Annotated in this window: 35 protein-coding genes and 2 pseudogenes; 18 read left to right on the forward strand and 19 right to left on the reverse strand. The window is 63.1% G+C overall.

The features are described 5' to 3' along the window. The 5 genes and pseudogenes from BLT68_RS00005 to BLT68_RS00020 form a co-directional block, all read left to right on the forward strand. Positions 1-792, forward strand: a pseudogene (locus BLT68_RS00005) (complement resistance protein TraT); the annotation flags it as partial. Positions 793-943: 151 nt separating this feature from the next. After that, positions 944-1,636 carry a hypothetical protein gene (locus tag BLT68_RS00010; protein WP_131800050.1) on the forward strand — a complete coding sequence of 231 codons (693 nt, stop codon included), beginning with the start codon at positions 944-946 and terminating at the stop codon, positions 1,634-1,636. A gap of 218 nt (positions 1,637-1,854) precedes the next feature. Then, positions 1,855-2,610 (forward strand): hypothetical protein, encoded by a 756-nt coding sequence (locus BLT68_RS00015; RefSeq protein WP_050695549.1) that lies wholly within the window; start codon positions 1,855-1,857, stop codon positions 2,608-2,610. 9 nt (positions 2,611-2,619) lie between these two features. Next, complete coding sequence (locus BLT68_RS09190) at positions 2,620-2,769, forward strand: hypothetical protein (protein ID WP_165603231.1); 150 nt, start codon at positions 2,620-2,622, stop codon at positions 2,767-2,769. A gap of 88 nt (positions 2,770-2,857) precedes the next feature. Beyond that, complete coding sequence (locus BLT68_RS00020) at positions 2,858-3,739, forward strand: SDR family oxidoreductase (protein WP_050695548.1); 882 nt, start codon at positions 2,858-2,860, stop codon at positions 3,737-3,739. Positions 3,740-3,805: 66 nt separating this feature from the next. Here BLT68_RS00020 and BLT68_RS00025 read toward each other — a convergent pair whose 3' ends face one another. Beyond that, the gene (locus BLT68_RS00025) at positions 3,806-5,128 is read right to left on the reverse strand and encodes an ROK family transcriptional regulator (protein WP_050695547.1); all 1,323 of its coding nucleotides are present in this window, start codon (positions 5,126-5,128) and stop codon (positions 3,806-3,808) included. Between the two features lie 331 nt (positions 5,129-5,459). On the opposite strand from BLT68_RS00025, the gene xylA reads away from it, so the two are divergent. Next, positions 5,460-6,641, forward strand: coding sequence for a xylose isomerase (xylA, locus tag BLT68_RS00030; RefSeq protein ID WP_050695546.1), 1,182 nt, complete (start codon positions 5,460-5,462; stop codon positions 6,639-6,641). Positions 6,642-6,668: 27 nt separating this feature from the next. Then, a complete protein-coding gene (locus BLT68_RS00035) occupies positions 6,669-8,030 on the forward strand; it encodes a xylulokinase (protein WP_082175943.1) in 1,362 nt (453 codons plus the stop codon). Between the two features lie 298 nt (positions 8,031-8,328). On the opposite strand, the gene mmsB is transcribed toward BLT68_RS00035, so the two are convergent. The 3 genes from mmsB to BLT68_RS00050 all read right to left on the reverse strand — a co-directional run bounded on the left by mmsB (position 8,329) and on the right by BLT68_RS00050 (position 12,277). Further along, on the reverse strand, positions 8,329-9,534 hold the full coding sequence (gene mmsB / locus BLT68_RS00040; RefSeq protein WP_050695545.1) for a multiple monosaccharide ABC transporter permease: 1,206 nt from the start codon (positions 9,532-9,534) through the stop codon (positions 8,329-8,331). A 13-nt stretch (positions 9,535-9,547) separates the two neighbouring features. Continuing rightward, positions 9,548-11,089, reverse strand: a complete 1,542-nt coding sequence (locus BLT68_RS00045; protein ID WP_074632331.1) for a sugar ABC transporter ATP-binding protein — start codon at positions 11,087-11,089, stop codon at positions 9,548-9,550. A 63-nt stretch (positions 11,090-11,152) separates the two neighbouring features. Further along, positions 11,153-12,277, reverse strand: coding sequence for a substrate-binding domain-containing protein (locus BLT68_RS00050; RefSeq protein ID WP_050695543.1), 1,125 nt, complete (start codon positions 12,275-12,277; stop codon positions 11,153-11,155). Between the two features lie 705 nt (positions 12,278-12,982). On the opposite strand from BLT68_RS00050, the gene BLT68_RS00060 reads away from it, so the two are divergent. The 4 genes from BLT68_RS00060 to nhaC all read left to right on the forward strand — a co-directional run bounded on the left by BLT68_RS00060 (position 12,983) and on the right by nhaC (position 17,923). Then, positions 12,983-14,263 carry an ROK family protein gene (locus BLT68_RS00060; protein WP_050695542.1) on the forward strand — a complete coding sequence of 427 codons (1,281 nt, stop codon included), beginning with the start codon at positions 12,983-12,985 and terminating at the stop codon, positions 14,261-14,263. A gap of 263 nt (positions 14,264-14,526) precedes the next feature. Next, positions 14,527-15,249: a helix-turn-helix transcriptional regulator gene (locus tag BLT68_RS00065; protein ID WP_050695541.1), complete on the forward strand. Its 723-nt coding sequence runs from the start codon at positions 14,527-14,529 to the stop codon at positions 15,247-15,249. Beyond that, positions 15,233-16,423 carry a MalY/PatB family protein gene (locus tag BLT68_RS00070; RefSeq protein ID WP_332838221.1) on the forward strand — a complete coding sequence of 397 codons (1,191 nt, stop codon included), beginning with the start codon at positions 15,233-15,235 and terminating at the stop codon, positions 16,421-16,423. Before BLT68_RS00065 ends, BLT68_RS00070 begins: the two co-directional genes overlap by 17 nt. Before the next feature lie 48 nt (positions 16,424-16,471). After that, on the forward strand, positions 16,472-17,923 hold the full coding sequence (gene nhaC, locus BLT68_RS00075; protein ID WP_050695539.1) for a Na+/H+ antiporter NhaC: 1,452 nt from the start codon (positions 16,472-16,474) through the stop codon (positions 17,921-17,923). 166 nt (positions 17,924-18,089) lie between these two features. Here the strand turns inward: nhaC and BLT68_RS00080 are convergent, their stop codons facing one another. From BLT68_RS00080 to BLT68_RS00095, 4 genes are read right to left on the reverse strand one after another with little or no spacing between them, the layout of a single operon-like run. Continuing rightward, the gene (locus tag BLT68_RS00080) at positions 18,090-19,124 is read right to left on the reverse strand and encodes an L-idonate 5-dehydrogenase (RefSeq protein ID WP_050695538.1); all 1,035 of its coding nucleotides are present in this window, start codon (positions 19,122-19,124) and stop codon (positions 18,090-18,092) included. Then, a complete protein-coding gene (locus BLT68_RS00085; RefSeq protein ID WP_050695537.1) occupies positions 19,124-20,587 on the reverse strand; it encodes an MFS transporter in 1,464 nt (487 codons plus the stop codon). The genes BLT68_RS00080 and BLT68_RS00085 overlap by 1 nt, the downstream gene beginning before the upstream one ends. Positions 20,588-20,646: 59 nt before the next feature. Next, the gene (locus BLT68_RS00090; RefSeq protein WP_074632333.1) at positions 20,647-21,720 is read right to left on the reverse strand and encodes a mannonate dehydratase; all 1,074 of its coding nucleotides are present in this window, start codon (positions 21,718-21,720) and stop codon (positions 20,647-20,649) included. Then, complete coding sequence (locus BLT68_RS00095) at positions 21,717-23,327, reverse strand: mannitol dehydrogenase family protein (protein ID WP_074632334.1); 1,611 nt, start codon at positions 23,325-23,327, stop codon at positions 21,717-21,719. Before BLT68_RS00095 ends, BLT68_RS00090 begins: the two co-directional genes overlap by 4 nt. Before the next feature lie 206 nt (positions 23,328-23,533). On the opposite strand from BLT68_RS00095, the gene BLT68_RS00100 reads away from it, so the two are divergent. Genes BLT68_RS00100 through BLT68_RS00110 form a run of 3 tightly spaced genes read left to right on the forward strand, consistent with a single transcriptional unit; the run spans position 23,534 to position 26,120 of the window. Beyond that, entirely contained in the window at positions 23,534-24,355 is an 822-nt protein-coding gene (locus BLT68_RS00100) for an IclR family transcriptional regulator (RefSeq protein WP_198482561.1), read from the forward strand. A gap of 35 nt (positions 24,356-24,390) precedes the next feature. Further along, on the forward strand, positions 24,391-25,023 hold the full coding sequence (gene eda / locus BLT68_RS00105) for a bifunctional 4-hydroxy-2-oxoglutarate aldolase/2-dehydro-3-deoxy-phosphogluconate aldolase (protein ID WP_074632337.1): 633 nt from the start codon (positions 24,391-24,393) through the stop codon (positions 25,021-25,023). Next, positions 25,020-26,120 (forward strand): sugar kinase, encoded by a 1,101-nt coding sequence (locus BLT68_RS00110; protein WP_074632339.1) that lies wholly within the window; start codon positions 25,020-25,022, stop codon positions 26,118-26,120. The genes eda and BLT68_RS00110 overlap by 4 nt, the downstream gene beginning before the upstream one ends. A 61-nt stretch (positions 26,121-26,181) precedes the next feature. Here BLT68_RS00110 and BLT68_RS00115 read toward each other — a convergent pair whose 3' ends face one another. The 11 genes from BLT68_RS00115 to BLT68_RS00165 all read right to left on the reverse strand — a co-directional run bounded on the left by BLT68_RS00115 (position 26,182) and on the right by BLT68_RS00165 (position 38,466). Beyond that, complete coding sequence (locus BLT68_RS00115) at positions 26,182-26,745, reverse strand: RpiB/LacA/LacB family sugar-phosphate isomerase (protein WP_074632343.1); 564 nt, start codon at positions 26,743-26,745, stop codon at positions 26,182-26,184. After that, positions 26,732-27,778, reverse strand: coding sequence for an ABC transporter permease (locus tag BLT68_RS00120; RefSeq protein WP_070778705.1), 1,047 nt, complete (start codon positions 27,776-27,778; stop codon positions 26,732-26,734). The genes BLT68_RS00115 and BLT68_RS00120 overlap by 14 nt, the downstream gene beginning before the upstream one ends. Positions 27,779-27,787: 9 nt before the next feature. Next, entirely contained in the window at positions 27,788-28,789 is a 1,002-nt protein-coding gene (locus BLT68_RS00125) for an ABC transporter permease (protein WP_050695530.1), read from the reverse strand. Then, positions 28,789-30,354, reverse strand: a complete 1,566-nt coding sequence (locus tag BLT68_RS00130) for a sugar ABC transporter ATP-binding protein (protein ID WP_074632345.1) — start codon at positions 30,352-30,354, stop codon at positions 28,789-28,791. The genes BLT68_RS00125 and BLT68_RS00130 overlap by 1 nt, the downstream gene beginning before the upstream one ends. Before the next feature lie 128 nt (positions 30,355-30,482). After that, the gene (locus BLT68_RS00135; RefSeq protein WP_074632346.1) at positions 30,483-31,526 is read right to left on the reverse strand and encodes an autoinducer 2 ABC transporter substrate-binding protein; all 1,044 of its coding nucleotides are present in this window, start codon (positions 31,524-31,526) and stop codon (positions 30,483-30,485) included. A 390-nt stretch (positions 31,527-31,916) separates the two neighbouring features. Then, positions 31,917-32,609: a DAK2 domain-containing protein gene (locus tag BLT68_RS00140; RefSeq protein WP_074632348.1), complete on the reverse strand. Its 693-nt coding sequence runs from the start codon at positions 32,607-32,609 to the stop codon at positions 31,917-31,919. A 2-nt stretch (positions 32,610-32,611) separates the two neighbouring features. Then, positions 32,612-33,613, reverse strand: a complete 1,002-nt coding sequence (locus BLT68_RS00145) for a dihydroxyacetone kinase subunit DhaK (protein WP_232618729.1) — start codon at positions 33,611-33,613, stop codon at positions 32,612-32,614. After that, positions 33,597-34,712 (reverse strand): ABC transporter permease, encoded by a 1,116-nt coding sequence (locus BLT68_RS00150; protein ID WP_232618730.1) that lies wholly within the window; start codon positions 34,710-34,712, stop codon positions 33,597-33,599. Before BLT68_RS00150 ends, BLT68_RS00145 begins: the two co-directional genes overlap by 17 nt. A gap of 5 nt (positions 34,713-34,717) precedes the next feature. After that, the gene (locus BLT68_RS00155) at positions 34,718-35,788 is read right to left on the reverse strand and encodes an ABC transporter permease (RefSeq protein ID WP_074632350.1); all 1,071 of its coding nucleotides are present in this window, start codon (positions 35,786-35,788) and stop codon (positions 34,718-34,720) included. Continuing rightward, entirely contained in the window at positions 35,785-37,329 is a 1,545-nt protein-coding gene (locus BLT68_RS00160; protein WP_074632352.1) for a sugar ABC transporter ATP-binding protein, read from the reverse strand. Before BLT68_RS00160 ends, BLT68_RS00155 begins: the two co-directional genes overlap by 4 nt. Before the next feature lie 90 nt (positions 37,330-37,419). Then, on the reverse strand, positions 37,420-38,466 hold the full coding sequence (locus BLT68_RS00165) for a substrate-binding domain-containing protein (RefSeq protein ID WP_009212863.1): 1,047 nt from the start codon (positions 38,464-38,466) through the stop codon (positions 37,420-37,422). 392 nt (positions 38,467-38,858) lie between these two features. Between BLT68_RS00165 and BLT68_RS00170 the strand changes: the two genes are divergently transcribed. The 4 genes and pseudogenes from BLT68_RS00170 to BLT68_RS09505 all read left to right on the forward strand — a co-directional run. Next, positions 38,859-39,608 carry a DeoR/GlpR family DNA-binding transcription regulator gene (locus tag BLT68_RS00170; protein WP_074632353.1) on the forward strand — a complete coding sequence of 250 codons (750 nt, stop codon included), beginning with the start codon at positions 38,859-38,861 and terminating at the stop codon, positions 39,606-39,608. 250 nt (positions 39,609-39,858) lie between these two features. Further along, a complete protein-coding gene (locus BLT68_RS00175; RefSeq protein ID WP_074632355.1) occupies positions 39,859-41,430 on the forward strand; it encodes a class I SAM-dependent DNA methyltransferase in 1,572 nt (523 codons plus the stop codon). Beyond that, positions 41,427-42,608, forward strand: a complete 1,182-nt coding sequence (locus BLT68_RS00180; RefSeq protein ID WP_074632356.1) for a restriction endonuclease subunit S — start codon at positions 41,427-41,429, stop codon at positions 42,606-42,608. The genes BLT68_RS00175 and BLT68_RS00180 overlap by 4 nt, the downstream gene beginning before the upstream one ends. Then, positions 42,601-44,447, forward strand: a pseudogene (locus tag BLT68_RS09505) (type I restriction endonuclease subunit R); the annotation flags it as partial. The gene BLT68_RS00180 and the pseudogene BLT68_RS09505, both read left to right, overlap by 8 nt.

The following is a 44,447-nucleotide window of genomic DNA, read 5'->3' on the forward strand; positions in this document are numbered from 1 at the left end:
ACACCTGCCGGGGCTCCGCCCACGATGCCCCCTGCGGATGCACCGATGCGTGACCAGGACATCTACCGCGCAGACCTCCAAGAGCACCGGGAACAGGTTCAGCGAGCCATCGACTTCGAGGAACTCCGCAAGCAAGCATTAGGAGTACGCGCAGATCTTGAGGACTGGGTGCGCAAACACCTGTTGTCGGTTCAGTCGAAACCACCGAAGTCGTTCCTGAAGTACTTTGACGAGGAACGCAACGAATATATGAGCAGACCCTGGCAGCTAGGGGTAATCGGAACTGATATTGGGTATGCCACTCGCGCCGCGTATCGGGAGGACGCCCTCGCCAGAAGCGCATCGGACGTCACCAAACTCATGAGACTCCCCGGATTAAGCCAAATACGCCCAGTTATGGACTTCAAGCTGAAGAAGGCTGTAGAAAACGGCCACCGCTATGACGCAGCTCGATCCACATCATCGAAGGTATCCACAGGAGCAACGGTCGTATCAGGCGCCGTTCTTGCGTACGACATTGCAACATCAGACGAGCCGGGGAAGACTGCTGTCGCAGGCGGCGCAGGAATGTTCTTGGGAGCAGCCACAGGATCGTTGGCTAGCAATTTCATTACACAACGCCTAGGGAGCGCAGCTTTGGGCGCTGTAATCGGTGGTCCTTTGGGCCTCGCTGCAGGCTTCGTGGCCACCGCAGCCACTTCAGCAGCTTACGACCAGATTCCTCTGGAGTATCGTGAGCGTGTCGACAACGCCCTGTGGCACTGGCCGTACTACATCGGGATGGGGTGGTGACGTGCGCTGGCACCCATATATTCACCTAACCCTGAAGAGCGCACCGCCAGATCCCCAGAGCCAAGATAAGCAGGCATATGGCTATTGGAAGAATGCGGTTCTTGTCCTGTTTTTTTCGGTTGCACTTACCCTCACTCTTTACGCATCCTCCATGAGGAAACCTATTGACCCCCGTGCGGTAATGTTCGTCTGCTTTCCGCTATTTATTTTTACGCAACTCCCTTTCTTGGCTGAAAGGAGCGTGCGCCCCTTCGCCCCGTCTCGCCCTCGATACGAGGGTGGTGCCATCGTCATACCAGGAAACCGAGAGTCCATCGCTCGCATCATCAGTGCGTATTTTCTGGGGATAGCAGCCGTAGCAGTACTGGTATACGGCTTCGTGACCCACTACCCCCTACAAGCTGCAACATACGCGGCGGTAGCGCTATTTGTGATCTACTGGGACGGGACTCGTCGTCCGATTTCGGATCTGTTGATCGCTTTGCGCGACAGGCAAACGACCACGCTCACGCCCGAAGGGATCTCCTTTCACTTCCCACAACCACCATCCATTGAGGAAAATGACCACGACACGGATGTGACGATCCTCTGGAAAGACAACGTACATGTCTTTTCAATTATCCACGACGACTTGAACCTCTTCGGCAACACAACACACCCCGGCCCCTGGAGCATCTGCTCCCACCACATCGGCATCACCTACACCGGGCTCGATACCCTCATGCGACACTTCAACGACCACCCACAGGACCGCCCACTCCTCGCCACACCCAACGGCCTCGACCTGGTCAACCAAATCCTCACCAAAGCACACAAAACCATCACCAACCCCACAAAACAATAGAAAATACATGGACGCCACGCCGCAAAAAACGCATCTCCAGGTGACCCCATCCGCCCGGCATATTCCAAACGACAAACGTGTCGACAAGGCCCTGTGGCACTGGCCGTACTACATTGGACTGGGGTGGTGACGTGCGCTGGCACCCATACATTCACCCACCCCATAAGGACATACCGCCAGATCCCCTGAGCCAGGACAGACACGCTCGACGGTACTGGATGGGCGTCGTCATCCTCGTCCTTGTCAGCTTGGCGCTGCCAACAGGTGCCTACGCCTTCGGGCTGGCAGACCCCACCTACCCACCGACCGTGATGCTCCTCCTGTCCTTCCCTGGCGCGGTAGCGGCATCACTCCCACAGCTCATCGAAAGGAGTGTCCGCCCCTTCGCTCCCTCCCGGCCTCGATACGTCGATAGCGCGATCGTCATACGAGGAAACCACGACTCGATCGCCCACATGATCAGCGTTTACTTGCTGGGAATAGCGGCCGCAGCACTACTGATATACGGCTTGATCACCCGATACCCCCTGCAGGCAGCAACCTACGCCGGATTGGTAGTCTTTGCGCTGTACTGGGATGGGATCCGACGCCCCTTCTCAGACCTGCCGATGGCCCTGCGCCACAAACAGACGACCACGCTCACACCCGAGGGAATCGTCTTCCACTTCCCTCCGCCCCTATCGTTTGAAAGCCACGAGCGCGACGCGGAAGTGACGATCCTGTGGAAGCAAGGCATCCACATTGAGTCAGTCGAGGAACACATCATCTATCTCAGCAACCTCTCGCACGAAGGCCCATGGGACCTCTGCGCCGACCACATCGGCATCACCTACACGGGCATTGACGCCATCATGCGCCACTTCAACGACCACCCACAGGACCGCCCACTCCTCGCCACACCCAACGGCCTCGACCTGGTCAACCAAATCCTCACCAAAGCACACAAAACCATCACCAACCCCACAAACAAATAGGAAATCCACATGAGCACCAAGAAACGCGTCCTCATTACGATCATCGTCGCCGTCCTCGTCGGAATCGTCATCTTCCCCATGCTCCCCCTCGAATATCGGGAACGCATTACCGCCATCCTCACCCACCCCCTGTACTACCTCGGCCTGGGACGCTGGTAACCCCTAGCCCCACGGTCAATCGCGAGCCGTTGGCACATACGGGGGATTCTCCGGCGAAAAGTTCCGATCGCGGTGGCACACTGAGACCATGACCGACACGAACACGCTCAAGACAGCCCCGGCCTCGTCCCTGCCAACCCTCGCCATCACCGGCGCCTCCGGGAACGTCGGTGGGACCGCCGCGCGCACCCTTGTCGCCCGGGGGAAATCCCTGCGCCTGCTGGCACACACGCCCTCGCGGGCCCCCAAGCTGCCCGGTTCCGTCGCCGTTCAGTGCTCGTACGAGGACACCCCGGCCTCGCGCGCAGCCCTCACCGGCGTCGATACCCTCTTCATGGTGTCGGCACCCGAGAGCGAGCACCGCCTGCTCAAACATCTCGCGTTCGTCGACGCAGCTGCCGCGTCAGGCGTGCGACACATCGTGTACCTGTCGTTCATGAATGCGGCCCCCAACTCGACGTTCACGCTGGCACGCACGCACTTTCACACGGAGGAACACATCAAGGCCTCCGGCATGACGTACACGTTCCTTCGGGACAACTTTTACGCGGACTTCTTTTCTGCCCTGCCTGACGAGGAAGGCCGTATTCTCGGGCCCGCCGGGGACGGGCGCGTTGGCGTGGTCTCGCGCGAGGACGCGGGTCGCGTGGCAGCCGGAGTCCTCGCAGAACCCGGCAAATACGAGAACCAGACGCTGGACGTGACCGGCCCGCAGGCCCTCACCCTCGACGAGATCGCGCAGGTCCTCACCCGCACGACGGGCCGTCCCGTCGTATACGTGCGCGAAACCGTTGACGAGGCGTATGAATCCCGCAAAAAGTGGCCCGCCGCCCAGTGGGAATACGACTCGTGGGTGTCCACATACACGTCGATCGCCGCAGGCGAGATGGACGTCGTCTCCACGACGGTCCGCGACGTGACGGGCCACGAACCCCTAAGCTTTGAAGATGTAGCGCTCGGCCAGGCCTGACGAGGGGGACACCCCCATTTTATCGCCCACCCCCTGTACTACCTCGGCCTGGGATGCTGGTAACCCCTAGCCCAGCCAGGAAGCCGGATCATCCACCAACGCATCCAGCACGCGATACGCAGCACCCCGCACCGTCAGGGAGGCCGAATCCGGCAGCACTTCCACCACGGGCAACGACCACGGTGCCTGCAGCGTGCGTGTCGCGATCTCCGCCCGCGCGGGCTCCAACAGGGCCACGCTCAGCTCAGCGACCGCTCCCCCCAACACCACGTGCGGGATGTCCATCGCGTTAATCACCCCGGACAGCACACGCCCCAACGCCGCACCAGCCTCCGCCAGCACGGAACGCGCGTACGCCGCGTCCGCTGCACGCTCCCCCGTTCCGGGCCGTTCAGCCACGGCCTCGTCGATCAGGCCAGCGCACCGCAGGATCCCGCGCGCCCCCGAACCCGGGGAAGCACCCACGCGTCCCGCCAGCGCGCGCACGCCCACGTACGCTTCCAAACACCCGCGCGCACCACACCGACACAGCGGCCCGTTCGGGTCCACGCACATATGTCCGATCTCGCCTGACCAGGAGCGCGCGCCGCTCATCGGGCGGTAATCCACGATCACTCCCGCGCCGACGCCCACTTCGCCCGACACGTACACGAACGACGGCGGGCCGCCCGCCACGCCCGGACGCGAATAGGCCACCGCGTATGCCGCCAAGTCCGCCTCGTTTGCGACCACCACGGGATGCAGATCGCCCAAGGGAGCCAGCAGCTCCTCGTGCGGCACGTCCCGCCACCCCAGGTTCGGGGCCAGCGCCAGCATCGTTCTAGAAACCAGGCCGGGCAGCCCGATGCCCGTCCCCAAGAACAGGGCCTCTTTGGGCAGGGACTCGTCCATCATGGTGCGCGCCTCGCGGGCCGCGAGCGCCATCGTGTCATCCGGTGAGCTGTCGGCAAAATCCTGGGTGACGCGGCGGTGGGCCAGCTCCTCCCCGGTCAGATCCACCAGCATCACGTCGAGGCTCGCGACGTCGATCTCCACGCCCAACGCGGCCGCCCTCCCCGCCGCTGGGGTCAGACGGTTCGCGGGTCGGCCACGGCTTCCATCCTCGCTCGGCTCCAGCTCACGGACGAGGCCCCCGCCCACCAGGTCATCAACGAGGCGTGAGATCGTCGCCCGCGTCATCCCGGTTCGCTGCGCCAGGCCCGCGCGCGTCACGTCGCCCGGGGAGGCTAAGATTTCGCGCAACACCGTCGACAGGTTCGATGCGCGCACGTTTTCCGACTTCACACCCTGGCCTCTCGTGGCCCCGCCGCGCTCTGCCGGACGCTGCGCCACGGCCGCGCTGCGGCCGCGACAGATTGGGTCGTCGATGGAATCGGAACGGGTCGGCATGCATTCAGGCTACCGTGTCGAGGGTTGGTACACGGATGGACGGCGCTGGTAGCATCGGGCAGCCCCGGGCCATATCGACGAGGTGGTCGCACGGGTCCTCGTCCCGTTTCTTCAGCGTTCAAGCCGGTCAGCACGGCCATCGCGCCGCGCGGTCCTTGCAGTGGTGACACGCTCTTGACGAACGCACCACCACGTATTATGTTTTACCCTACAACAAATATTCTGCGACGAAGCTAACACGTCTGTAGCGCGACGCTCATCCCCATTTCGCACCCCGGGCATCCCGGACCATCTCACCCACCTGGACACTGACGTTTGAAAGGACACCACCATGACACGCACACCCACCCGCGACGACAAGTTCTCCTTCGGCCTGTGGACCGTCGGCTGGAACGCGGTCGACCCCTTCGGGACGGGCACCCGCCCCGTCCTGGATCCCTGGGAGTACACGGCAAAGCTCGCGGAGATTGGCGCGTGGGGCATCACCTTCCACGACAACGACGTGTTTGACTTCGACGCGTCGGACCAAGAGCGCCACGATCGCGTCATGAAGGTCAAGGAAGCCGCGGACGCCGCCGGGCTGGTCATCGAGATGGTCACGACCAACACCTTCACCCACCCCGTATTCAAGGACGGGGGCCTGACCAACAATGATCGCTCGATCCGCCGTTTCGGCCTGCGCAAGATCCTGCGCAACATCGACCTGGCGGCCGAGATGGGCGCGTCGACCTTCGTCATGTGGGGTGGGCGCGAGGGCGCGGAGTACGACTCCTCAAAGGACCTGAACGCCGCATTTGCCCGCTACCGGGAGGGCCTGGACACGGTTGCCGCTTACATCAAGTCACGCGGTTACGACCTGCGGATCGGCCTGGAACCGAAGCCGAATGAGCCTCGCGGCGACATCTTCCTGCCCACGGTCGGCCACGCGCTGGCCCTGATCGCACAGCTGGATAACGGCGATATCGTGGGCCTGAATCCAGAGACGGGCCACGAGCAGATGGCCGGCCTGAACTACACGCACGCGCTGGCTCAGGCCCTGAACGCGGACAAACTCTTCCACATCGACCTGAACGGGCAGTCAGGCATCAAGTACGACCAAGACAAGGCCTTTGGTCACGGCGACCTGGCCAGCGCATTCTTTACGGTCGACCTGCTGGAGAACGGCTTCCCGGGCGGCGGCCCCCGCTACGAGGGACCTCGCCACTTCGACTACAAGCCGAGCCGCACGGAGGGCATGGTAGGCGTGTGGGAGTCCGCGCGCGCGAACATGGAAATGTACCTGACGCTGGCGCAGAAGGCCCGCGCGTTCCGCGAGGATCCGGCGACCCGAGAGCTGCTGGAGGCGGCATCGGTTCCCGAGCTGGCTCAGCCCACGCTCGCGGTGGGCGAATCCATCGAGGACTTCCTGGCCGACCGCAGCGCTTACGAGGACTTCGACGCTGACGCGGCGGGCGCGCGCGAGTACCACTTCGTGGAGCTGTACCAGCAGGCGATGCGTCACCTGATCGGCTGATCGACTGATCGGCGAGGGAGTTATGTGATGAGCGTGCGGCCCTACGTGGCGGGCGTCGATTCGTCGACGCAGTCGTGCAAGGTACTTGTGTGGGATCCGGCGAGCGGCCAGGTCGTGCGTGAGGGGCGCGCCCCTCACCCAGAGGGCACTGAGGTGGATCCCGAGGCGTGGTGGGACGCGTTCTTAAAGGCGGTGGACGCGGCGGGCGGCCTGGATGACGTGGGCGCGCTGAGCGTGGGCGGCCAGCAGCACGGCATGGTGGTGTTGGACGAGCACGGCCGGGTGATCCGGCCGGCGCTGCTGTGGAACGATACGCGCAGCGCGGGAGCGGCCCGGGACCTGATCGCCGAGCGCACGGGCGGGGGCGACGCAAACGACGCATCGGGCGCGGCCTGGTGGGCGGATGCGACGGGTTCCGTTCCCGTCGCGTCGTTGACGGTCACGAAGCTGCGGTGGCTGGCCGATCACGAGCCCGAGGCAGCGGCGCGCGTGGCGGCCGTGTGCCTCCCGCACGACTACCTGACGTGGCGGATCGCCGGCGGCTTTAAGCGGCTGGGCCTCGAAGGTTTGGCGACGGATCGGTCGGACGCCTCGGGTACGGGGTACGTGGACCGGTCGGGTCGGGCGTATCGGCTAGATATCCTCGCCCGCGCGCTTCGGTGCGACGCGGAGCGGGCACAGCGAATCGTGCTCCCCCGGATCGCCGGACCAAACCAGGTGGTGGCCCGCGGGGATGACGCGCGCGGCTGGGGGGACATCGTGTTGGGTCCCGGTGCGGGCGATAACGCGGCGGCGGCGCTGGGCGTTGGGTTGACGCCGGGGTCGGCGCTGCTGAGCTTGGGCACGTCGGGCGTGGTTGCGGCCGTGTCGGACCGCCCGGTCTCGGATGCGTCTGGCCTGGTGACGGGCTTCTCGGATGCGTCGGGGCGCTGGCTGCCACTGGCGTGCACGCTGAACGCGTCGCGGATTATCGACGCCATGATGCGGGTGACGGGCCTGGGGTACGCGGAGTTTGACGAGGCCGCCCTGTCCGTCCCGGACGCGGGCGGGCTGCGGCTCACCCCCTATTTCGAGGGCGAACGTACTCCGAACCTGCCGGATGCGACGGCGACGCTGGAGGGAATGACGCTGGCGAATTGCGACCGCGCGCACGTGGCCCGAGCGACCATCGAGGGCCTGCTGACGCTCATGCGCGGCGCGCTGGACGCGGTTAGGGCACAGGGCGTTCCCGTCGAGCGGGTGCTCCTGGTGGGCGGGGGCGCGCGCTCACACGCGGTACAGGCGCTGGCCTCGGAGGCGCTGGGTGCCCGCGTGGATATCCCGAGCCCCGGAGAATACGTGGCTCTGGGGGCGGCGAAACAGGCGGCCGCTCTGGACGAACGAGGCTAAACCTGACTCCATGCCGCTTGGGTGGAGATCGTTTATCTGGATGGGTTTTCCGTTGATAGCCGGTGGCGGTTTTGGCGTGCCCGAGGACCTGTCCGCCCAGGAGAATAATGGGAGGCGAGGTCCGCCTGTGCACAAACGGCGCGGCGGGGTCCCCGTGAACGCGTCCGCTTCTTGTGTGCGCCGCAGCTCTCGTTGACCCGGCGACCGTCGCCCGGGGGACGTGGCCACCGCCTCGTCCCCCGGGCCTGTGCCCTGCGCGCCACCAATGCCAGCGGCTACCACCAGCACGGCCGCGGCGCTACCCCTCGGCGCTGCGCGCCTTGTTGAGCTGGTCGAATGCGATGGCGATGACCAGCACCAGGCCCTTGATGGCCTGCTGCCAGGCGGAATCCACCGTCATGATCGACAGCCCCATGTTGAGCACACCCATGAAGAGCGCGCCGATGATGGTACCCGATATCCGCCCGATGCCGCCCCACACGGCGGCGCCGCCGATGAAGCAGGCCGCGATGACGTCCAGCTCATAGTTCAGGCCGGCGGCGGACACCGCCGCGCCCGCGCGGGAGGTCGTGACGATGGCGCCGATAGCGGCCAATAACCCCATGTTGACGAAGATCCAAAAGTTGATGGACCGCACGGAGATGCCCGACAGCTTCGCCGCCTCGCGGTTGCCGCCCACGGCGTAAATGTAGCGCCCGAAGGTCGTCTTGTTGAGGACAAAGGCGTAGACCAGCACCAGGACCGCGCAGATCACGAGGACGAAGGGCAGGCCGATGGCGGAACCCGACAGGATGAAAGCGAAGGCGATGACGAACACGCCGACCCCCACCATTTTCACGACGGCCAGCCACAGGGGCTCGACGACGAGGCCGTGCCTGACCAGGGAGGCACGCCTGCGCAGCTGCGACACAGCGAACACGGCGGCCAGGACCACGCCGAGCACGACGGTGAAGACGTCGTAGACACCGATGTAGCCGAACCATCCCAGGATGCCCGCGTTGGAGATCTGGACGAACCCGGCGGGCAGGGGCGCGATCGTCTGGGGGATGAGGACGATCGCCAGGCCGCGGAACAGCAGCATGCCAGCCAGGGTGACGATGAACCCTGGGATTCTCACGAAGGCTACCCAAAAGCCCTGCCAGGCTCCCACGGCCAGGCCGATCGCGAGCGCCAGCACGACGGCCAAGCCCCACGGCAGGTTCCACTGCGCCATCGCGATCCCCAGCACGCCGCCGATGAAGGCGATGAGGGATCCGACGGACAGGTCGATGTGGCCGGCAATGATGATCATCAGCATACCGATCGCCATGATGATGACGTAGGCATTCTGCTGGATCAGGGAGGCGACGTTGTTGCTGCGAAGCAGCCTCCCACCGGTCATCACCTCGAAGAATATGACGACCGCGACCAGCGCCAGCGTGATCCCGTATTGGCCCAGATCGATTCTTTTCAGCCACGAGGTCTTTTCGGATGGGACCGCGGCTTCTGCGGTTTGTGTGCTCACGGCAGAGACTCCTTCAGTTCTCTTGCATCATGTGGGACATGAGGATTTCTTGGGTGGCGTCCGCGCGCTCCACCTCGCCGGTGATGCGCCCGTAGCTCAGGGTGTAGATGCGGTCGCACAGGCCCAGCAGCTCCACCAGTTCCGAGGAGATGACCACCACGGCTTTGCCCGAGTCGGCCAACTCGTTGATGAGGGTGTAGATTTCGTACTTCGCGCCGATGTCGATGCCGCGAGTCGGCTCGTCCAGGATGAGCACATCCGGTTCTGTGAGCAGCCACTTCGACAGCACGACCTTCTGCTGGTTCCCCCCGGACAGGGTCTCGACCGCAACATCCACGGAGCGTGCTTTCGTGCGGGTCTTCGCCCGTTGCGCCTCGGCCAGCTGGTACTCCGTGATGTCGGAGATGACGCCCGCCGTGGAGACGCGGTCCATCGACGCCGACGTCGCGTTGTGCTTGATCGAGGCGATCAGGTTGAGCCCGTAGCGCTTCCGGTCCTCCGAGGCGTAGGCGATCCCCGCCTCGATGGCCGCTTTCACGGACGTGACCTCGATGCGCTTGCCACGCAGGTAGAGGTCCCCGGACTCGTAGCGGCCCCACGAGCGCCCGAAGATGCTCATGGCCAGCTCGGTCCGACCCGCCCCCATAAGGCCCGCGATCCCAACGATCTCCCCCGCCCTGGCCGTGAGGGACACGTCGTGCAGGGCCCGGCGGCCGTTGACGGGGTTGACAACCGACCAGTTCTCCACGCGGAGCACCTCGTCGCCGATGTGCGGCTCGTGGTCGGGGAACCGATTCTCCATCGCGCGCCCGACCATGTCGCGGATGAGGGCGTCCTCCGTGATCTCCCCGCCGGCGCGCACGTCGTGGGTCCTGATGGTCTGGCCATCGCGTATGACGGTGACGCGGTCGGCGATGGATCGGATCTCCGACAGCTTATGCGAGATGATGACGCACGAGATCCCGCTCTGCTTGAGCCCAACGATGAGGTCGAGCAGTTTCTGGGAGTCGTCGTCGTTGAGGGCGGCCGTGGGCTCGTCCAGGATGAGGACGCGCACCTCCTTGCCCAGCGCCTTGGCTATCTCGATGAGTTGCTGCTTGCCGACGCCGACGTCGCTGACCCTCGTCGAGGGCGACTCGTCCAGCCCGACCTTCGTCATGAGTTCCTTTGCCTCGGCGTTGGTGCGATCCCAGTCGATGACCCCGTGGGTGGCGCGCTCGTTGCCCAGGAAGATGTTCTCCGCTATCGACAGGTGGGGCGAGAGAGCCAGCTCCTGCTGAATGACGACGATGCCGTCTTTTTCGGAGTCCTTCACGGATCGGTAGATGGCCTCGCGGCCGTCGAGGAGGATCCTGCCCTCGTAGGACCCGTGGGGGTGGACGCCGGAGAGCACCTTCATGAGGGTTGATTTGCCGGCGCCGTTTTCACCGCAGATCGCGTGGATCTCGTTTTCCCTGACGTCGAATGTCACGTGCGAGAGCGCTATGACGCCCGGGAAGCCCTTGGATATGTCCTCCATCTTCAGTATGACGGCGGACTGTGCTTGCTCTGTCATGGGGTTCTCCCAACCTCGGGGTGCGCCGGGGAGCGTGCCCCGGCGCACCGCGGGGTCATTGATTTACTCGAGTCCGATGTCCGACGCCGTGTAGTACCCCGAGTCCACGAGGACCTTTTTCACGGTGTCCTTCGTGACGGTCTGGGGCGTCAGCAGGTAGGTGGGGACCACCTTCACGCCGTTGTCGTACGTGGTGGTGTCGTTGATGTCGACCTGCTGGCCGGACACGATCTGGTCGATCATCGACGCGGTCTGCTCCGCCTCGAGTTCGGTGTTCTTCAGCACGTCCATCGCCTGTTTCCCGGCGATCACGTTCTTGATGTTTGCCTTGTCGCAGTCCTGGCCGGTGATCAGGGGGTAGTCCGGTCCCGGCGTGTAGCCGGAGCCCTCGAGCGCCTGTGCAATGCCCAGGGCCAGCGAGTCGTTGGGCGACAGGACAACGTCCACCGTGGTGCCGTCGGAGTAGAAGGAGTTGATGCGGTTCTCCATCTCGGCCTGCGCGTCGTCCGAGCTCCACCCGAAGATTCCGATGGACTGCCACTCGTCGTTGGTCTTGGGCGCCTTGCCCGACCGGACCTGGAGCGTGCCGTTCTCCACCAGCGGGAGCAGGACGTCCCACGCCCCGGCGAAGAAGTACTTCGCGTTGTTGTCGTCCGGCGACCCCGCGAAGGGCTCCAGGTAGATGGGCTGTGTCATGGACGACACCTGCTCCTTGATGTACTCACCCTGCAGCTGCCCGACCCTGTAGTTGTCGAAGGTCACGTAGTAGTCGACGCTCTCAGTGGCGTTGATCAGGCGATCGTAGGCGATGACCTTGATGCCCGCGTTGGCCGCCTTTTGCAGGACCGGCCCCAGGGCGGTGCCGTCGATCGAGGCGACGACGAGGATTTTGGCCCCCTGGGTGATCATGTTTTCGATCTGGGTAATCTGCTGATCGACCTTGTTGTCCGCGTACTGCAGGGACGTCTGGTAGCCCTTCCCCTTGAGGATATCCTCCAGGTGGGAACCGTCGCGGTTCCACCGCTCCAGGGACTTCGTGGGCATCGCGATCCCCACGAGGGTGTCCGAGGCGCTGGCCCCTCCCGTGCCCCCGGCGCCATCGCCCCCGCGCTCGGAGCTGCACGCCCCGAGCCCGGCGAGGGCGATGGCACACGTGGCGGTCACTGCGAATAGTCTGATGGGTTTCATGGTGTGTCCTCCTGGCATCGTTGCCGCGGCGGCCCGTCGCCGCCGTCGTTCGTGGTGGGATGTGTGCGCGAATGTGGTGCCACGGGCCCGCGCGCACGGTTGCGGTGTTCTCGTGCGGGTGGTGGCATCCGTCGCGTTAGCGCACGGTTGCGACGTGTTTCGGTAGTGGTGCCCCTCTGCGGGTGGCATCTGCCTGCGCGAGGGGGGCGGGCCGGTTGGCCGTTTCAGACCCCGAGCAGCAGCTCGAGACTATACATCTCGAGCCCCTCGTAGTCGTCCTCGGCGATGAGTGCGTCGATAACAGAGGTCGAAGAGGGCTGCCTTGTCCTCCTTCAGCCGCACGACGCGCGGGGAGTTCTCCAGGTGTTTGAAGCCGAAGCTATCGCCTGTCGAGCGCATCGCCGTGACGCCGATCTTTGCGAAGCTCGACCTTCCGCGCACGGTGAGCGGCTGCCCGATCTGCGGCCCGCAGATGTCGGCCCCCGCGGCGATATTCCACGGCCCGATCGTGTACTTGACCTGGTCATCTGTATCGTGTCCTCACTCCGCCGCCCGGGAACGCGGCGCTGCGTACCCATCGGGGCGTGACGGTTGACGGTTGAAACGAACACTGAATAATGTTCTACGCCGAAACTATAACAGCAACAAAGACCGTGTCAACTGATTTCCGCACAATCATATTGTTTGTAGACTAATCTTGTTGCCATGGCATCCCTGCGATCCCCCCTCGCCTACGGATTCGCCGGCGGTGGAGCCGTCGGCCAGGCCAACGTGCGCCAGCAGAACCTGGCGCTGCTCAGCCGCGCCATCTACGCCGCCGACGCGCCGCCCACCCGCGCCGCCCTCACCTCGTCGACCGGACTCGGGCGAGCGACCGTCTCCCGTCTCATCCAGGAGCTCCTCGACTCCGGCTTTGCCCACGAGCAGGATCCCGGCGGCGCCACCGGCCGGGGGCGCCCGGGCACGCCGATCGCGCCGGCCACCCGGACGATTGCGGCTCTGGGGCTTGAGGCCAACGTCCACTTCGTCGCAGGCAGGGCGCTCGACCTCGCGGGGAATACCCTGGCGGAGTTTCGCCTCGACAGCGCCGATACGGAGTCTGATCCAGCGAGGACCCTGCGCCTGCTCGGCAGGTCCGCGGCCGCGATGGCGACGAACCTGCGCGCGACCGGCACGGAGGTCATTGGCGCGCGCCTGGCCATACCCGGCCTGCTTAACGCCGCCGACCAGCGCCTCGTGGTGGCCCCCAACCTGGGCTGGTCGGACCTTCACCCCGTGGCCCTGCTCGGCGAGGAGTGGACGGTGTTGGGGGTGCCCACCCTCACCTGCAACGATGGCGACCTCCAGGGCCTCACTGCCGCCTACCAGCGCCCCGGCAAGCTGTTGGCCGACGGGGCCTTCTTGTACGTCTTCGGCGATGTGGGGGTGGGCGGGGCCATCATGGATCGCGGCGCGCCCCTTAGGGGCACCCACGGCTGGGCCGGGGAGGTCGGGCACACCACGGTCCACGCCGACGGGCCGACGTGCAAATGCGGATCGCGCGGCTGCCTCGAGGCCTATGCGGGTCAAAACGCGCTGCGCCGCGCGGCCGGGCTGACCCCGGACGCACCCGTCGACGCCCTCACCGCGCGCCTGTCCGACGGCGACGAACGCGCGGCCAGGGCCGTCGAGGCGGCGGGCGAAGCGCTGGGGATCGTCATCGCGATAGCCGTGAATCTCCTGGACGTCCCCCGGATCGTGTTCGGCACGTCGCTGGGCGTCCTGCTGCCCTGGCTCACGCCGTCGATCACCCGCGAGCTGCGGGCCCGCGTCCTTGGCCACGCCCGCAGGGAGATCGCGCTCGAGGCCTGCCCCGTCACCGTGCTCCCCGCCTGCACCGGCGGCGCCCTGGAGGTCCTCAACGCCGCGATCGCCCAGCCCGCCGCTTGGATCCACCGGCACGAGGCCGCGCAGGCCCCGGAAAACACCCAGCAGGAAACGGATTAGGAAAATCCCTGCCTCATTCGCCATTTACGCTCTACAACCGAACATAAATCCCGAAGCGGGAAGTGCGCGCTCTCTCAAGGCCCCGGGCGGCCCGCTCTCCTCTCACTTCGCGCGGAGATTGAGGGACTAAAACGCCCCTCCCCGCAACCATGTCAATAATATGTTGAAGCAACTTCAACATATTATTGACATACGGGGAGTATCACATGTATTCTCAGTGCCACTGATCGGCAACGACGTCAATCCTGCACCGAAAGCACACCATGGCTACACCGCACGAAACCGCACAACAGCGGCCGGACGAGCATGAGCGCCTGCTCTCGCTCCTCGTTCAGCTGGCCAGGCCTCTCCAGGCCAGCATCCCCGGCCAATCGGAGGTCGTCATCCACTACCTCCCTCAGCTGCCCAACTCGATCGTCGCCATCGAAGGCGACGTCACGGGCAGGCGCGTCGGAGACCCCGCAACGAACACACTGCTGGAAGCAGCCGCTCAGGGGCAACTGAAAACGAACATCGGGTACACGACACGCGCGCCGGACGACCGCACGCTCAGCTCGTCGACGGTGATCGTCACGGACTCCTCGGGCGAAGGCGTGGCCGCACTGTGCATCAACCGTGACGTGACCAAGCTGCTTAATGCCCAAGAGATCATCCGAGAACTGCTGCCGGAGGGGGAGGAAACCCCGGCCTCGTCGAGCAGCGTTCCGCCAGCGCAGGCGCGCGAAAACACCGACGAACGCTTTGTGCGTGACGTTGACGAGCTGACGCAGCTCCTCCTGCACGAGGCCGTCACCGAGCAGGGCGCCGACCCGCAGAAACTGACGCGGGAGCAGCGTGTAGCGGCGGTCGTCTCCCTAAAAGACAGGGGCTTTTTCCTCCTGCGTGACGCGGCCGAACAGGCGGCGTCGGCCCTTGGAGTCTCGCGTTTTACCATCTACAACTACCTCAACGAGAGCGTTGATGAGGAGGATGAATCACATGTTTGATGAGTCGATCAGCCGCTGGGGTACGCACAGCGCCAAGTGGGATTTGCTGGCCGCTCACCTCGGGGAGGATGCCCTGTCGCTGTCCGTGGCGGACATGGAGTTCGCGACGTGTCCCGCGGTGTCGCGCGCGATCAGCGACGCGTGCGCGGCGGGTATCTTCGGCTACACTGAGGTTTTCGACGATTTCCGCCAGGCCGCGCGGGGGTGGCAGGAGCGCCGCCACGGGTGGCGCCCCGAGACGTCGGACGTGCATTTCTTCCCTCGCATCGTCCAATGCGTGTCCGCCCTGTGTTCGATAGTCCTGCCCGAGGCGTTGGGCAGGCCGCCCAGGGTCGTCACCCTGGACCCGGCGTACGGTCCCATCCTCGAGGTCGTGGAGCGCGCCGGGTGCGAGCTGCGCAGGGTGCCCCTTACCCTCTCCGGCGACACACCCAGCATCCCCGAGGCCTCGTTCGCTGCGGCCATGCGGGACGCGGACCTGCTGCTGTGGTGCAGCCCCCACAACCCGACGGGCCGCGTGTGGACCCCGGAGGAGCTCGACCTGGTTGCCTCGCTCGCGCTCACGTACGACGTCCTGGTTCTCTCCGACGACATTCACGCCGATTTCCAGCGCCCCGGGCGGGGCCGGTACATTCCGCTCGCCACCCGTTCGCCGCAGCTGTGGGACTCGGGCCGCCTCATTCAGTGCGCGTCCCCGGGAAAGACGTTTAACACCGCCGGGCTAGAGGCCTCGGCGATCATCGTGCGCGGGCAGCTCGGGGCGCAACTGGAGGAAGCGAAGCGCCTCATGGGGCTGCACAACCCGAATTTCTTCGCGATTCCGGCGACGATCGCCGCGTGGAGCAAGGGCGACGAATGGGTGGATCGGCTGTGCCAGCGGATCGATGCCAACCTGGACGTCGCGGCCGCGCGCCTGCGGGCACGCCTCCCCCGCGCGCGCGTCATCGACCCCGATGGGACGTTCCTGGTGTGGGTGGATGCGCGCCCCTACCTCGGCTCGTCCGCCCTCCTTGACCAGGCCGTGGCGCGCGCCAGGGTCGCCGTTTCCCCGGGGGAGGACTTCGGAAAGGAATACGGAGGATTTTTCCGTATCAACGTGGCGCTCCCGGAGCGGGATCTGGAGCGCGCGCTGGACCGTCTGTGCCAGGCTATCCTCGCGCTCTCAACTCACTAAACCGTCTCGCGCGCCGCCGCGCGAACACAACCATCGAAAGGAACGTAGATGTCAGACACCACAACGGAGAAGCGGACTCGCCGCACTCCGTCCCTCCTCATCGCAGCGATACCTGCGGTCACACTGATCGTCCTGCTGGGGGGCGGCTATATCGCGGCGAGCCTGCCGGTCGAGCCGCTCCTCATCGCCTCGGCCGTCGTCGCTGGGATTGTCGCGATTTCCCTGGGCTACACGTGGGATGAGATCATCGAGGCGATCGCCGAGAAGATCGCGAAGACCATGCCGGCGATCCTCATCCTGATCGTCGTCGGCGCACTGATCGGCACGTGGATGGCGGGCGGGACGATCCCCATGCTCATCTACTACGGTCTCAAGATCATTAACCCGCAGTTCCTGGCGCTGATCGCCCTGGTGGTGACGGCCATCGTCTCGCTGTGTACGGGCACCTCGTGGGGATCCGCGGGCACGATCGGCGTGGCCTTCATGGGCGTCGCGGTCGGCGTGGGTGCGAACCTGCCGATGGTCGCGGGCGCGATCGTCGCGGGCGCCTATTTCGGCGACAAGCTCTCTCCCCTGTCGGACACGACGAACATCGCGTCGCTGGCGACGGGCGTCAACCTGTTTACGCACATTCGTCACCTGCTGTGGACGACGGTGCCCGCGTTCCTCACCTCCGCGGTCGTGTACCTGATTTTCGGCCTCCAGTCCTCGGGTGGCACGGTCCCCGAGAAGGTAGAGACGATCCTGGCCACTTTGGATTCCGCGTTCAACTGGAACCTGCTCCTGCTGGTTCCCGTCATCGTCGTCCTGGCCGGGTCCATCATGAAGCTGCCGACGGTGCCCGTCATGCTCGTGTCGTGCGTGACCGCGATGTTCAACGCGATTGTCTTCCAGCACGTGTCGTTTAAGGATTCCGTCGTGGCGTCGGTGACCGGTTTCAAGGTCACCATGGTGGGCAAGGCTGGATTCGCGGCGGATTCGGTCATCAAGGACGTCACTCGCCTGCTGGAGCGCGGCGGCATGAACTCGATGATGAGCGTCCTGCTGATCTGTTTCTGCGCGATCGCATTCGCGGGCGCGGTGTCCGTGTCGGGTTCGCTGGACGTGCTGATCTCGCGTCTGCTCGCGCCCGTGAAGTCCACGTTCGCCCTGATCGCGTCCACGATCATCACGGGCCTGGCCGTCATCGGCATCACCTCCAACGGCCAGGTGTCCCTGCTGATCCCGGGCGAGATGTTGCGCGGCGAATACGTGAAGCGGGGCTTGCACCCGAAGAACCTGTCTCGAACCATCGAGGACGCGGCGACCGTGTGGGAGCCGATCTTGCCGTGGACGTCGGCGGGCGCCTACATGGCGGGGACACTGGGCGTCGCCACCCTGTCGTACATGCCGTGGGCGATCTCCAACTGGATCGCTATCCTCTTCGCTCTCCTGTGGGGGGCGACCGGCATCGGCATCGCGAAGCTGACGCCGCAGGAACAGGAGGAACTCGAAGCCTGATCTTTGCGTAAAGTTGGGGGGCGCCCTAAAGGGCGCCCCCCAACTCGTTTTTCGCAACGTTGTGGCCCGAGCACTTTTACGACTGTCTCCGCAAACGAGCCGCCTCGTTTCGTCTTAGCTGCACCCGCCCGCCCGGTGGGCCAACACCGACCGGGCGGGGGCTGGCTCACGAGAGTTTCAACAGGACTTTGGATGATCCCGTCGAACGATCGGCGGCTGTTTCGAACGCACGAAGGGCGTCGTCGATGTCGAACGTGTGTGTCAACAGGGGTTCAACATCGAGGCCACCGGCCAAGGAGTCGACCGCATCGGTGATCTCGTCAATGAAACGGAACGATCCGATGTACTCGAGTTCGCGCGTCACCAATTGACCAAGGGCAGCAGGTGATTCGGAGGCGGCCATGTTGCCGACTTGGATCACGCGACCGCCCCTGACGACGGAGAGGAAGATATCGCCAAGGGCGCGGGAGGCCCCGCTCGCCTCGAATGCGAGATCGACCTCAGCGGGCAGAGGAGCGCCCTCGGAGCGGTTGATGGTCTCGTCCGCCCCCATGGCCTGGGCTATGCGAAGCGCAGACTCCGACATGTCCGCGGCGTAAATCGTTGCGGCGCCCGCGCGTTTGGCCGCGGCGACGACGAGCGCCCCGATAGGTCCCGTGCCGTTGACCAGGATCCTCTTTCCCGCAACGCTCCCCGCTCGATTGACGGCGTGCGTGGCCACCCCGAGCGGCTCGGCCACCGCGCCGTGCCGAGTGGACACGTTCGACGGTAACAATCGGATCTGGTCTTCGCGGGCCACCTTATACGTAGAAAACCCACCCTCTTCGTGGGGGCTGCACGCCGCTGAACCAAAGTAGCGGCATTCCGGCCACAGGTTGTCCCGGCCTTCGAGGTGTGGCGGCATCACGTGTTCACCGACGAGGGTCGCCGGGTGAACCGTCACCCGATCACCAACGTTGAGGGTCGTGACACCGGGACCAATCTGATCGATGGTGCCCGCGACCTCGTGGCCCAGCGTTAACGGGTATTTCAACACGGCGGTGCCCGAAACTCCGTGGCGCCAATACGCCAGGTCGGATCCGCAGATCCCACCCCATTCCATCTTGATGCGGACTTCACCGTGTCCGGCTTTCGGGTCGGGCACCTCGTCCACGCGAAGCTCGACGGCGCCACCGGTTTTATGAACTCGTACGGCTTGCATTACATTGCATCCTCTCGGATCGTGAGATCGCGTCCAGCGATCTCCGGCATAACTAGTGAGGCAATCAGGGTTGAGCCCGTGTAGAAGGCCATGAGAATCGCGAGAGCGATCCACGACTGGAAGTAGGTGACCAGTGCCGCGGCGATCAAGGGTCCGAATCCCGCTGTGATCAAGTTGGGGATTTCTTTCGACAGGGCGAGCTGCTCATACCTGTGGGCCGAGCCGAAGCACTCGGCCATCGTGATGTTCTCCAGCGAGAACAACGACAAAACGGTGATGTTGTGCAAAACGATGTACCCGATGAAGAACAGCAGCGTCGGGTTTGAATAGTGGGCCACGTTTCCGTTGGCCGTCGCTTCCATAATCGTGTCCGTACCGAGGTTGTTCAGCATGAGGAGGAAGGACGGGACGATCACGACGAGCCCGAGTAATGTCACGATCGTGTACATGCGCTTTCGGCCAATGTGGTCGCCAATCCAACCGATGAGCGGCACACTCACGAATCCGACGATGGAGGAGTAGACGACCGTGTTCGTCGTCACGGACTTCGCGAGCAGGACGTTGGCCGTGAGGAATGTGATGAGGTATGTCTGCACCATGCCGGAGTTCCCGGACTGCCCAAAACGGAGGACGGAGGCGATCAGGAAGGCCTTGATCGACCGTGGGGTCTTCGCGATCTCTTCCTGGACGGCGGTCCGGGTCGGGGTTTTGCTGGCGTCGCGCGACCCCGCGGACAGGGGCTGATCGTAGGCGGCTATTATCTCTTCGGTGGTCGCCTCGAAAACGGGAGTCTCTTTCAGGTGGAATCGGATATAGACGGCCAGGCCCATGACGACGATCGAGGCCAAGAACGGGATCCTCCACCCCCATGCGATCACGGCATCGGAGCCCACGAAATGAAGCAGGACCGCCCAGATCGCAGCAGCGCCCAGGGTGCCAGAATTCGTCCCGAGGGCGACCAGCGAGGAAATGATGCCGCGCCGTTTACGGGAGGCGTACTCGGCCAGCATCACCGAGGCGCCGGCGATTTCTGCGCCCGCGCCGAAGCCCTGCACGAGGCGGAGCAGTACGAGCAGGATCGGTGCGAGGATTCCGACTTGATCGAATGTGGGGAGGGCGCCGATCAGGGTCGTCGCAATGCCCATCATCGCGATCGTGATGAACAGGACCTTGGTTCGACCGATGCGATCCCCCATGCGTCCGAAGTACCACGCACCGAGGGGTCGCGCGATATAGCCGACGCCGTAGACGGCCATTGCGGACATGATCTGAACCGCTTGTGAGCCGTGTCCAAAGAAAATGTCCTTGAAGACCAGGGCGGCCGCCAGGGAGTACAACTGGAAGTCCATGAACTCCAGTGCCGTCCCCAGCCAACCGCTCATAGCAGCCTTAACGAGGTCGCCGGTCGTCCGCGTGACTAACGGCTCGGCCCCGCGGGCGCCGACTTCAGGTGCTTTCGTCATTGAAATGCCTTTCTTATGCGTGTGTTAGTCCCGTGGCCCCCTTCGGGGACACGGCGCTTTCAGCGTGAATCTTCCTTGCTGATGGCCTCGTAAAGACCGTTGAGATAGACCAGCCCCAGCGCCCGGTCGTAGAGGGGGTAGCCCGCTCGCCCGGATTCCCCCCAGATCATGCGACCGTGGTCGGGGCGCACGTACGCGTTCGGGCAGGCGTCGTGGATGGCCCGCATGATCGCGTGCATGTCGAGGTTGCCATCGCTGGACAGGTGCGCCGCCTCTTGGAAGTGCTTGTCCCCCAGGTACCGGACGTTTCTGACATGCGCGGCGGCGATGCGTCCACGTTCCCCAAAGCGCCGGAAAATGCCGGGAACGTCGTTCTCGGGATTGGAACCCAGCGAACCGGAGCACACGCACAGCGAGTTCGCCGCGGAATCGACGAGGCCGACGATTTTCTCCAGGTCACTCTCCTTGTTGCAAATCCGTGGAATGCCGAATAGCGGCCACGCGGGGTCGTCGGGATGGACCGCCATGCGAATGCCGACGCGCTCACACGTGGGGATAATTCCCTCCAGGAAGTACCTGTAGTTTTCCCGCAGGCCGTCCTCGGTCATCGCCGTGTATTCGGCCATCACCTCATCGAGGTGGGCCATGCGATCGGGTTCCCATCCCGGAAGGGGGAAGGAGGATCCGTCGAGGGTCGCCTTCACGATGTCCTGCGGCGTCATCCCCGCAAGTTTTTCGTGGTCGTAGTACAGGCACGTCGACCCGTCGGGGTTGACGTGGTTGAGTTCCGTGCGAAGCCAGTCGAAAACGGGCATGAAGTTATACACGACGACCTTGATCCCGAACTGTGCCAGGTTCTCCAGGGTCGCGCAGTAGTTTTTGATGTACTCGTCTCGCGAAGGTTTGCCGAGTTTAATGTCCTCGTGCACGTTGACCGACTCGATGACCTCCACCTCGAGGCCCGCGGCGTGGACCTCGTCTACGTATGAACGGATCTCCTCCTGTGGCCACACCTGGCCCACGGGGATCCAGTCCATCGCGCCCATCAGGCCCGTTGCGCCGGGGATTTGCTTAATGTATTGGAGTGGGATGGGGTCATACTGGCTTCCATACCAGCGGAACGTCATTTTCATTGTGCGAACTCCTTGTCGAGTAGGGACCGAACGGCGTGGGGGCCGACGATCATCTGGGCGAAGAACTCCTCGACCTTCGCGGCGAGGGGCGTTGTGTAGAGGTCGATTCCAAAGATCTCGGGGCGTGAGAGAATTGGTCGCAAAGCCCCGCGAGCCGTGGCGACCTCGCCGAGGCTAACGCATGAAAGCACTGAGCGAAGTTCCGTCAGGAGGGGGTCTGGGGACAGCTCGATGGGCTCGCCGTCGTCGCCGACTCCCATGAGGTACCGGCACCAGGCGGAAAAGACGAAGGGGATCGCGACCAGGTGATCGAGGCCGTGCGCGTCCGTGGCCAGGTAGGCTTTGATCGTCTCGCCGAAACGGATGGGGATCTTTTGGGACGTGTCCGTTGCAATGCGCTGGGGCGTGTCACCGAGGAACGCATTCGGGAAACGTTCTTCCTCCACCTCCCGCAGAAAATCGTTGGGCGAGACGACTCCGGGATCGACGACGACGGGCATTCCCTCGTCCCAGCCGAGTCGGTGGACGAGGCCGGCCAGCCCGGGGTCGTGCATCTCCGCGTCGATGGTCGGTTTCCGCAGGAGCACGCCCGTGATCGCCAGGGCGGTGTGAAGGGGGTTCAGGCACGCCGTCACCTTCATGTGTTCGAAGCGATCACAGGTGCGCCTGTCCGTGAAGTGGACTCCCACCTTCTCCAGGCGGGGTCGGCCGTTGGGAAATGAATCCTCGATGACGAGGTATTCCGCTGGTTCGGTGTTCACGAAGCCCGCGAGTGGCGTGGGACCGACGTCTGTTTTGAGCGCCATGTCGTTCAGTCCCAGCGCTTGAAGGCGATTGGAGACCGCTTGGGCGGGGCGGGGGGTGATTTTGTCGATGACAGAAATCGGGAACGAGACGCGGGTTTCATCGTTGAGCCACGTCAGGAAGTCGCTTTTGACTTTGCCTCGCAGGTGCCACTGCCGGGCGATAGTGGTCACTGAGTCCTTGAGTTTGTCGCCATTGCGGGAAAAATTGTCGCACGAGAGCAGGGCCAGCGGTTCGCCGCCGGCGGCGAACCGCTGGTACAGCAGTCCGGTGAGCATCGCCATGGTGTGTGACATCGGTTCGGCGGGGTCTTTTTCGAGGTCGTGTCGCACAGGTTCCTGGAACGATCCGTCAAGGGTTCTCAGTTGGTAGCCCTTTTCGGTGATGGTGAAGGACACGATCTGCAGCGAAGGAGTTGTAAAGAGCTCGGTTGCGCGGGCGAAATCGTCTGCGCGCCGGTAGGCGAGGCCCTCGCAGATCGAACCGATGACGGCCAGGTCGGTCTCGCCGTCGGCGTGCAGGGTGACTCCCAGCGTGAGCAGATCGAACGCCGCCAGCTGGACGTCGAGCTCGGTGGGTAACAGGGGAACTATGGCGCTGATCCCGCACTGGGGTTCGCCGAGATTCATCAGGTCTTGTGCCAGGCGCGCGATGTAGACGCGGAAAATGTTGCCCGGACCGAAGTGGGCCCAGCGCGGCTGGCGTCGGGCTTCGTCGCGCATCGCGCGAACATTGAATCGGGGCACTTCGATATCGGTGCCCGCGAACCCGTTGGCCTCTAGTGTGTCCAGCGTAAGCCTCATTGCTTATCCTCCATGGTTGAGCACACAAACGTTTCATACAGCGAAACGCTTGTTTCTATTGGTTAAATCTTAGCTTACCGGGGTTGAGGGGTCAACGATGATTTTTAGCGTCTGCGTGCGCCTTCCATTCTTAATAGGGTCGTGTTAGGATGACAGTGTTTCATCCTGCCAAACCAACGTTTCGCATAGTTGGTAAAGTGCGCGAGGTGTCTGACAAGGAGGCAGAGATGGGTGGAAGGGGAGCCGAGGCTTCACGAGGGCGTGGCGAGCCGCCCGTCATTGGCTCAGTCGACAAGGCGTTGCGGGTCATCGAGCGCATGTCCCGGCTTGACGCCCGTGGCTGCGGCCTTTCGGAGTTGGCAGCCGACCTCTCCCTCAACAAGTCCAGCCTGCACCACACCCTTGCCACTCTCAAGGCGAGGCACTGGGTCGAACAGGACTCAGACGGTCGCTACCACCTCGGGCCCGCCTCGTCGGTCGTCGCCCATTGGTGGGGCGGGTCCGACAGGGTGACCGCTGCGTTGCACCCGATCCTAGAAGTCATTTGCGAGCAGTCCTGCGAATTGGTGCACCTCGGTATCCTTTCCGAAAAGTTCGTCGTGTACATGGACAAGGTCGAACCTGATCGGGCCGTGCGCGTATGGTCCCAGGTGGGAAGACGCGTGGCGGCGGCCGTCACCGCCATGGGGCGGGCATTGATCGGAGCGCAACCACAGGACACCCCTGACATCGACGCCTGGCTCACTGCCGTGCCGGACGCCCCGCCGCGTTTGCGTGGGCGGCTAACCGACGAGATCGCACGCGTGCGCACGCACGGATACGCGATTGAAATCGAGGAGAACGAGCCCGGCATCGCCTGTGTCGGCGTCCCCCTGCTGGTGGTGGGAAATCCTGTGGCGGCTGTGTCGATCACGATGCCCGTTGAGCGCTGCAGCCACGAGCGGCTCCGCGACCTCGCCGCCCTCATCATCCGTTCCGTCAACGATGCATCGCCGGAGGAAATCGCTGTGGCATCGCCACATCCCTAATGCACTCACAACCCGTCGCATAACAAGGAGGTCCTATGCGTCTCGATCAAATACTACGCGCCAACCCGGTGATACCGGTCGTGGTCGTCAACGATGCACAAGAGGGGGTGGACGTGGGGCGTGCCCTGGTCGCGGGCGGGATCAGCACCGCAGAGGTGACGTTCAGGACCGCGGCCGCCCCCGACGCAATAGAAGCCATGAACGGCATCGACGGGCTCGTGGTGGGCGCGGGAACCGTGCTGAACGCGCACCAGGCGAAACGAGCGATCGAATCGGGGGCGCGCTACGTGGTGTCCCCCGGTTTTTCGGCGGACATCGTCCGCACGTGCCAGGAGGCGGGAGTGCCCGCGCTGCCCGGATGCTCAAACGCCAGTCTCATCATGGCCGCGCTCGCGATGGGCATCGATGTCGTGAAGTTCTTCCCGGCCAACATCCTCGGAGGGGCCGGTGCGATCAAGGCCTACTCGGCGGTGTTCCCCGGTCTGCGTTTCGTTCCCACCGGGGGCGTTTCCCCATCACTTCTGCCCGAGTACCTGCGTATGCCCGAAATCGCGGCATGCGGGGGCTCTTGGATGGTGCGCCGCGAACTGGTTGAGAGCCGCAATTGGGCAACAATCACCGCGCTCAGCGCCGAGGCGGTGCGCATCGCGAAGGAGAGCGGGCGATGAGCATGCAGTTGCGGAGCGCACACGAGTGCACGTTCGACGTAGTCTCCCTGGGCGAGGTCATGCTGCGGTTGGATCCCGACGAGGGACGGGTGCGCACCGCCCGCATGTTCCGCGCCTGCGAAGGGGGCGGGGAATACAATGTTGCGAGAGGCCTGCGTCGTTGCTTCGGTCTCAGGGGAGCGATCGTGACCTCGCTGGTCCGCGACGAGGTGGGGCGTCTGCTCGAGGACCTCATACTCACTTCCGGTCTGGATACCCGCTTCATTCAGTGGGTAGATTCCGATGGCGTCGGACGCGCCGCGCGCAACGGTTTAAACTTCACCGAACGTGGGTTCGGCGTGCGCGGGGCGGTGGGAACCTCCGATCGCGGCCACACAGCCATATCGCAGATGGCCCCCACCGACGTCGATTGGGACCATTTGTTCGGACACCTGGGGGTCCGTTGGTTCCACACGGGAGGCATATTCGCAGCCCTTTCCCAGCGCTCGGCCGAAGTGGCGAAGACCGCGATGTCGGCCGCAAAGCGCCATGGGACGGTGGTTTCCTATGATTTGAACTACCGTCCGTCCCTCTGGAAGGGCATCGGTGGGATCCAAAAGGCGCGCGATGTCAATCGCGAACTGGCCCGTTACGTCGACGTGATGATCGGCAACGAGGAGGATTTCACCGCCTCGCTGGGTTTCGAAGTCGAGGGAGCGGACCAGAACCTCACAAACCTCCAGGTTGACTCCTTTGAACGAATGATCATGCGGGTGCAGCAGGAATACCCGAACTTTGAGGTCATCGCGACGACCCTCAGGCAGGTCCGCACGGCGACGACCAACGACTGGGGCGCCATCGCATGGTCCCGCACGGACGGTTTCGCCCGGGCGACGCAGCGCGATGGGCTGGAGATCTTGGACCGCGTTGGCGGGGGCGACTCCTTCGCATCCGGTCTGATCTATGGGCTCATGGCCACCAGCGACATTTCTCAGGCCGTTGAATACGGGGCCGCCCATGGTGCTCTCGCGATGACCACACCCGGCGACACCTCCATGGCATCGGTCGAAGAGGTCGAACACTTGATGCGCGGAGGAGGGGCGCGGGTGCGCCGCTGACACCGGCGCCCGCCTGGGGGCCGTCGGGGGACGGGCCCCAGGCGGGCGCCGGAGATGGGCGTCAGTAGGCCAGGCCCCTGGGCTCCTCAGCCAGCACTGCGCTGGCGGGATCCACGACCGTAAACCCGTTGGCCTTGTAGGCCTCGTAGTCAAAGTTCTCGCACTCGTCGTACCCGATGCGGTGGTATTCGTAGAAACCGTCCCAGGCCTCGTACCCGCTGCCGAGTGAGGATTCGAGGAAGGCGTCGGCCATGGCCATCGCGGTGCGCGGGGCGACGTAGAAGGAGCCCATGGCCAACAGGTTCGCGTTGTTGGCGGCTGCGCAGCGGCGGGCGGCCGGCACGGACTCGCAGACGGCGGCGTGCACGTGCGGGACCTTGGATGCGGCGATGTGGATGCCCATGCCGGTACCGCAGAACGCAAGGGCCCGCTCGAATTTGCCTTCGGCGATCTGGGCGCCCAGGGCGAAGCCGACCCGGTGGTACATGGGGGTGGTCGCCGGGTCGGGCGTCAGGTCCGTGACGGTCCATCCTCGCTCTTCGAGGTGAGCTTTGACGGCTTCCTTGAGCGGGTGTCCGGCGAAGTCGGCGCCGACGACGACGTGCTTGTCCTCAATTGTCAGCATGTGCTCGTCCTTTCAAGAGGTGTCGCAGTTTCGTCCAGGAGAAGAGCCCTTCGTTCATGCAAATCACGAGCAAAAGGACACCTCCCCAGATCAGGGGTCGATAGAAGTTGGAGATGGCCGGGAACATGTTCAGACCGGAGGAGAGGACCTGAAGCATGAGGATGGAGAGCAGGACGCCGCTGAGCCTGCCGGAGCCGCCGTTGGGGTTGACGCCTCCGAGGACGACGATCAACACGGTGAGCAGCGTGTAGGAGGCACCGTAGTCGGCTTTCGCCGAATTGTAGTTCGCCAGCATGACGATGCCAGCCATGGCCGCCATGACGCCGGAGAGCACGTAGGTGCGGATCAGCAGGTTGTTGACCTTCAGGCCCGAGAAACGCGCCGCGGTGTCGTTGGTGCCCAGCATGAGGATGGTCGTGCCGAACCCGGTGAACGCGACGATGAATCCGGCCACCAGCGCGCACACCAGGAACACCAGGAGCGGGACGGGGACGATCCCAGCCACCCGCGCGGAGAAGACGGCGCCGAACGCCGGGGGCACCCCGGAGACGGGTTTGCCCTGGGTCAGGATCAGGGCGACGCCTCCAAAGAGTTCGAGGGTACCGAGGGTGGCGAGGATGGGCGGGATCTTCAAGACTGCGACGAGGAGGCCGTTGATGAGCCCGCAGAGGATGCCGACCCCCAGGGCGACGCCCAGGGCGATGAGCGCGGCAAGCATCATGGACGAGGGGGTGACGGCGCTTGCCAGGGTGGCGCGCAACGTGAGGGCCGCGCATATGGAGGTGACGTTCGCGATGGCGACGACGGACAGGTCGATGCCGGCGGTGAACATGGTGAACATGACACCCAGGCTCATGAGGCCGAATTCGGGGAATTGGACCGCCATCGATTGCCAGGTGCGCACGGCGAAAAAGGGTCCGGGCCGCACGGCCGCGAAGAAGATGAGCAGGAGGATAAAGACGATGACAAGGCGCGTCATGTAGCTGTCCTTTTTCAGGAAAGCGAGACGCGGAGAGGTGATGAGCGTTGACATGTGTTCCTCCTAGTGTCCGGCTCGGCGGGCGCGCATGACCTGGAGCGCGGAGACACCGGTTCCGACGATGATGAGCAGGCCCAGGGCAAAGCCCTGCCAGAATGTCGGGATCCCCATGAGGATCATGGAGTTTTGAACGATGACGATGAGCAGCGTGCCCAGCATGACGCCGGTCAGCGTACCCTTTCCGCCGGTGATGGCGGTGCCGCCCAGGACGACGGCGGCGATGACCATCATTTCCATGCCCAGCAGGTTGGTGGGGTGCATTTGCCCCATGGAGCAGGTGCGGACCATGCCGGCCAGGGCGGCGATGATGCCGACCAGGACGTAGAGCCAGAACTTGGTGGCCCGGACCTTGAAGCCGACGCGCGCGGCCGCGCTCTCGTCGCCGCCGATGGCGAAGAGGGAACGCCCGAACATGGTGTATCGGGTGACGAAGAACGCGACAGCGAGGACCCCAACCAAGATCAGGAAGGACACGGGCATGGCCGATTGCAACCCGGAGTTTTCGTTGCGGGCGACAAACAGGGACGCGGACCCGAAGGCCTGCATGGACTGCGGGATCGTATTGATCTGGACGGACTTCAGTGCCCCCTGCATGACACCGTTAAAGACGTTGGCCGTGCCCAGCGTGATGATCAGCGTGGGGACCGTGAGCCTGGAGGTGAAGATTCCGTTGAAAGCGCCCAAGATCGCGCCGAAGGCGGCGGCGATCAGGAAGGGGATGATGACGGGGCCGTTCCACCCGTGGTCAACCAGGATCTTGGTGGTCACGTAGACCGCCAGGGAGGCCAGCGCGGGGAAGGACACGTCAATGCCGCCGGAGACCAGGACGAGGTGCGCGGCGATGGCGAACAGGCCGGGGACGACCATCGCCCCTGCCAGGTCGACCATGTTGTTGACGGTGTAGAACTGTCCGGAACGCGCCTGGATGACGAGCGTGAGCGCGGCGATGACCAGGAAGACCCAGAATTCGTTGGCTCGCAGCAGTTTCGTGATTGTTCGGGGCATTAGTCCTCTCCCCTCTCGCTTGCGGCGGTCGGCCTCGGCTGCGCCTTGGTGTCGTCCCTCGACCCGGCCGGTGAGCCCTCTTCGGACAGCAGCCGGGTCAGCTCCGCCTCGGTGAGGGAATCGGGATTGATCGCCTCGCTGAGTTCTCCGGCGCGCATGATGGCGATCGTCGAGCAGTTGGTGAGTACCTCGGCGATGTCGTCGGAGATTATGACGATCGCCATGCCCTGCCCCGCGAGTTCCCGCAGGATGGAATGGATCGTGTATTTACTTCCGATGTCGACACCGACCGTGGGGCCGTTGAGGATGAGGACGGAGGGGCTGATGGCGAGCCACTTGGCCAGGACGACCTTCTGCTGATTGCCGCCCGACAATGTGTTGACGGCGCCCGCGGGGTCGGGGGTAACGACGCCAAGCCGCTCGACCCACTTCTTTTCTTCTGCCCGTATTGCTACCTTGTCGACGAAGCCCAGGGCACGCGTGAAGGCATCTATCTCGGAGATCGTGATGTTTTCACCGATGGACCGGGAAAGGAAGAGCCCTTCGGTCAGCCGGTCCTCGGGAACGTAGGCAATGCCGGCGTCGATGGCGTCGCGCACGCCCCGCAGGGTGACATCCTTACCTTTGACGGTGATGCGCCCGGAGTCGAGGGGGATCATTCCAAAGAGGGACATGGCCAATTCGGTGCGACCGGATCCCAGCAGGCCCGTGATTCCCAGGATTTCGCCGGGGCGGACGGTGAGGGAAGCGTCGGTGAAGGCGCCGCCCACGGTGGCTCCGCGAACCTGGAGGATCGGCTCCTGGTCAATGTAGCCTCTCCGGTAGCGTTCATCGTCGAAGTCGCGCCCTGTCATGTGGCGGGCGAAGCTGGCACGGTCGAGGTCTTCCTTGGGGCAGGTGATGACCCTGTGTCCGCTGCGCAGGATCGTGAAGCGCTCGGCGATCTCGAAAACCTCCTCAAGCTTGTGGGACACGAAGAGGATCGCGATCCCCCGCGAGCGCAGATCCAGGATGATGTCGAAGAGGGCGCGCACCTCCTTTTTGGTGAGCGCGGTCGTGGGTTCGTCCATGATGATGAGCTTCGCGTCTCCCATGAGTGCGCGGCTGATGGCGACCAGCTGCTTGTCGGCGACGGAGAGGTTGCCGACGAGCTCGTCAAGGTCGACGCTGAAGCCGATCTTGGCCACGGCCTCGCGCGCGATATCGCGCATGTGCGAGCGGTTGACCAGTCGGGAACCTGCGGCGACTTCGCTGCCGAGCGCGATGTTTTCCATGACGGAAAGGTTGGGGAAGATGGAGAAATCCTGGTAGATGACGCGCACTCCGGCGTCGATCGCGTCGGCGGGGGTCAGGCGCGCGTACTCGCGTCCCGCGATGGCGACCGTCCCCTCCTCCGGGGTGTGGACGCCGGAGATGACTTTGATGAGGGTGGATTTGCCCGAACCGTTTTCTCCGGCCAGGCAGTGGATTTCTCCGGGCGCGATCTCCAGGTCGATGTCGACCAGGGCTCGTACGCCCGCGAAGGATTTACTGACGTGTCGCACCGCCAGCACTGGGGTGTCCATGTGGGGTCCTTTTCTTGCTTGCCACCGTTCGGGGCTGCCGGCCGCCTGCGGTGGTGTCGGGGTTACCCGGCCATGGCCTCGTTCGTGGTGACGAGGCCATGGCCGGGTGGCTGTCGGCTGGATTGTGGTCAGAAACCGAAGGAGTCAACGTTGTCCTTGGTGATCTGGATCCATCCGTTCCCTTCGAGAACCTTGGTGGATCCCGGTGAGAAGTGCATGTTCTCGTATCCCTTGACGCCCAGGTTGACGCCGTCGGAAATATTTTCACCGTCGAGGATCTTGGTGGCCAGGGACGCCATCGCGTAGCCGGCGTCCGCGGGGTCCCACAGGGTCAGCGAGGCGACCGATCCGTCCTGGAGGATCTGCCTGTTAGCGTTGGGCAGGCCGGTCCCGGCTGTGAAGACCTTGCCCTTGAGGCCCAGTTCGTCGATGGCGCGGGCGGTGCCGGGCGCATCAAAGGAGGAGGTGCCCAGGATACCCTTGACCTCGGGGTACTTCTTGAGGACTTCCTTGGCGGTCTGGTAGGCGGTCTCCGCGTTGTCCTGGGATTCGACGCGGGGCTCGGCCTCCAGCAGCGTCATCTTCGGGTACTTTTCCTTCTGGTGGGCGACCGCGCCGTCGGCCCACTCGTTGTGGGACGCGTTGGTGACGTGGCCGACCATGGTGGTGTAGACGCCTTCCTCGCCCATGGCCTGGGCCAGGTTATCCATGATGAACGCGCCGTATTCGCTGTTGTTAAAGGCCTCAATGTCGTACATGGTGTTCTGCTGGGAAGCGCCCTCGTGGGTGACCACCGTGATGCCCGCGTCCATGGCCTGCTTGAGGACGGGTTCGATGGCGCCCGGGTCAACCGGGACCACACAGATAGCGTCAACCCCCTGGGCGATGAGGTCCTGGATGACCTGCGCCTGCATGGTGGCGTCTGTTTCGGCGGGGCCCTTCTGGAATACGTTCATGCCGGTGTCGGCCGCGTACTTTTTCACGCCGGTTTCCATGCGGACGAACCAGGGGTTGGTGGCGTCCTTGGGGACGACGGCGATCGTGTGGTTGCCGCCGCGTCCCCCGGACCGGTTGGTCGAGGATTGGGAGGCGTCCCCTCCCGTGCACGCGCCGAGGGTGAGGGCGAACGCAGATGCGGTGACGAGCGCGGTTGCTGCGAGATTGGGCTTCATTGAAGACTCCTCTGGGTATTTCAACGTCTGTGTTGTGGTTGTTGAGCAGCTGCGTCGCTGCGTTGCAACGTTGCTCCGTCGCGGCTCTGCTGCGATATTGTGTGCCGGGCACTCCCCGTCCTTGGGGGCGCGGCGGCGTGCCACCATCCTACGCCATAGGCTTGTCGTCTCTTGCCATATGGACGAAATTGGTCCGGATTGCTACCGAACGAACAGTTGTTAACAAAGCATACAGGTTTATCGAAGTGACTTCAAACTATTGGGACATGAATGGTCTGAGGAGAAAGGGTCGACGCGACACACTCCTGCGGACTACCACATATAAATACGATGGCTGGAGGCGAACTCTCATTCACCTCCAGCCTCGGGTATGGTCACAACGAAGCGGCCTCAGAGGTTTTCCACGACGGCCGCCCGAGGCCCCCTCTCTCCAGTGGCGGCATCTCGCCAGGCCTCAAGGGCGCGCAGGAAGGCCGTCGCTCCGGGATCTTGCAGGCCGATTGACCTGTCCTGCAGCCACGAGGCTCGCCCACGCTGGGACTGCAGGTCTCGGGTGGCCACGACGACGGCGGCCGAGGACGAGATCGCGCTATCGAGGGCAGCTAACGCAAGGCCGCTATCCGTTGCCACCTGCGGATTAGCTGAGAGGCTGTCGGCCAGCGAATCGACGGCGGGCACCATCGCGTCAAGGATCGTCTTGTCGCCGACTTGGCTCTTTCCGCGATGGGAGATCGAGTTCGCGGCCGCACGGATGAACGCCTCGGCTTCCACTGCGGTCACGTCCTCGCATCCTACCCAGACCTTGGAACCCGCGAGCAGGCCTCCGGCCACCAGCGCCGCCATCGTTGACGGATTCGCATTCGCGAATGCTCTCGCGCAGGTCCGCGCGACGTCGGAGGGGACCGGCTCTGGATCTGTGGGCATGGCGTCGAGCGCTTCGATCACCGCACGCGCGCCCGCGGAGATCGTGATGCCCAGGTCGCCGTCCCCGAGAACCTGATCGAGGTCACCCAGTTCGTCCGAGGACTCGATCAGCAGCGACATCGAGGCCTGGATCTGACGTATGAGTCCACGAGATCGCATAGTTACGCCTCCCTGAAGAACGGGGACTGAGCTGGAGCATCCAGGAGCTCAAGGAGACCGTCGTCTACCTTGAGCAGGGAGATCGAGGCTCCGGCCATTTCCAGGGACGTTGCGTACTCACCGACGTAGCGGCGCTCGATCACGACCCCGAGGTCCGCAAGACGATGATGCGCGCGCCTATAGAGCAGATACAGCTCCTCCAGCGGCGTCGCTCCGAGGCCATTGACGAGGACCGCGACGCGGTCTCCCTCGCTCAAGCCCAGGTCAGGAATGACGGAGTCGAGGATCCTGTCCGCTATCTCGTCGGCGGTTCCGAGAGGACCACGATGGATTCCGGGTTCGCCGTGAATACCGATGCCGATTTCCATCTCCCCTTCGGGTAGTTCGAAGGACGGGGAACCGGTTGTGGGGAGAATTGTTGGGGAGAGGCCGACGCCCATCGTGGCCGTGTTATCGACAACCTTCTGAGCGACGTCAGCAACCTCGTCGAGCGTATCGCCTCGCTCGGCGGCCGCGCCCGCAGCCTTGTATGCAAAGAAGATACCCGCGACACCTCGACGATCCTTCGCGCGCTCCTTGGGTTGAGAGGCCACGTCGTCACAGCCGAGAACGGTGCGCGTTTCGATTCCGTCAAGTTCGAGGAGGTCCACGGCCAGGTCAAAGTTGAAGACGTCGCCGCCGTAGTTTCCGTAGAGGAAGAGCACGCCTGCGCCACCATCGACCGCTTTGGCGGCATCCGCGCACTGCTGGACTGACGGAGAGGAGAAGACGTTGCCGATGGCGACACCGGAGCACAGTCCTTTGCCGACGTAGCCTTTGAAGAGGGGGAGGTGTCCCGAGCCACCCCCGGTCACGATTCCAACCCTGCCCAGGGTTGGGCTGTCGGCACGGACGAGAACGCGGCGATCGTCGCCGGGTGTCTTGACCTGATCGGGGTGAGCCAGGAGAATGCCCTCAACCATCTCATCGACGAACTGGCCGGGGTTGTTAATGATCTTCTTCATGATCATTTCCTTTCTGTTGAGCCGCTTTCGCCAGCGACTGCCGAATCTGTGGGCTGAAGGCTGAGGAGAGGCGCGATCGGACGTCTTTCCAATCGATGCAATCAAGGACGAGAACGCCAATAAGGATGACTCCCTGGGCGATGGAGTATTGGAAGGCGGACAACCTCATCGAGGTGAATCCGCTCTGAACGACTTGGAGCGTCAGGGCCGCCAGGAATACGCCTCCAACGGTGGCGAAGCCGCCGTTCGGGTTCGTCCCTCCGAGGACGGCGATGACGATGACGAGCAGAACGTAAGAGGCTCCATAGTCGGCCGAGGCCGTGGGGTTTCGGGCGATGAACACGATTCCCGTCAGCGATCCGAGGAAGCCCGTCAGCAGGTACGAGCTCATCAGGATTCGTGTCGATCGAATGCCGGAGAATCGGGCGGCCGTTCGGTTCGCTCCCTCGAGCGAGAGCGCCAGACCCAGCGGCGAGCGGGACAGGATGAATCCGATCAACAGCGCGACGAGGCCGAAAACGATGAACAGGAGCGGGACGCCCGCGACGGCAGTCTTTCCGAAAGCGGTGAGAGATTCGGGAGAACCGTAGAGGGTCTTGCCTCCCGTCCACACGACCGCCAAGCCGTTGAATATCTGCATCGTCCCCAGCGTGGCCAGGATCGGGGTGACACCCACGTAAGCAATCAGGAAGCCGTTCACCAGACCGCAGGCGAGGCCGACGGCCAGTCCGATGAGGATGATGACCAGGCTCCACCGTTCGGCACTCGCGGCACCCCCCAGCACCGACGAGGTGTAGAGCGTCGAGACGGTGATCGCGCACAGGTTGGCGATTGCAACCAACGATAGGTCGATGCCCCCTGTGACCATGGAGATCATCATCGCAATCGAGAGGATGCCGATCTCTGCGACGGCGAGCAGCATGTTCTGTACGTTCAGTCCCGTGAGGAAGACACTCGGGGACAGGACTGAGAACAGTGCGATGGCGACGAGCAGAATGAGGACCATTCGGCCGATTGACCTGTCGCGTCGTATCCGAGACAGCAGAGAAGCGCTCAAACGGTCAATGCGGGAGTTGGTTTCACGAAGTGTAGTGTTCATGGCGCTCATCCTTTGACGGCCTGGGGGTCGGCGTTGCTGTGGTCGGCCTGCGCGTTTTTGCTTCGTAGGAGTCTCGTTCCTCGTTTGGCGGCCAGGGCTTGAATGCCAACGCCGGCGACGAGAAGCAGGCCGACTGCGGCGCGCTGCCATGCGCTCGGAACGCCGATGAGGATCAGCGAGTTGTTAATCAGCTGCACGAGCAGGACCCCGAGGATGGTTCCCCGGACGGAGCCACGCCCTCCGAAGATTGACGCGCCTCCAAGGACGACGGCGGCAATGATGTCGAGTTCGTGTCCGACCAACTCCTGGGGGTTGGCCGAGCGGCCCAGGATCATGTAGACCATGCCTGCGGTTGCAGCCAGCGTTCCCGCGATGACGTAGACGCAGATCTGCGTTCTCTTGACGTCGATTCCGGCCCGGTGGGCGGACTCGGTGTCCCCGCCGATCGCGTAGATGGCCCGGCCGAACATCGTCTTGCTGAGCAGCAGCGCGATGACGATCGCCAGGATGATGGCTGGAATGATCATCGAGTGCAGCAGCGCGACGCCGGTATCGGTATCGACCGAGACGATATTGGCGGTCGAGGCGGAGGCCATACCCTCGGGTAGTTGGGCGATGTACGTGGAGCCGATGTACGCCAGGAGGAAGCCTTGAAAGATGCCCTGGGTGCCAAGGGTGACGATGAGGGTTGGGAGCCGGAATCGGGAGATCAGGTAGCCGTTGAGGAGCCCCAGCAAGGCTCCGATGATCAGCGCCATCGCGAAGGATCCGAACAGGCCGATGTTGATGCCTCGGCTCAGTTGGAACACGATGGTGGCGTAGGAGGCGAAAGACGCGATGGCCGCGAAGGAGACGTCAATTCCGCCGGAGATGATGACCAGCAGGACGCCCAGCGCGTAGATCGTCGGGACGATGGAGGAACGCAGAAGGGAGAAGAGCGTGGAGACCGTGAAGAAGGCAGGGCTAATCACTGACATGACGAGAGCGAGCACCACCAGGACTGTGAGGACGATTCCCTCGCGGTTGGGTCCCCAGATCCAACGCAGCACGTTTCGTACGGCGGCGGGAAGGTTCATGACACGACCATCTTTCTAATCGTTCGGGTATCGACGTCCGTTCCAGTCAATTCGGCGTCGATATGACCGCCCTTGGTGATCAACACGCGATGGCAGCAGGAGACGAGTTCCGGGGCGTCGTCAGAGATTATGACGATGGCCATCCCGGCCCTCGCTTGTTCCCGCAGGATCTCCAGGATTTCGGCCTTTGATCCAACATCGACTCCGACCGTGGGACCGTTGAGGATGAGGACCTTGGGCTTGCGTGCGAGCCACTTGGCGAGAACAACCCTCTGGGCGTTTCCGCCGGACAGAGAGCGCACGGGGGCGAGAACATCCGGCGCTTTGATCCGGAGGGTCTCGAAGTAGTGCGCGATGGTCTGTCTAATCCTGTCCTTGCGGAGCGTGTTGAGCTTCGAGGTATGGTGGTCGAGGGACGCAGCGATCACATTATCGGCGATGGACTTGTCGAGAAAGAGTCCCTCGGTGAGTCGATCCTCTGGGACGTATCCGATGTGGGCACCGATCGCCTGCTTGATGGAGTTGACCTCGACCTGTTCACCGTCGATATACACACGTCCACTGTCGATCGGGAGAAGGCCGAAGAGCGCCTGCGCTATTTCGGTTCGTCCCGAGCCGAGAAGTCCGGTGATTCCAAGGATTTCTCCTTTCTTCACGGAAAAGCTGACATCCTCGAAGCCTCCCTTGGAAGTGAGAGCTTCGACCCTCAGGCGTTCATGGGCGTCCAGTTCGAGGGCCGGGACGCGCCTGCTCTGGTCGAGTTCCTTTCCGGTCATGTAGTGGGTAATTTTCTCCCGGTCGAGTTCCTCGACCGGGGAGTCGATGACGTTGCGCCCGGAGCGCATGATGGTGACGCGCTGAGAGATCGCCATGACCTCGTCAAGCTTGTGCGACACGAAGATGAGTGCTACCCCCTCGGCGCTGAGCTTCTCAACCACCATGAAGAGTCGAGCAACCTCCCGTTGGGTCAGGGCGGTTGTTGGCTCGTCCATGATCAAGAGCTTCGCGTTGCCGGCGAGGGCTCGACAGATCGCAGTCAGCTGCTTGTCGGCGACGGAAAGCTGCTCGACGTAGGCTTCGAGGGGGAGGATGACTCCCAGGCGATCCATGATCATTCGGGCATGCCGCGTCGTGTATGAGCGGCTGTAGAAGCTCTTCTTGTCGGTCATGGAGGATGTCATCATGATGTTCTCGGCCACGGTGAGGTTGGAGAACAGGGAGAAGTCCTGGTAGATGACCTGAATGCCTGCTTTCATCGCACTGAGCGGCGTGAGTGCCGTGATTTCTTGGCCGTCAATTGCGATGGTTCCTGAGTCTGGCCGGTGTACGCCGGAAATTACCTTGATGAGGGTTGATTTCCCGCAGCCGTTCTCTCCGGCCAGGCACAGGACCTCGCCGGGCCACACAGCCAGGTCGACACTGTCGAGGGCTCGGACGCCGCCAAAGTTTTTGACAATATGACGAACCTCTAGGAAGGGGTTCTCGTGCGCGCTCGAGCCTTGTCCGTTGGGGCGCGGTGCTTGTTCCACATTGGTGCGCATGTGCTCTCCTTCGAGTGTCGTGTGGACAGCGCTGTCGTGGGACGCGAGCCCCGGCCTCGCCTTTCTCGCGCCGAGGCCGGGGCCGCCTCGTTAGAAGTTGTACTTCTTGGCTTGCTCGGCGTCGGCGGCGATCTGGGCGGAGCCGACCCAGACGTTGTCGTAGCCGTCGAGCTTGTGCAGGTTGTTGTAGCCCTCGATGCCGAGGTCCGTGCCCTCGGTGATGGTTCCGCCGTCAGCGAGGATCTTGGCGATCTGGAGCTGGGCCTTCCCGGCGAGGGCGGGATCCCAGAAGAAGATCTTGTCGATCGATCCGGTGGCGAGGTACTTGGCGGAGGCGGAGGGGATGGAGGTTCCCATGACGCAGACCTGGTCGGAGAGGCCGGCTTCTTCGATCGCGCGTGCAATGCCGGGCACGTCGTTACCTGCGGAGCCCTGGAAGGCCTTGATGTCGGGGTACTTGCCGAGCACCTCCTTCGCCTTCTCGTAGGCGGCGGTCTCGTTGTCGGTGGACTCGATGGGCGTTTCGACTCGCTCCATGCCTGGGAAGTTCTTCTGCTGGTAGTCGTAGGCTGCCTCGACCCATTCCATGTGGGTCTTGGCGGTCAGGCCGCCGACGAATTGCACGTACTTGCCGGTGCCGCCAGTGCATTCGCCGATGCTCTTCATGATGTCTACCCCGTAGGAGGCGTTGTCGAAGGCTTCGATGTCGACGTCGACGTTCTTGATGCCGGTCGCCTCGTGGGAGACCACCTTGATGCCCTGGGCTCGGGCCTGCTCAAGGACCGCGGAGAGGGCCTCGGGGGAGTTGGGGACGACGGTGATGGCCGCGGGCTTTTGCGCGATGAGATCCTGGATGATCTGGATCTGCTTCTCGGGGGAGACGTCCGTTCCTCCTTCCGTTCGCGTGTCGTAGCCGTTGGCGGCGCCCCACTCCTTGACTCCGACGTCCATTCGATCAAACCAGGCGATTCCCTTGACCTTGACGACGGTGACCATCGTCTTGCTGGCATCGCCTGAGGCCGATCCGGTGGTGCTCCCGGGGTTCTCCCCGGCCGTCCCACCGACGGTCGAGCAGGCCGTCAGAGCCAGGATCGACGCAATGGACATCGCTGCCGCGCTCAGTCTTCCGATCTTCATGTCGTCACTTCCTCGTGATCTCGTTGGCCGACGCTGTGGGTTCGCCATCTCCCGCGATGGCGCACGCAACATGGCGTGACCCGCGTCGCAATCACCAACAGTACACGCGCTTTCGCGCATTTACAACTCTCTTTCGCGCATGTCTCATGCGCTGAAGCAGCCATCATCGCGCGGTCCTCTCCGCTCGGTTGCACGGTTACACGCAAATACTGAGCGAATAACTCCCCGTAGACTGCGATTACTCGCGAGATCTCTCGTTGCGCGGTATCGCGCACATTCGCTCCGAAAGTTCGCTACAGTGTCAAGAGGGCGGAGTCCGCGATGCCCTGTTGCAGGCATCCGTCGTTGATTCCGCCGCCGTCCCCCGTCCGTAGCCAGCAGAAGGAAGCATCGTGACCCGGCAAGACACCATTGTTTCCATGATTGAGGCGACAGGCTTCGAGACCGTGTCCTCCCTGGCGGAAGCCCTCGAGGTCAACGTGTCAACCATCCGCAGGGACCTGGAGCACCTTGCCGAGGCGGGCCTCGTGCGCCGCACCCACGGAGGCGCGATCCCCGTCCCGCAGGACGAGGACACCGAGGAGTTCCTGCACGATTCGCCCAACCGAGCCGAGAAGCGCGCGATCGGGCCGGCGATGGCGGAGCGGATCCTGGACGGGCAGTCCGTCTTCCTCGACTCGGGGTCGACGTGCCTGGAGGTTGCGCGCGCCCTCAACGCCCGCCGCGTCACCGTGGTGACGCACGACCTGCTGGTTGGCCTGGAGATCCTCAAGAAGCCATCGCTGAACCTGGTGTTCGTCGGGGGCGAGCTGCTGCCCAACCGGACGCACATGTGGGGGCCGACCGCGATCGACCAGCTGGACCACATCCGCGTGAACACCGCCGTGTTTGGGGCAAACTCGGTGATGGAGGACGGCATCTACGCCTCCTCCGGCTACTCGATCGAGCTGCAGCAGAAGGTCCGCGCGATCGCGTCGACCGCCTACTTCGTCGCGGACTCCACCAAGTTCGGCCGCAACGCCCTCTACAAGGTCCTCGGCATCGACGCCTTCACCGCGGGCATCACCGATTCCTACCTCTCCCCCATCTCGGCCGCCGCCTACCCGATCCCCCTCATCCGGGCCGAGGTGAGTCAGGGGTAGGTCAGAGCCCTTGGGACCGGGGGACCGAGTCCCAAGGTTCCTGTCGGCGGCGACATTCGCCGATCAAACTCCCACCAGATCCGTCAAGGTTCTGAGCGTAAGATCCTTTGTCGTGTCGATTGGGGCACCTCGGAAGACATCGGAGGAGATCTCCCCGCTAGAATCACACACCGACACCACAACTCCCTGCGAGCCCTCACGGTGATCGACAAGCCGTTGAAGCAAGCGGGAGATAGCTAAGGAAATCGCAATGCCGACAGACAAAAGAACGACGCCGAGTATTGAGCAAACTCTTTGGTCTACCGCTGAAACAATGCGGGCGAAGGGGAACCAGGAGGCCTCTGAATACAAGCACGTTGTGCTCGGGCTCGTGTTCCTCAAGTACGTCTCGGACAAATTCGCGGAGCGCCGGGAGGAGCTGCGCCGGGAGCTCGTTGAGGACGGCTTGGACGAAGCGCAGACCGGGTCGTTCCTGGAGGACAGGGACGAGTACTCTGGTCACAACGTCTTTTGGATTCCCGGCGGCGCGCGTTGGGATCAGCTCCAAGCAGCGGCGAAACTCCCCGGAATCGGCCAGCGAATCGACGGGGCCATGCGGTTGATTGAGCGGGCGAACCCATCACTCATGGGCGTGCTGCCGCGCAACTACGGACGCGAGGACCTCAAGGAGGAGATGCTCGGTGAACTCATCGACCTCATCGGCTCCATCGGATTCGGCGCTGACGACGATCACAATGCCGACGACATCCTCGGCAGAGTCTACGAGTATTTCCTCGGTATGTTCGCCGGCGCGGAGAAGGGCAAGGACGGCGGGGAATTTTACACGCCAAGGAGCGTCGTCAACCTCCTTGTGGAGATGCTCCAGCCTTTTTCAGGTCGCGTGTACGATCCATGCTGCGGCAGTGGTGGTATGTTCGTGCAATCCGCGAGGTTCGTTGAGGCGCACGGCGGAAATCGCGACGAACTGTCGATCTACGGCCAGGAGAAGGCTGCGTCCACGTGGAGACTGGCTAAGATGAACCTGGCGCTGAGAGGGATCGAGGCAGACCTCGGCCCTCGGGACGCTGAGACCTTCACCGAGGACCAGCACCCGGATCTGCGCGCGGACTTCATCATCGCCAACCCGCCCTTCAACCTCAAGGGCTACTGGTCCGCCACACTCCAGGACGACCCGCGTTGGGTGTATGACACTCCGAACGACTCTAACGCGAACTACGCGTGGATTCAGCATTTCCTCTACCACTTGAGCCCTTCTGGTAGCGCGGGCTTCGTCATGGCGAACGGGGCGCTCTCCTCCAAAGCAAAGACTGACGGCATCATCCGCCGAGCTATGGTCGAGGCGGACGTGGTGGACTGCATCGTGGCACTGCCCGACAAACTCTTCTTCAACACCGGCATCCCGGCCTGCCTGTGGTTCCTTTCCAAGAACCGTCATGGCGACGGGCACCGCGACCGGCACGGCGAGGTATTGTTCATCGACGCGCGCAACACGGGTGAGATGATCACTCGCGCCCACCGTCAGCTCACTGCTGATGACATCGAGCGAATCTCCAGTGTGTACAATACGTGGCGCTCCCGGACTGAGTACAATGACTACGAGAATGTGCCCGGATTCTGCAAAGCAGCCACTATCCAGGAAATCACCGACAACGACTTCATCCTCACCCCCGGCCGGTACGTCGGACTCGACGACTCCATCGACCCCGATGCTGAGCCGATTGAGAAGAGAATAACACGTCTGACAAACGAACTTCTCAATGCGTTCGAGATAGATCACCTCCTTGAAGAACAAATTCACGTCTCCCTCAAGGAGTGGCAGTGAGGTTTGGTGAAATCGCAGAACTACGTCGGCAACTTGTTCGACCCGACAAATTTAAAGAATACTGCAAATACCTTGGGTACGACAGCATCGCTCCTGGCTCTCTCCATATTACACAGTGGGACACGCCGAAAGCAGTTTCCAGTGCGAAGTTAGCTTTTTTCCCTAACGACACCATCTACGGCCGTTTACGTCCATACTTTCGTAAGGTAGTATGGACAGGGTCAAGCTACGGCATTTGTTCTTCAGACTTCTGGGTGTTTCAACCGAAAAACGGCACTGATCCTCGTTTTCTGTTTTACGTAGCGGCACTTCCTGAGTTTACCAACCTCGCTTCGGCTTCTGCGACGGGCACAAGGATGCCTCGCGCAAACTGGGACACAATTTCCGAGTACGAAATTGCAGACTTCACGTACGAGCAGCAAATGGCAATAGGTGACCTTCTGGGGAGACTTGATGACAAGATCGACTTCAACCATCGCCGACGAGTTCTCTGCCGTAAACTAGGGCTCGCTATTACGGACTATTTAATACGCAATACGTCATGTGTGCCGCTTAGTTACTATGCGGAGTCTATTTCGCGGGGAGTTACTCCAAAATACTACAAGGGTCATAATGCAACGCCTATCTGCGTTTTGAATCAAAGATGCATTCGAGATGGATGGGTGTCGCTCAGCTCAGCACGCCTGATGCTACCTCGCAGGCGCGAGAAGAAATCCGCTATAGCAGAATTTGATGATTTACTTGTCAATTCAACGGGCCAGGGGACCCTCGGCAGAGTCGGTCGTTGGAGTTATCGGGAACCCGTCTACGTCGACGGCCACGTGACAGTCGTAAAGGCTGACCGGCAGCGCATTTCACCGGTTCTTCTTCCGTACCTTGTTTTTCCGCTCCAGTCAGAGATTGAACAAATGGCTGAGGGTTCCACGGGACAGACAGAACTTTCCCCGTCAAGTCTTGGATCACTACAGGTTCCTTTGCTTACTCTCGAAGAGCAGAAGACCGTCGTCGAACAGCTTTCAACACTTGAAGAAATGGCACATCATTGTTCCATCGAAACCAGGATGCTTGCTGAGCTCCGCGATACACTGTTGCCGGAGCTGATGAGCGGGCGGATGCGAGTCGACGAGGCTGGTCGGCTCGTCGCGGACGCGTTTGGAAAGGAGTCAGTTGATGACTAGTTCCGTCTACCGGTTTGATGAATCGACAGTCGAACAGGCCGCGAAGGAGTGGCTTGCCGAGATCGGTTACCGCACCGGATACGCGCCTGTTGACGCCCCCGTGGGCCAGGCGCGCGAGACTCCCGGGGACTGCGTTCTGTGGTCGTACGTGGCTGAAGCACTTGTCCGACTCAACCCTAGGGCGTCGAATGATCTGGTGCGCTCCGCGCTCGCGCGCATTCAGCGTGCCGAGTCCCAGGACGTGATGAGTGAGAACCAGCGGCTTCATGAGCTCATGGTGGCGGGCGTGCCCGTCGAAACCACCGGCGAGGATGGTCGACCCACCACAGTACGGCTGCGCCTCGTTGACTTCAACGATCCGGCGAACAATGACTGGCGCGCACTCAACCAGTTCACAGTCGTCGAGGGGGGCCACAACCGTCGCCCCGACGTGCTGGTGTTTCTCAATGGCCTGCCCGTCGGCCTCATGGAGCTGAAGAATCCCACGGACGAAAAGGCAACTCTGCGCAATGCCTGGAACCAGATTCAGACATACCGCAAGCAGATTCCCTCGGTCTTCTTCCCCAACGTCATCACCGTCATTTCCGAGGCACATCTGCGGCGATGAGTTTCCTTCACCGGAGGCTTCGAGCACTACGCTCCGTGGAAGACCATGGACGGACACGACATCGTCACAGACCCTCCAGCACTCGAAGTACTCATCAAGGGTGTGTTCACCCCCGCACGGTTTCTCGACATTCTGCGGAACTTCGTCGTCTACTCGGACGAGCCCGTCACCGACGCGGCCACTGGTCAACGCCGCCGCATGATCATCAAGCGCATTGCGAAGTACCACCAGTACTGGGCGGTCAACGCTGCCGTTGAGTCCACAGTCAGGGCAGCCGGTCCAAACGGGGACAAGCGCGGTGGCGTGGTGTGGCACACCCAGGGATCCGGCAAGAGCTTCGAAATGGTGTTCTACGCGGCCAAACTCATGCGGGACCAGCGCATGTCCAACCCAACACTGGTGTTCATCACCGACCGGAACGACCTTGATGACCAGCTTTTCGGCGAGGTGTTCTCCCCTGCTCAGATCCTTCCCGAGACCCCGGTCCAGGCCACGGGGCGAGACAACCTGCGTCAGCTGCTCACCCGCGCATCGGGCGGCATCATCTTCACCACACTGCAGAAGTTCGCTCCCGGCCAGGACGGGGACATGAACCCGGTGCTCACCGATAGGCGCAACGTTGTTGTGGTGGCCGACGAAGCGCACCGATCCCAATACGGCTTCGAGGAGACCCTCGACAGCCAAGGCCGTCTCAAAGCGGGGCTCGCCAAGCACCTTCGTAACGCACTCCCCGGCGCGACGTTCCTCGGCTTCACCGGAACGCCCATCGAGTCGAACGATCGCTCCACCCGTGCTGTGTTCGGCGACTACGTCGACATCTACGACCTCACTCGCGCCGTGGAAGACGGCGCAACCGTCAAGATTTTCTACGAGTCCCGCCTGGCCAAGATCAATTTGGACGAGGAGCAGCTCGGCCAGTTGGACACCATTGTTGATGACAGTAGCGAGGCAAGCAGCACGGGTGAGGCCGAACAGGCCAAGACCAAGTGGTCGCGCCTGGAGGCTCTGGTCGGGGCGGACTCCCGGCTGGATGCAGTTGCTGCTGACATCGTGGCGCACTGGGAGAAGCGCCGCGCCTCCATGGCTGGCAAGGGGATGATCGTGACCATGAGCCGCCGTATTGCCGTTGCCCTGTACAACAAGATCACAGCACTGCGGCCCCAGTGGCACTCCGACGACATCAACAAGGGCCGCATCAAAGTCGTTATGACCGGCTCGGCGGCCGACCCAGA

Origin of the sequence: Schaalia meyeri (genome assembly GCF_900105015.1) — a bacterium.
Taxonomy (GTDB): domain Bacteria; phylum Actinomycetota; class Actinomycetes; order Actinomycetales; family Actinomycetaceae; genus Pauljensenia; species Pauljensenia meyeri.

What these genes read in the sequence shown, in the direction of transcription:
- BLT68_RS00010 (WP_131800050.1), top strand. Translation starts at nt 944, where the DNA reads ATGAGGAAACCTATTGACCCCCGTGCGGTAATGTTCGTCTGCTTTCCG.
- BLT68_RS00015 (WP_050695549.1), top strand. Translation starts at nt 1,855, where the DNA reads ATGGGCGTCGTCATCCTCGTCCTTGTCAGCTTGGCGCTGCCAACAGGT.
- BLT68_RS09190 (WP_165603231.1), top strand. Translation starts at nt 2,620, where the DNA reads ATGAGCACCAAGAAACGCGTCCTCATTACGATCATCGTCGCCGTCCTC.
- BLT68_RS00020 (WP_050695548.1), top strand. Translation starts at nt 2,858, where the DNA reads ATGACCGACACGAACACGCTCAAGACAGCCCCGGCCTCGTCCCTGCCA.
- BLT68_RS00025 (WP_050695547.1), bottom strand. Translation starts at nt 5,128, where the DNA reads ATGCCGACCCGTTCCGATTCCATCGACGACCCAATCTGTCGCGGCCGC.
- xylA (WP_050695546.1), top strand. Translation starts at nt 5,460, where the DNA reads ATGACACGCACACCCACCCGCGACGACAAGTTCTCCTTCGGCCTGTGG.
- BLT68_RS00035 (WP_082175943.1), top strand. Translation starts at nt 6,669, where the DNA reads ATGAGCGTGCGGCCCTACGTGGCGGGCGTCGATTCGTCGACGCAGTCG.
- BLT68_RS00045 (WP_074632331.1), bottom strand. Translation starts at nt 11,089, where the DNA reads ATGACAGAGCAAGCACAGTCCGCCGTCATACTGAAGATGGAGGACATA.
- BLT68_RS00050 (WP_050695543.1), bottom strand. Translation starts at nt 12,277, where the DNA reads ATGAAACCCATCAGACTATTCGCAGTGACCGCCACGTGTGCCATCGCC.
- BLT68_RS00060 (WP_050695542.1), top strand. Translation starts at nt 12,983, where the DNA reads ATGGCATCCCTGCGATCCCCCCTCGCCTACGGATTCGCCGGCGGTGGA.
- BLT68_RS00065 (WP_050695541.1), top strand. Translation starts at nt 14,527, where the DNA reads ATGGCTACACCGCACGAAACCGCACAACAGCGGCCGGACGAGCATGAG.
- BLT68_RS00070 (WP_332838221.1), top strand. Translation starts at nt 15,233, where the DNA reads ATGAATCACATGTTTGATGAGTCGATCAGCCGCTGGGGTACGCACAGC.
- nhaC (WP_050695539.1), top strand. Translation starts at nt 16,472, where the DNA reads ATGTCAGACACCACAACGGAGAAGCGGACTCGCCGCACTCCGTCCCTC.
- BLT68_RS00080 (WP_050695538.1), bottom strand. Translation starts at nt 19,124, where the DNA reads ATGCAAGCCGTACGAGTTCATAAAACCGGTGGCGCCGTCGAGCTTCGC.
- BLT68_RS00085 (WP_050695537.1), bottom strand. Translation starts at nt 20,587, where the DNA reads ATGACGAAAGCACCTGAAGTCGGCGCCCGCGGGGCCGAGCCGTTAGTC.
- BLT68_RS00090 (WP_074632333.1), bottom strand. Translation starts at nt 21,720, where the DNA reads ATGAAAATGACGTTCCGCTGGTATGGAAGCCAGTATGACCCCATCCCA.
- BLT68_RS00095 (WP_074632334.1), bottom strand. Translation starts at nt 23,327, where the DNA reads ATGAGGCTTACGCTGGACACACTAGAGGCCAACGGGTTCGCGGGCACC.
- eda (WP_074632337.1), top strand. Translation starts at nt 24,391, where the DNA reads ATGCGTCTCGATCAAATACTACGCGCCAACCCGGTGATACCGGTCGTG.
- BLT68_RS00110 (WP_074632339.1), top strand. Translation starts at nt 25,020, where the DNA reads ATGAGCATGCAGTTGCGGAGCGCACACGAGTGCACGTTCGACGTAGTC.
- BLT68_RS00115 (WP_074632343.1), bottom strand. Translation starts at nt 26,745, where the DNA reads ATGCTGACAATTGAGGACAAGCACGTCGTCGTCGGCGCCGACTTCGCC.
- BLT68_RS00120 (WP_070778705.1), bottom strand. Translation starts at nt 27,778, where the DNA reads ATGTCAACGCTCATCACCTCTCCGCGTCTCGCTTTCCTGAAAAAGGAC.
- BLT68_RS00125 (WP_050695530.1), bottom strand. Translation starts at nt 28,789, where the DNA reads ATGCCCCGAACAATCACGAAACTGCTGCGAGCCAACGAATTCTGGGTC.
- BLT68_RS00130 (WP_074632345.1), bottom strand. Translation starts at nt 30,354, where the DNA reads ATGGACACCCCAGTGCTGGCGGTGCGACACGTCAGTAAATCCTTCGCG.
- BLT68_RS00135 (WP_074632346.1), bottom strand. Translation starts at nt 31,526, where the DNA reads ATGAAGCCCAATCTCGCAGCAACCGCGCTCGTCACCGCATCTGCGTTC.
- BLT68_RS00140 (WP_074632348.1), bottom strand. Translation starts at nt 32,609, where the DNA reads ATGCGATCTCGTGGACTCATACGTCAGATCCAGGCCTCGATGTCGCTG.
- BLT68_RS00145 (WP_232618729.1), bottom strand. Translation starts at nt 33,613, where the DNA reads ATGAAGAAGATCATTAACAACCCCGGCCAGTTCGTCGATGAGATGGTT.
- BLT68_RS00150 (WP_232618730.1), bottom strand. Translation starts at nt 34,712, where the DNA reads ATGAACACTACACTTCGTGAAACCAACTCCCGCATTGACCGTTTGAGC.
- BLT68_RS00155 (WP_074632350.1), bottom strand. Translation starts at nt 35,788, where the DNA reads ATGAACCTTCCCGCCGCCGTACGAAACGTGCTGCGTTGGATCTGGGGA.
- BLT68_RS00160 (WP_074632352.1), bottom strand. Translation starts at nt 37,329, where the DNA reads ATGCGCACCAATGTGGAACAAGCACCGCGCCCCAACGGACAAGGCTCG.
- BLT68_RS00165 (WP_009212863.1), bottom strand. Translation starts at nt 38,466, where the DNA reads ATGAAGATCGGAAGACTGAGCGCGGCAGCGATGTCCATTGCGTCGATC.
- BLT68_RS00175 (WP_074632355.1), top strand. Translation starts at nt 39,859, where the DNA reads ATGCCGACAGACAAAAGAACGACGCCGAGTATTGAGCAAACTCTTTGG.